This window comes from Candidatus Enterococcus moelleringii (assembly GCF_017377575.1).
In the GTDB taxonomy this organism is placed as follows: Bacteria; Bacillota; Bacilli; order Lactobacillales; family Enterococcaceae; genus Enterococcus_A; species Enterococcus_A moelleringii.
This window is the reverse complement of sequence record NZ_JAFREM010000024.1, coordinates 1-43,532: the sequence shown is the minus strand read 5'-3', so window position 1 is coordinate 43,532 and position 43,532 is coordinate 1. Positions and strand designations below refer to the sequence as shown.

The following is a 43,532-nucleotide window of genomic DNA, read 5'->3' as shown; positions in this document are numbered from 1 at the left end:
AGCGCGATTTTTTTAGTTTCACCAAAAAAATTTAGCCTAAAGGCCGAAAATTTTATCCTCATGAAATTCCAAATTTTCTGAATCGTTCATTATAAACATTATATTATAACTTGATTAAAAAACTCTTTTAATAACGGGGTTATTCTAACCTGCCTCTTATTTTGTGAAAAGTTATACAAGTCGACGTATTTTTAAGCGGATTTCGGAAAAAATAAGCAACGCTGTACTATAGCAGATTAAACACACAACTGTCTTTACACCTTTACGCGCCAACCCTTTTTTAACGCAAAAAAAATAGAGCAGCCTGTGCTCTATCTTAATTTGTAGTTATTTTAGTTTAAATGCTCATATTTTATTAAGCGCCTTTTGTCGGCGTCGATAGGAAAAAAAACACTTGGGAGACAATTCGTAGCCCACGGTGATGCCAATTGAGATGGCAATCGCGATTTTTAATACTTGAACTCCGATTTGCGCAGCTTCAATCGAGTCGCCAATAAAAAAGTTGTAGGTAAAATTATAGACACCCATCCCCGGCACTAAACAGAAAATCCCGCAGATCAGAAAAATTGTCACCGGCGCCCGTAATGCGAAGGATGCTTCTCGGGATAAAACAATTAGAACCAAGGAAGCAATAAAGGTGGCAAAAATCGGCGCGGTCCAAAACTGCATGATCAGCAGGTAAATGAACCAGCCCAATGCGCCAATAATTCCACAAAGCAAATAATATTTTTTCGGCGCTTCAAATAAGATCGCAAAGGATATTGTCCCTAAAAAGCCGGCTAAGACTTGAAACATCATACTTGTCATTTTCTTACCTCCATTTACGTTAACCAGTTAAAGGCTGTTAAAACCAAACCGACACCTACCGACACACACAAGGCGGTAATCAAGGCATAGATCATTTGACCCCAGCCGGAGCTGTAATCTTCATTGAACAAATAGCGAATGCCGTTTACCACCGCGACTCCCGGCAGCAAGGAAATAATTCCGCCGGTGACTAAACTAGTCAGCCGCAACGATGGGATAAAGTGTACAAATGCACAGGCTAACGTGCTGACTAAGATACTGCAGGTAATATTCCAAATAATTTGCGACATGTTTAATTTAGGCCCAATCTTGAAGGTGAAAAAGGCCAATAAAAAGCCTAACACGAAGGCCCCCATGGAATCCCAAACGGTCCCGCCAAAGATATAACAAAAGCTGGCACTGCCAAAGGCATAGGCAAAAAACTTCAAGCCTACAGAAGCAAAGTGTTCCTTTTTGATGGTCTCTAAACGTTCCTTGGCTTCTTCTGGTGTATATTTTTGTTCCGCAATTCTACGGGACAAAGTATTAATTTCTTCAATTCGTCCTAAGTTTATCGGTGAAATGGGAATATCTCGCACACGAGCCTGGACCGTCTGATCCTTTAGGCGGGCGGTCATAAAAATGCCGTTAATTAAGACAAAGCTGTCAAATTCCTTTAATTCCAGGGCATCAGCGACATAGCGAATGGTACTCTCAATCCGAACAATCTCCGCGCCATTTTTCAGCAACGTTTCACCAATATCATATACAAAATCAAACCGCTCCCGCTCATTCATTCGCCCAGCCTCCTTAATGTTTACAGAAAAACAACGACAGCGTCTGCTGTCGTTGCCCTAGTATAGCCTATTTACCTCTTACAATTCAATCAAATCATGAGAAATACTGATCATATTTTCGTAACCGTCATCGGTGATCAAGACTTGGTCTTCAATTCGCACGCCGCCCCAGTCAGGAATGTAGATCCCTGGCTCAATGGTCATCACCATGCCGGTCTCTAACACATCGTCATATTGCTCATCAATGTATGGCAATTCATGCACGAACAAGCCGATACTGTGGCCGATATTCCGGTACGTATACTGCGGATATTCGGTGCCTTCTAATGGTTTCAAGGATGCTTGATAAATGTCGCGAACGGCTGCGCCATTTTTCATTACGGCTTCCGCTGCTTCCAAGCTTTGTTTTTCGTATTCATACACTTCCCGTTGTTTGTCAGAAGCTTTGCCGACAACCACGGTCCGGGTCATGTCAGACATGTAGCCTTCGTATTGGCAGCCAAAGTCCATCAAGACAAAATCGCCGTATTCAATTGATTTTTTCCCAGGAATGCCGTGCAGCAACGAAGAGTTGGCACCGGAAATCAAAATGTTGCCGTAGGGCTGCGTATCCGCGCCTTCTTGCACCATGTACAAGGAAAGCTTAGCAGCTAGTTCCTTTTCCGTTACCCCCACTTTAATGTCCTCTAAAATGCGATTAAAGGCGCGGCAGGAAATTTCACAGGCATTGCGCATGTATTGGATTTCCTTCGGTGATTTGATGGCCCGCATTTTGTCGATGACACCGCCGGCTTGAACAAATTCGGCTGGCGTTTTTTCGTTAAAGTCACTGTACATATCATAGGTTAAGTAGTCTGCTTCAAAGGCAATTGTTTTAATCTTTTTCTCTTCAGCTAGGCGTGCCACCGTGTCTCCCACAGTCTTGCCAGGCAGGCGCCAGTTAATAATGTCATAGTCAGGCACTTCGATGTCTGCTTGTTCGGTATAACGGGGATCCGTTAAGAAAAATTGCTCGTCCTTGGTGATTAGGATAAAGGAATCATCTCCCGTCCAACCGCTGGTAAACCGAACATTGACTCTCTTAGCAATGAAAAAAGCGTCTACATTTTCTTTTTCCAAATACCCACGAATCTTCATTTCATTCATCATTTTGCATACCTTCTTCTCTTTTATTCGCTGAAACAATCCCTTGTCTCTATCCCTAGAGTAGCAGTCAACCTTTGACTGGTCAAAACGTTTTCAACAAAAATAAGGAAATTCTCATTTTGACTGCATCCGTTGTTTTGTTTCCGATTGCATAGGACTTTCGTCGATTTCCCGGTGCAGAAAATAGGAAATAACCGTGCGAATAATCACGATTAAGGCTAGTTTGATAATATCCTGGAAGGTAGGATTGATAATTGATTCAATAATATCGGCAATGATCAATACCTCCAGACTCAACAGCACATAACTGCCTAAATAGGCCTTGATAAAATTATTCTCTAAGGCAATCGCTACCTGATCCGAGCGCTTGATCACCAGATTTTTGAAAAAATCGATGCAGGCTGTCACTGCCCCCCACAAAATGATAAAGATCGAAACCATGTTCAACAAGAAAACGATCACTTGAAATGCAGGCATTAAAAAGACTAAAAATTGATGCGTTAAATCTTCCATTATTTTTCCCCCTTCTTAATAAGGTGAATTCGTTCACGAAACGCCTTCATGGTTGCGGTGAATAAGTGCTTCGGTTGGTAAACCAACTGTATTTGATTGTACAACCGTTGATCCTCAAAGGGCAAACAACAAACCCGCTCGCGATAAATCGATTCTTGAGCCAAGCGCTCTGGTAAAAAGGTAATTCCCGTTCCGGTAGCGGTCATGGCTAGCAGCGCCGGCGAGTTGATGCTGGACATGGTTGGACTGGCTTGTTTTTGCTGCAGCTGCAGCCAGCTGTCCAAGGTATCACGAATGGCACTGCCTTTTTCTCGTAGGAACAGCGGATAGTGTAAAAATTCCTCCACCGTGACGGTTTCGTTTTGGGCCAGCGGATGATCTACCGCTACCACCACCATCAGTTCATATTGATCAAAGGGTTCCACGATCAGATCCTTCTCCCCCACGGTTCCCTCCAGTAAAGCCAAGTCCAGCTCCTGGTTCCGCAACGCCTGCAAAATCCGTTCCGCCGTGTCCGCCAGGATTTCGACTTGGTGTCCCTGCTGCAAAAAGGGGGGAATGATTTCCGGCAGCCAAAAGTTGGCAATCGTTAAATTGGCTCCCAGCTTCATGGGCGCCTGTTTTTCCAAATACTCAGCAAAATCCTCCAGCTCCTGGTATTCCTGCAAAAAATGCTTCACCCGCTGATAAAAAGCCTTCCCCGCCGGATTTAATTCAATCGCTCGGCCGGGTCGGTCAAAAAGCCGCACGCCGATCTCTTCTTCTAATTCGTGAATGGTTTGACTAACCGCTGGCTGGGAAATAAAGGAACGGTTGGCGGCCTCTGTCATGTTTTCCACTTCAGCTACCGTCATAAATAATTCCAGCTGTCGTATATTCATAGGTTTCCTCCTTATAAGTATTTAGTTATTGGTTTGATAAATACATTGTATTTCACTTATGGTCATTTGTCTCGTATACTATCTTTAAGGAGGTTTTTTTTGTGTCTTCATCTTATTTACGACTATTCGGCTATAATTTTTTTATCAGCACCTTTACCTTTGGCGGCGGCTACGTCACGATTCCCATGATGGAAAAATATTTCGTCAGTCATGGCGACATCACCAAAGATGAGCTGCTGGATTTAGCAACCATCGCCCAATCTTCCCCGGGAGCGATTGCGGTGAACCTGTCTGTTTTGGTAGGGAAAAAAGCCAAGGGCCTAAAAGGAGCATTTGTCAGCGGATTAGCTGCCATTATGCCTTCTTTTATTATTTTGTCGATTGTTTCACTAGCATATACCGCCTTTCAAAACGATCCCACGATTCGCGCGGTGCTGCAAGGGATGGAAGCCGCAGTGGCAGCCATCATTGTGGACTTAGTGATTGATATGTATATGGCCTTGCGGCGGGAGAAAAAAGTCCTGCTGATGATTTTGCCTTTTGTGGCCTTTGTTGCCAATGCATTCTTCAATGTACATCCGCTGTGGATTTTGCTGGGAACAATTTTGATTCTCTTCATCCAAGCGAAGTTTAAAGGAGGTAGCCAATAATGAGCCTCTATTTAGAGATTTTTATCAGCTTTTTCCAGATCGGGATTCTCAGTATCGGCGGCGGTTATGCGACACTGCCATTGATTCAAGCAGAAATTGTTCAGCAGCAGCAATGGCTGACCCTGCAGGAGTTTAGTGATATTGTCACCATTTCCCAAATGACCCCAGGACCTTTGGCCGTTAACAGTGCCACCTTCGTAGGTCTGCGAGTGGCCGGGATAGTGGGCGCGATTATCGCAACGGTGGCCTGTGTCATTTCAGGCTGTGTCATCGCCCTGCTTTTGGAGCGACTATTTAGCAAAAACAAAGAAAATGCGACGCTGCAATTGGTTTTCTCTGGATTGAAGTCCGCGACAGTTGGCTTGATCGCGGCAGCCAGTTTATCTATGATTACGCTAGCCTTTAGTGGAACGCTTAACTGGTTTGAGGTGGACCATCTGAATTTCATTGCGGTAGCCTTGTTCCTAGTGTTCTTTCTTTTATTACGGAAGAAAAAAATCAGCCCGATTTCGTTGTTGATCGTCGCCGGGGTATTAGGATTTTTCCTTTATTGATGAATGTTCCATGGGTGTTTCATGTGAAACTTCATAAATCTGAACAACGTAAAAAAACTATCTCAAAATGCCAGTACAGGCAGCTTGAGATAGTTTTTTACTTGTGTCGATTTAGTCGGGAGCGGGAAGCTTCCGAGCTGGTGGTTTTCTTAGGTGCTGCTTTTTTAGGTGCCTTCTTCGGCATCACCGGTTTCTTGAAGGTAGGTCGTCCCCCGCCACCTGTGACTGTTTCAATCAGCAGGTTTCCAAGGAAGCCCGCCAGCCAGATCCATAAAAACAGTTGAACTGGGAACAAGAAAAGAAACAGGCAGGCTGCTGCAAATGGGCGTTTCATAATTACCGCACAGGCACTAGCAGTAAAAATCGCCACTAATAGACCCGCTGAATACGGAAATACTTTAATTAACGCCATTGCTACAGCTACGCTGGAGAAAATCATCGGGAAAATGGTTCCTCCCCGCCAATTACAAGCCAAACAAATCATCGTAATAGCGACCTTGCCAAAGGCGATCAGCAAGATAATAAACAGATTCATGGACTCTGCTTGACGAGTGAAGGACAGCAGGTTGTGTTCGCCGGAAAAAAGAAAATACGGCGACAACATGCCTAAAATTCCTAAAAGTACGCCAGCAGCAATCGCTAATGGCAACGGACGTTTAACCCGCTGGTTAATGGTTTTCGCTTGTTCTTGCATCCACAAAAAGAATTTTCCAAAAAAGGCTCCCAAAACAATCGTTGGGATCAATAGCAAGATCCCTTGCCAGGAAAAATTGGTCTCCATGCGTTGAATCGCAAAAACTTGTTCGCGATTTGGAAATAATCCGTAAGTGATCAGATAGCCAATAAATCCAGTAAAGGTGGCAAAAATAAATAGTACGTATCGTTTCAGCTTACTTTCGGTAATATTTTTCAAATCATCTTTTTCTAAGGCACTGCCGACACCAAATAATGGTGCGGTGAAAATGACCCCCAAAACAGTTCCAGAGGCGAATTCTAATAAATCTTTTCTTTGAGGCAGACTGACTTTCAACCGATCGCAGAACAGAGTCGCTACTCCACCAACAATCACAATCAATGCTGCTTCAGGACTGACACTTGCACCAAACAGCAACACCAGCATCGCGCCGAGAATGTTAAAGAGCAATTGCCCTTTTTTATATTCAATCCGCCCGGTTTCTTGCGACACATCTAGTGTTTCTGAGAGCACTTGCGGGTATTTGCCTACGTGTTCAACGAAAAAGCCGATGGCAATTCCGCCCAATGAACAGGCAATCAAAGGATAGATAAAAGGATCTCCCATGGCACGTGGAATAATTTGCCACAATAATTGGGTCCCCAGCTCTACTATTCCCATGAATAAGGCAGCAACTACCCCTGCAATCAGCCCCAGTCCGCCGCTATAGGCAAATGAGGTTCCGGTAAACTTATTCATATAACAAACCTTTCTGATTAGACTCTGCTACATTATAGCAGAGCTTGGCCCTTTTACGAGCTATAAACAGGATTTTTTAGGGGATTTGGCCCCTTTTTATTAAGTTTTTCTTTACTAAAGACGTGTTTCACCCCAGAAAGGGTCGTTTCCAACTCCGGTGTCAGCTCATAGTAATCCAGCAAATACTGCCGGGTTTTCTCAGTAAAATAGCCTCGCATGAAGGCAAAGAAGAAGGCCTCTGGATTCCGAACTTTGTTAAAGCGGTACATTTGTTCCATGGCTTTAGCGATAGCATCCGCTAAGCCGTTTTTGTAGTAATGGTTTGCCTCAAAGGTTAAGACTTCCGCTTCTGCAGGTAGTCCGGCCTTCAGGAATTGCTGATTGCTGACATATTTTGCTTTAAAAATGGTATCGACAAACCACTTAGCTTTGTCGTACTTGCCCTCACAAAACGGCAAGAAGCGTTGAAAAGCCAAGTTCGGAATTAATTGGGCATAACGAGACTGCAGTCCAGCAATTAGGGCTGCTTCTTTATCCACCTGTGGATAACTTTCCTGATCGGCACCGTTGTCTGTTGCATTTGTTTTATTTGTTGGCTTATTTACTAGCTGTTTTTGTGTACTTGTCGGTAAATTTTGCGTCTGCGTGTCCGCAGAATTTGCGTCTCGTGATTCTGAAAGTGCTGCTGCTGGTTTTTCCGCTGCAGGTAGTACCTTTTTACTGGTTGTATAATTTTTAAAGGCTAGCTTCACAGGAACATTCTCTGCTGGTGCTTCAGGGTTCGCTACATAGATCCGGTAGTTTTTCAAACCATGACGAAAGACCTTGATTAATCCCTGCTCTGCCAAGCGGTTTCTCAAGTTTGTAATTTTTCGCTCAGAAACTCTTAATAATTCCGCGGCTTCATCATTGGAAAAGTAGATATAAGGAAGCCCCTTTTCGTCCAGCCAGCTGCCATCTTGCTGACTGTTGTAAATGCTGCAAGTCATGCGCATTGTGTATAACGCATGCAGCATCATTGCTTCAATAGAAAGATTTTCGTATTTAGGGTTGTTGATAAGATTCAAATCAATCGGTAAATAATTCCCGTTAGGCAAATTATTCACAGTCATTGTATTAAAAGACATGCCAATCGCTCCTTGGATTTTAAATCGAAAAAAATCTTAAGGATTTGAGAGCCGTCACACTATAAATGATTGAGAAAACAGTGATTTTATAGTATACTAAATAGAGGTTAGTCAAACGCCAATTTTTCTAACCGGTTGCTAAATTTATATGTGACATGCTAATTCGCCAAAATTAGCTCAAACCTTGGGAGTTTAAAGATCGCCAAATCTTTAGACTCTTTTTTTCGTTCGTTGTTTACATGTATTAGAATAATGGATAAAAAGCGCGTTGTAAAGCGATTTGTTGACATCTTTTTTTGAGGTTAACTTTTATAAAAGTTGTGAAGTGATTTGTAGTTTACTTTAATACCAGTGATAACTTTATATAAGTTTACCTAAAATAAAATTTAAGCTTGTATAAAGGTAAACCTAAATTGAAGTAGATGCAGCATAAGACATCCGCAGAGTGTGGATAAACCCTTTGAGAACAGTTGGTTTTAAAAAAAGATATCCACAGAAACGAGTTATCCAAAACACATCAAAAGTAAACCTTAATCAATGATCCCTCCGTTAAAAAAGTAAACTTTAATATATGCGCGCTAAAAAAAAAGTAAACCCCAAATCATCCGGTAAAGATGATTAGAGTTTACTTTTTTTAATTCTTTTTCTCATCGTTTTCTAATTCTGCAAATAATTTCTGATATTTCGGCTTCTCTTTGTACTCTTCCATCGCCGTTTCTTCTACATGATTCAAGAAATCTCGGTCATCTTTCGACAATTCTTTCTCAATATAGTATTCATACAACCAATCGAACATTTTATCCGGGGTAAACCCGTCAAACTTCGCGTTAATCAGGTTCTGAATGCGAATTTTCGTACGAGCAGAGATTTTTTGCATCTCCAACGCCTTCAAACGTGGATCGTAGTACTGCCGTTTACGCCCCCTCTTCCCCACTTCTTCTTCAGAAGCAGCGGTCGGTGCCGGCTGCGGTACTTGATATTTCGGTGTTTCAACGAAATGGCTGCGGTCAATCGTGTTTTCGGGCTTTTTGGTTGGAACTTTTTGGATCGGCGCATTGGCCAGCAAGTCCTTGGAGCTGGGTTTTGCTGCAGGTTTCTCGATTTGTTCCTGATTGGAGTACTCGGACATCTTCTCAATGCCTTTATTCTTCTTGTTCGCCGTCAAAAGCGAGTCTAGCTTCATCTTTTTCGCCATTTAACGTCTCCCCTATTCGCCTGATAATAAGTAGCGATGTTCATCAATCTCGTCCAAAATATGCACAAAGACCTCATGAGCGCGGTTATCCCACTGCTCCACTTTGCCATTTTTATTGATATCGTAAGTAATCCCGGAGCCATCATAGCGTTTCAACCGGCTTTGATTCAAAACAACGGTGTTCAGCAAGTGATTGCCGTAGATTCCCTTGGCAGCTTCATAGATTTCCTGGTCAACTGAGTCGCGCTTTTGCATCATAAACGGGATGATACCAACGACTTCCAGCTCTGTTTGGTACTGATCAATGAAGAAATTCATGTAATCAATGTAGTTTTGCGCACCCTTCAGGGATTTAACCTGGGTTTGCAGGATGACAATTACATACTCGGCCACGTACATCGCAGCATTAGAATACGTACTGATTGTCGGCGGTACATCAATGTAAATGACGTCGTAAACCGATTTTAGCGGTGAAATCAGCTTGTCCATGTACTGGAATTGGGACAGCTTGTCATTTGGAAACATCGAGATCATATAATCGGGAAAGTCCGAAAATGAAATGTTTGCCGGGATCAGATCCAGATTCGGCATAATATTATAGATAGAACTGGAAATGTCACCGGTACGGACCGCTTCCCAAATAGTGGAATCAAATTCGTCCGGTAAATCACTGTTTCCAAAGTTCTCGGCGGTAATGGATAAGACATCGCTGGTATTCCCCTGTGGGTCCAAGTCGATAACCAATGTTTTGCGGTTCTTTCTGAAGGCACTCTCGAAAGACAGCATTTGTACAGTGGTTGATTTACCTACCCCACCTTTAAAGTTTCCGACAACATATGTCTGGGCTTTCTTGTCTGGCATATACTACTCCCCTATCTTGTGTAAGACTCTTTTAAAGTTTACTATAATTCCAAGCAAAAGACAATACGGTTTACTATAATAAAAAAAGTAAACTTCAATTAGTTAAAGTAAACCTCTTTTATTTAGGAGCTGTAGGAAGAATCGGGATTCATTGAGGTAAACTTTATTATTTGGCAAAAGAAGTTTACCCTATTGATTTTATAAAGTGTACTTCAAATAAAAAAGAAGTTTACTTATTGCTTATTAAGGTATACTTTATCGATGTCTGTATGCTTCTATTATAGCCTTTGTTGTATTAAAAAGTAAACCTTTTGATATATGAGGTAAACTTCTTTTAGGTAAAAAGTATACATTATATCATTTGTTGATAGTAAAAAGTAAACTGCAAATGGCTAAGACATCTATTGTTTGTATTTAAAGTAAACCGTGGACTAGCATGGACTCTACATATGTGTGCTTGAAAGTAAACTTTAAATAGATCGTATGGAGTTTACTTAAATGATTTAGGCGGCATATGCGGTTTACTTAATACCAACAGACGCTTTGAGGCTGCAGATCAACAAGAAGTTTTGCGGTATACTTCATAACTGAACATATAAAGTAAACTCTATAGATAATAAAGTATACTTTATACTAAGCCTTAATACGGTTTACTTTAGCTGTAAAGACTGGTAAATCAACGATTAATTAAGGTATACTAAAATAGAATGCTACATAAAGGGTAAACCTTTATTGGTTGGGGTTTACTTTTAATGATATGATTGGAGGTCATTAGGTTTAGAGGTAAACTTTATACAGGTAATTAAAAAGTATACTTTAAATCAAAATACTTATACAGCAAGGATAACTATGAGGTTAACTTCAAATCGTGATGTGGAAAAGGTTTACTTTATATATTAAAGTAAACCTTTTTTAATATGCTTATTCAGTGGTTCATTAAAGGTAAACTGCAATGATGACTGAATAAAGTTTACTTCTATTAGTAGCGTGAGATAGGTTGTTAGTGTGAGAATACCATATCCATAGTGTTTATTTGAAGTAAACTATAATTAGTATTCAGTTCAGGGTAAACCTCAACATATAAAGTTTACCTTTAAATGGGGTATAACGTAGCAGCTTACTGGCGTATAGAATCGTTCATTGATTTAAAGTAAACTGCTAATTAATAAAAGTAAACCTCAACAAAAACGGTTTACTTTTATTAATTAGTACAGAAAGCTTGGTTTAATAGGGTTTATGGAGAAAATAAGACGTCCATTAGAGGTAAACCTTAATGTATAAAGTTTACCTCTAATCATTGTGCGAGTTTGCTGAGTACCGGTGCATACAGGGGTTCGCTGATTTAAAGTAAACCACTATTAATAAAGGTAAACCTCGAAATAAAAGGTTTACCTTTATTAAGTGTTCGCAAAAACCTTGCTATCATAGGCTTTATTAAGCAAATAAAAAACCCATTAGAGGTAAACTCTAATAGGTTTGAAGTTAACTTTAAATGCTTAAGGTAAACTTTATAGTGATTCTACGACTTGAATCGCTTGGTAGACCTGTTCTGCAGTGATGTCTGCATCAATCATGTTGAAGGTTTCTTCAGCACAGGCTGCGTGATCAGTACAAGGCTTCAATGAATCTGCGTCAGTAGCAGTCACGTTTAGCTGTGACAGCTTAGTTGGCAGGCCAGTTGCTTGATAAAACTCCTGCAGCTTCTTGATTTCATCAATTTCATTGGTATGAGCTAGTTGAACTAGGATACCGTAAGCAACTTTATTACCATGCAGCTGGTCATGAGTGGATTCTAAGTAAGAAAGACCATCATGAACCGCATGAGCACCGGCAGAACGGCCATATGCGGCAGCAAATCCACCTGTTTCACCAGCTAGACCAACGATTGCATCAGCTACGCGACCAAAAGCCGGGGTAATTTGTTTGTTCTCTAAGTCTTTAATTCCTTGAATAGAATCTTCTAATAGAATGTCCAAGATTACCTTGGCACTGGCGATTCCTAGACGAATATAAGCGGTCTTTTCATCAGCCGGTAATTGCTCAGTAATCCCTTTGATTTCATACCATTTTGCCACGGTATCACCGATTCCAGCGACGAAATAGTCCTTTGGTGTAGCTAATAGGAAGTCATAGTCCACCAAAGTTAAATAAGGGGCTTTTTTCATATAGCCCATTTCGCGGAAGGTTCTATCTGGGTGGTAAACCGCGACGATTGGAGTAAATGGCGCGCAGTTTGAGATCAGAGTAGGGACCATAATTGCGTCAATATTCATCACTTCAGCGACCATTTTACCAGTATCCAACACACGTCCGCCGCCAATAGCTAGGATAACGTCTGCTTCGCCAATTTCGTCAGCAATGCGTTGGGCATCTTCACGACTGGCGCTGCCGTTGTAGCGGAAAACCGGGTATTCTAGCTCTTTCTTATAGTAATCAGAAAAAATTTGATAAGAAATTGTTCCTGTAACTACGGCTACTTTTCCAAATGGTTCTAAGTATTGCGGTAAATCCTGTAAAATATTTTGTCCAACGGCGTAACGATTCGCGCCGGGACGAACTTCTGTTGCTAAATTCATTCAATGGTCAGCTCCTTGATTTTTTAAATTTAAACTAGTCTAAGCTTTTCTTTTATTAAAGTCAACTGTGAAAAAAATGAACAAAAGTGTTGACAAATGAAAAATAGGTGAGTAATATACGTAGCATATCAAAAAGCTAAAAACGTGATGAAGAGAAAAGTACAAGTGATGAAGCATCAAAGAGAGTCTGGGCAGGTGAGAGCCAGGCATGTGGAAGCATTTAGAAAATGGTCTCTGAACGGTGACGTCGATACGTAGGCGTCAACGGGGTAGCGCTCGTTAGACACGCTCTAGTATGAACACGTACTAGTTAAGGCATTCAGCTGCGAGGCTGGTGCGAACAAAGGTGGTAACGCGAGTAAGCTCGTCCTTTTTCTGACTCATTAGAGTGGAAAAGGACGAGCTTTTTTTGCTTTTGGTAAGAAAATAGTAAGCTTAGCTTGCTAAAAAAACGGAGGAATTATTGATGAAAAAACATGGAAAACAAGCACTTTTATTAGGAACGATCGCTGCGGTGACACTATTGTTTGCAGGATGCGGCAACAATGCTCAGTCAGAAACATTGGATACAGAAAGTGTAACCGTCGGCGTAACCTCGGGGCCTCATCAGGAGATTTTAGAAGAGGTAGCTAAACAAGCGGAAGCGGACGGCTTGACCATCAACATTAAGAATTTTGATGACTACAACACACCAAATACGGCGTTAAACGATGGCGATTTGGATGCTAACAGCTACCAAACGATTCCGTTCCTAGATCAGCAGGTGGAAGACAAAGGCTACGAAATTGAGCAGGTCTTTGAAACGGTGGCCTTTCCGTTAGGGGCGTATTCTGAACAGATTAAAGACCTAGATGAACTGAAGAGCGGCGACAAAGTAGGGGTGCCCAATGATCCTACTAATGAGTACCGGGCGTTGAAGCTGTTGGAGGAAGCAGGCGTGATCACTCTTAAGGATGGCGTGGCCGTTCAGGCAACCAAAAATGATGTGGAGGACAATCCGAAAGACATCGAGATCGTGGAATTAGAAGCCTCCCAGATCCCTTCACAGCTAGGCGAATTAACGGCTGCGGTGATTAACACCAACTTTGCCTTCAGCGCTGGTTTGACCATTAATGATGATTCGATTTTCCATGAGCCATTAGTAGACAATCCTTATCCAAACGTCTTCGTGGTTCGCAGCAGCAACAAGGATGACGAAGTGGTGAAGGAAATCGAGAAGTACTACCATTCAGACGAAACTAAGAAATTTATTGAAGAGAAATACAAAGGTTCGGTAGTGCCAGCCTTTTAGTAGTGAGGAGAAAACAGATGATTGAACTAAAGCAAGTAACGAAAACCTATCAGCAGAAAAATAAAAAAATTGAAGCAGTGAAGGAAGTTAATCTGTCAATTAAAAAAGGCGAGATTTTCGGCGTGGTAGGTTACTCTGGTGCCGGAAAATCCACCTTGATTCGGATGGTGAACTTCTTAGAGCCGCCAACTACCGGTGAGGTTTGGATTAATCAGCGGAACTTAAATGAGCTGACGAAAAAGGAACTATTGTTGGCGCGACGAAAGATCGGCATGATCTTCCAGGGCTATAACTTGCTTTCAACTGCGACAGTCTATGAGAATATTGCCAAGCCGTTAACCTTAGAGGGCGTGCCGGCGGCGGAGATTCAGCAGCGGGTGGAAAAGTATTTGACCTTAGTGGGCTTGATGGACCGCAAGGACAACTATCCAGCGCAATTATCTGGTGGTCAGCGCCAACGGGTGGCAATTGCCCGGGCGTTGGCTCATGAGCCGGAGATTTTGCTGTCTGATGAGGCGACTAGTGCCTTGGACCCGGAAACGACGGAGTCGATTTTGGAATTGCTGCTGACGATTAATCGCGAGCTGGGGATTACGATTTTCTTGATTACCCATGAGATTGATGTGGTGCAGCGGATTTGTGATCGGGTAGCGGTGATGGAAGATGGGGAGATCATCGAAGAAGGCCCCGTGATCCAGGTCTTTACTCAACCGAAGAAGGCAACGACAAAACGATTTATTGGTGCAAATGAGAATTACGATGTGCCAGTGGAAGTATTGAATGATTACAAAAAGACTGGGCGTCTGCTGCATTTGCAGTTTATCGGCGATGAGGCGACGGAACCGGTGTTGGCGCGGGTGGCGAAGGATTATCCGCTGACACCGAATATTTTAAGCGGCAATATCAGCTACTTGAAGGATCAGCGGCATGGACAGCTGCTGGTGCAATTGGCTGGCGGCAGTGAAGCAGACTATCAAGGCGCCAAGGCGTATATTGCTTCACAGGGTGTTTTTATTGAGGAGGTGCAGTGATGGGACAATTTTTTGAGCAATGGGGATCGGTCATTATAGAAGGCTTAGGCCAAACGTTAATTATGGTGGTCATCGGTCTGGGGATTTCTATTATTGTAGGAATTCCGTTAGGTGTGCTGCTGGTGTTGACTCGGCCGGGCGGCTTGAACAGCAGTCCTGCGGTGTATTCCATCTCCAACTGGTTGATCAATATTTTGCGGTCATTGCCTTTTATTATTATGCTGTTTCTGATTTTGCCGGTTACTAAGTTTATTATGGGGACCACGATAGGCGTGCGTGGCGTGCTGTTGCCGCTGATTGTCTACACGGCACCATACTTGGCCCGTTTGGTGGAAACATCGCTGCTGGAGGTGGATGGCGGGGTAATTGAGGCATATCAATCGATGGGCATCAGCAACTTCAACATCATTAAGACGGTCTTGCTGCGGGAAGCTCGCGGCGGCATTATTCGCGGCTTGACGATTGCCATGATTGGTTTGATCGGGGCAACCGCGATGGCGGGATTAGTCGGCGCTGGCGGTCTAGGTAGCATTGCGTATCAGTATGGCTTTTTACGCAACGAGCCGGGAGTAATGTATGGTACAATTCTGATATTAATTATCTTAGTGCAAATTGTGCAGTCAATTGGGAATTTTGTCGACAAGAGTTTAGATCGGAGTTAACAAATGAGAATAACCTTGCTGCAGCTGGACATTCATTTTGGAGAGACAGCGAAGAACATGTTTCATGTGGAACAGTCCTGTGAAACAGCCGGGCTGGTTCCACACAGCTTAGTGGTTTTGCCAGAGATGTGGAATACGGGCTATGATTTAACCCGTTTAGCCGAGATTGCCGATGAGGATGGACAGGAAACTCAACGCTTTCTCGCTGGACTGGCTAAGAAGCACCAGATTTACCTTGTAGGCGGCTCTGTTGCCCGCAGACAGGGATCAGAGTATTACAACACTACTTACGTGTACGGGCCATCTGGTGAGCTTCTAGGCAGCTATGACAAAGTCCATTTATTTCGTTTAATGAAGGAAGAGCAGTTTTTGTCGGCAGGGGATCAGCCGCTGGTGGTGGATATTGCGGGGACGACCGTGTCTCCAGTGATTTGCTACGACCTACGCTTTCCTGAATGGTTTCGCAAGCAAGCCAGTGAGCTGGGGACTCAGCTGTTTGTAGTGCCGGCTCAGTGGCCTGGGGTGCGGATTGACGCTTGGCGCAAGCTTCTGCAGGCCCGGGCGATTGAAAATCAAGCGTTTGTCGTCGGTGTGAACCGAGTAGGGGAGGACCCTGAAAATCAGTTTGGCGGCCATTCCCTGGTGGTGAATCCTTTAGGGGAGATTTTGCTGGAGCTGGGAGAAGAGGAACAAACGGATTCCGTGACGATTGATTTAGCAGAAATTCCAGCAGTTCGCAAAGAAATACCGGTGTTTCACGATCGCCGTCCAGAGCTTTATTAGACCTGAAAAGGTCTTTTTTTGTTGTAGAAAAGTTGGCGGTGTCCGGTTTGAGAAGCTTTTTTAGCTTTTATAGAAGAAAGCGGTATAATAAAGTGATGCGAGTAACAAGTGAGGTGGATAGAATGCGGGGAAAAGATTTATTAACGGCTTTGCAGGTGGATGCTACCGGCAGTTTAAGTGAGCTGTCGTCTTTTACCTATGTCTATGCGATATTCGGCGAAAAACAAACCAACCGTTTAGCGATGCAGGTGGTTGAGGATCGGATTGAGATCAGCTATGAGGCCAAACAGCCGCCTTTAACCGTGACCAAGCTGGTGGCTTCATTGAATCAGCACAAGGAAGCGGGTCTTTATTTGAAAAGCGAGAATGTGCAGCCGGTGTACGGCTATCGCTTAGTAGAGGATGGCATTATCATAGGTTAAGGTTTCCTATCTAGTTTAGATAACTAGATTGAATTATCTTGATAATCATGATATGCTGTTGTTAACAATAATTATGAGGTGAAGTATATGAATGCAGAGTTTAGTCACAGGTATCTAATTGTCAATGAAGTGTTAAATGCAGTGACCCATGGGATCGCAGCCATTTTAAGCTTAGTCGGGTTTACTTTTTTACTGGAAAAGGCCACGACTAATCTTGATTATGTCTCCTTTACCATTTACGGCATTTGCTTGTTTGTACTATTTTTTGCCTCCACTTTGTATCATAGCTTGATATTTACTAAGGCGCGGAAGGTTTTTCAAGTCTTTGATCATTGCTCCATCTTCCTGCTGATTGCTGGAACCTATACGCCGTTTTGCTTATTGCGGATTAAGGGAACCTTGGGGATCGTCCTCTTGGTGGTGATTTGGGCAGCAGCGGTGGCCGGCATAATTTACAAGAGCCTGACCTTAACCAAACAGAGCAGTGTGTCCAAGATGTCGACGATTTTATACAATGTGATGGGCTGGGCAGTAGTGATTGCTTTACCGGCTTTATATCAAAGTGTCGGGATTAAAGGTATACTTTTATTAGTCGGAGGCGGACTTTCCTATTCAGTTGGTTCGTTATTCTATAGTATGAAAAGCAAGAAATTTACTCATGTTATCTGGCATCTGTTTGTTATCCTAGGTGCTTTGTTGATGTTCTTTGTGGTTTACCTTTATTAGCAAAATAGCAAATAAAAAAATCCGTTCAGTGAACGGATTTTTTGTTTGCTTATTTACTTGCTTCTTTTAAAACAATTTCATAAGCTTCGATTTGAGCATATAAACGTTGGATTTGAATTTCGTTTTCAATGTAGTTGATTGAGTTGCCTAAGCTTTCAGTGCGGTGGTCTTCCAAACGTTCTACTTCTTTTTTTGCTTCGATTAATTTACTGTTTACGAATTGTTCCATGATTACTCACTCCGTTTCTTTGTCTACCTCTAAACTAGCACTTCTGTTTAAAAATTACAAAAATTGAGCTCGGAGTCGAGAGGCTAGAGATAATCATCCTCGGAAAAATCGGTGTTTTCGTAGGTCCCGTTTTGGCCGAAATATTTATTGTAGCGTTGTTTGAATTTACGGAAGGTAAAGACTACCATTAGCTTGATCATGGAATAAATCGGAATCCCGAAAATGACACCTACCAAACCTAATAAATCGCCCATTACTAGTAAAACGATCAGAATCGTCACTGGATGAATTTTCAACCGGTCGCCCATAACCCGTGGCACCACTAGATCGCCATGTAGCATTTGCACGGCGAACCAGACAAACACAAATTTCACCACCATAAAGGAAGAATCCTGAAAGGCGATGAACAGCCCCGGGAAGAAAGCAAGAAAGGCTCCAATATATGGAATAATACTTAAAATTCCCGCCGCAATTGCGATCACTGTCGCAAATTCCAAACCGATTATTAAGAAGACCACCCAATAAATGGCTCCTAACAACAAAGATGCGATGACCTGTCCTTTTAAGAAGGCCCCCAGCTGTTGATTGGCAACCTTGGTCAGCTCCTGAGCATCATGGCGAAAACGGGGCGGCACAATCGCCATAAAGGCTTGGTACAGCTTTTGCGGATTCTTGATTAAGAAGAAGGCCACAATCGGTCCAGTGAACAAGGTAATCGCCACAGTAGACACCGCCGAGAAAATCGTTCCAATCCCTTTGGCACCTTTTTGCCAGTTGTTGACGATAAAGCTGCTGAAATCCTTGACGATACTGTTGAGGGAAGCCATCGCATCGTCTGATTGCGCCGCAAAGGGTGTGTTGTCTAAGAAATTCTGGATCGTTTGCTGGAAATCATTGAAGAAGCCCGGCAGCTGATTAAACAGGTCGACCGCTTGCCGTTCGATAATGGGTCCCAGCTGAAATCCGCCAATCACTAGGGCGCCAAGAATCACCACATAACTTAGGGCAATACTCAGACCGCGAGACAGGCCTTTTTTGCTGAGAAAATTGACAATCGGATTAAATAAATAATACAGCAGCAAAGCAAAAACCAAGGGCGGCAGTACAGTTGAAAAAATCACCACAAAAGGATGGAAAATAAAGGAGATTTTATTCAACAGGTAAATCGTGACTGACAAAAGGGCCACCAGCCCAATTAAATAGTAGGAAGTTTTCCCGCCAAAAAAATTGATTAAAGGCGACTTTGAATCATTTTTCACATGAACACCTCTTTTTTTATAGTAAGTTAACACTAGTATAACGAAAGAAGGGCAGTGTGTACACGTGAAAGTTTCATCTTATTTTCAGAATTTTAGAAAACAAACGAGATGTTGAAAGCGGTTGTATTTGTGGTATATTTAAAGAGTAGTTTTATGCTTTACTTATATCATAAAAAAGGAGCTGAACGTATGAATTCTTACATTATGTCGATTGACCAGGGGACCACTTCATCACGTGCAATTATTTTTGACAAGGCTGGTAAAGAGGTAGCTTCATCGCAAAAAGAGTTTAAGCAATATTTTCCTCAACCAGGCTGGGTGGAGCATGATGCAAATGAGATTTGGAACTCGATTCAATCGGTGATTGCTGGTGCTTTGATTGAAGGCGCATTGAAGCCGGATCAAATCGCCGGGATTGGGATTACCAATCAACGGGAAACAACAGTTATTTGGGAGAAAGAAACTGGATTGCCGATTTATCCAGCGATTGTCTGGCAATCCAAACAAACGAGTTACATTGCCGATGAGTTAAAAGATGCCGGTCATTCAGAAATGATCCAAAAGAAAACCGGGCTATTGATTGATTCTTACTTCTCTGCAACCAAAGTGAAATTTATTTTGGACAAAGTAGAAGGCTCAAGAGAACGGGCGAAAAACGGCGAGCTGTTATTCGGTACCATTGATACTTGGCTAGTTTGGAAGCTGACAGGCGGCAAGGTGCACGTAACAGATTACACCAATGCCAGCCGGACGATGCTTTACAACATTTACAAGCTGGAATGGGACGATGAAATTCTGGGCTTATTGGATATTCCGAAAGAAATGCTGCCGGAAGTTAAATCCAACTCAGAAATTTACGGCTATACTGAAGATTATCATTTCTATGGCAACAATGTACCAATCGGCGGCATGGCGGGTGACCAGCAGGCAGCTTTAGTTGGGCAACTGGCGTTTGAAAAAGGTATGGTTAAGAACACTTACGGTACCGGCGCCTTTATCGTTATGAATGCTGGTGAAGATCCAATCTTGTCAGAAAACGGCTTGTTGACCACCATTGGTTACGGCATCGATGGCAAAATTACGTACGCGTTAGAAGGAAGTATTTTCGTGGCTGGTTCAGCGATTCAATGGCTGCGGGATGGTTTGCGCATGTTCAAGACAGCACCAGAATCTGAAAACTATGCGAAACAAGTAGAAGACAGCGGCGATGTGTATATGGTACCAGCCTTTACCGGCTTGGGTGCACCATATTGGGATCAAGAAGCACGGGGCGCGATCTTCGGCTTAACTCGGGGAACTACGAAAGAGCATTTTATCCGGGCAACTTTAGAATCGTTAGCGTATCAAACAACTGACGTAGTAAAAACAATGTCGAAAGATTCAGGTACTGATATTAAATTACTGCTGGTAGACGGCGGCGCTTCGAAAAATGATCTATTGATGCAATTCCAAGCAGACATTCTGCAAACACCAGTAGAGCGGGCACCATTCTTAGAAACAACTGCGTTAGGTGTAGCTTACTTGGCTGGTTTAGCAGTGGGCTATTGGAAAGACATTGATGAAATCAAGAAATTCAAAGAAGACGGCAAACGTTTCGAACCAGATATGCCGCAAGAACGGACCGATGATTTGTATAAAGGCTGGCAGGAAGCTGTTCAGGCAACTATGCAATATAAACATCAGCCGAAAAGGTAAAAAAAAAAGCTAGTTAAGTGATTTTTACTTAACTAGCTTTTTTAGGTACTTCTCCTTAATAAACTCCGCAGCATTCCTCGCACCATCTCCGTGGAAGTCTTCCGCTAATTTAGCCGCCTTATCTTGATAGCTTTCCGTCTGAATCTCCGTGATTGCCTGCTGCAGCTGTTTAGCAGAAAAGGGCTTAGCTTTCAAACGAATCCCATTGCCATAGGCTTCGCAGTACTTGAGATTCATGGTTTGTTCCTGCTGCAAGCCGTAGCCGATAAAAGGTTTACCGGAAATACAGGCCGTTTGTACCGTTCCTTCGCCGCCGTGAATAATCGAAAAACTCAGGTAAGGCGCCAGCAAAGGGGCCGGCAGTAAATCGGTAATCATAATCGAAGTGTTTTGATAAGCGGCGATCTCTTCCACGGATAAATATTGCTTGATGGGCGCCAGCACAAGAAACTTCGCAGCCTTTAAAACACTCAGAATATTTCGGGCCAGTTTGGAATTGCCAGAGCTTCCTAAGGCAAAATAGACGATTGGCTGCTGGTTCTGCTGGGCCGTTTTTAAGGTTGCCTCTAAATCAGGCGGCAAAGAATTCGCCAATTGAGCGAAAATCGGTCCGACATTGTGATAATTGGCAGGATAATCTTGCCAGCTGGTAAAGTCCCGGAAGGTGGTAATCAGATTTTCGTCGCCATCCAACAGCTCAATGCTGTATTTAGGCAATGCCAGCTGATAATTTTTCGCTACGTCACGAAAGGCTTTCGGCTTCCAGGTGATTTTTGACATCAATGAATCCACTGGCGTCTGGGCATCATTTTCCAGCTGTGGTCGCGACAGGGCGTAAGGCTTCACGTAAACCAGCGGGATTTTGGCGATGCGGGCACTAAGGAAAATCGTTACGTTGGTGCCGGTAATCGCAGCGACCGGCTTTTGCTCCTTCAAAAATTCCAGCTCACTTTTGACCCGAGCGGCAACTAATTCAGTGGTAAAAGGATTCTTGATCCCTTTCATCTGATCCAGTTCAATGATTTGTCTTTCCTGTTCCTTCGTCAACACCGGCGTCAGTAAGGTAAAGGGAAAGCCGTTCTTGGTAATCCAAGCCGCATGGGTAGTGGAAAAACCGAAAAACTGGCAATTGCAGGAGGTCCGCAGCTCTTTGGCCACTTCGATCATGCGGGTGGTTTCGGCTAGATTAAAGGTTGCTGGGGCAAAGACGATGGTTCGATTGAACATAGCAGGCTCCTTTTTGACAGTATGGGAAGTATAAACTTTCCACAATTGAAAATGTTATAACGATCATGTTGATGATGTCCGGCTTCACAAACTAGCTTGCCAGTTCCACTTTTCACAGTTCGAAAAAGCTGGTTTATCAGATAATCAAGCTTTAACGAGTATCATGTTTGACCCGCTTAGTGGAATGGTATGCGTACGAGAATAAAGTGAATTTTTGTAGAAAATTCAGTACCGTATTAAGGAGCTAGCTTTGTCGGCATTAAGCGAAAAGCTGAACGAGTTTGCGAAGCCTTTCTTAGAAAAAATGCGCATCCTCTAAGAAGATGCGCAGGTAGTATTTATTTGCGAAGGTCGTCTAAAAATTCGGTTTTCCCGGCGGTTTTTTCGTCCTTCATTTTGATGACGCGGGCTGGTGATCCGGCCACAACTGCTCCGGCAGGCACGTCTTCAGTGACGATAGCACCAGCAGCAACAACAGCATCTTTGCCGACGCGAACGCCTTCTAATACGACGGCGTTGGCACCAACTAGTACGTTGTCTTCGATGATTACAGGAGTGGCACTAGGTGGCTCTAAAACGCCAGCTAAAACCGCACCAGCTCCGATGTGGGCATGTTTACCAACGGTTGCGCGAGCGCCTAAAATCGCGCCCATATCGATCATGGTTCCTTCGCCGACAGAAGCGCCAATGTTAATGATGGCACCCATCATGATGACTGAGCTGTCGCCGATTTCAACCCGATCGCGAATCAATGCGCCTGGTTCAATACGGGCATTAACAGTCGTGATGTCCAGCATCGGTACCGCTGAATTGCGGCGATCGTTTTCGATGTAGCTTTCAGTAATTTTTTCTTTTTGTTCTTCCAATAAAGCAGTTACCTCAGGGGCATTGCCAATCCAGATCCAAGCGTGACCTTGACCGAAAATTTTGACTTTATCGCTTTTGACACCGGCTAAGTCGCCTTGTACATAGGCTTTAATCGGAGTCATTTTTTCTGCGTTTTTAATAAATTTTGCAATTTCATATGGATCGGTTAAGTTCTCGTGGGTCATTGTCTTCCTCTTTCTATTTCTCGTCAATTAATTGTTCCATGTCATATAAACCAGCAGATTTCTGGCTGACATATTTAGCTGCTTTCACCGCACCGTTAGCAAAAATATTGCGGGAAAGAGCCAAGTGATTTAGTTCGATGATTTCGTCTGGTCCAGCATACAACACGGTGTGTTCGCCGGGGATCGTTCCGCCGCGAACCGCGTGGATACCTAATTCAGACAAAGGATTGCTTAAATCGTTGCCGTGACGGCCGTAGATATAAGTTTTCTTTTCCTTTACCGCATCGTTGACAGCATCCGCCAGCAGTAAGGCTGTTCCGCTAGGAGAGTCTTTTTTCTGGTTGTGATGCTTTTCAATGATTTCCACATTGAAGTCGTCTTCCAATAACGGCGTAATTTCGCGAATCGCTTTGGCTAATAAATTAATACCAATCGACATGTTGGCCGAAAAGAAGACGGCCGTTTTTTCGCTGGCTGCTAAAAGCCGTTTTTTAGTGTCTTCCTCTAAACCAGTTGTGGCAACTACCACCGGCAGTTGTTTTTCGACACAGTAGTCTAAAACAGCTGGCGTCGCTGTGTAGTGGGAGAAGTCGATAACGACATCCGCTGCTACATCGCAATCTGCCATGTTTTGAAATGTCGGAAAGTCGGCGGAAAATTCCTCCCGGTCAATCCCTGCAGCAATCACCATATCGGCGTCACCGGCGATCATTTCTTGTAAAACGCGGCCCATGCGGCCATTGGCACCGTTCAAAATAACTTTTAACATCTTAAACCTCCAAACCGTAAGCGGCCATTTCTTTTTTCAAGCGCTCAACCGTTTCAGGCTGGGCATCACTTAATGGCAGACGGAAGTTTGGATCGATTTTACCTAAAAGTCCAACGGCTGTTTTGACTGGAATCGGGTTAACTTCGCAGAACAATGCGTGAATTAACGGCAATTGCGCCAATTGCATTTCGCGAGCTAAATCGTAATTACCATCTAAAGCAGCCTGAGCCAGTTCATGGGTTTGTTTTGGCGCGATATTGGCAATGGTTGAGATTACCCCTTTGCCGCCTAAAGCCATTAACGGCAGAACTTGATCGTCGTTGCCAGAGTAAACCGCAAAGTCATCAGAGGCTAAGCGACAAATGTCCGCAACCTGCGCAATGTCGCCGCTGGCTTCTTTGATCCCCACGATATTTGGAATAGTGATCAATTTTTCAACTAGTGCAGCCGAAAGGTTCATGTTGGTACGTGATTGCACCGAGTAAAGAATAATCGGCAATTTCACGCTTTGGGCGATTTTTTCATAATGCAGGAATAAGCCAGTATCGGATGCTTTGTTGTAGTAAGGCGTTACGATTAATAATGCATCGGCTCCCACACTTTCTGCTCCGGTAGATAATTCGATGGCATGGTTGGTGTCATTGACGCCTGTGCCGGCGATAATCGGCACGCGGCCGGCAGCTTTCTTAACTACTGCTTCGATGACGCTAATATGTTCATGATTGGCTAACGTAGAGGCTTCACCGGTGGTTCCGCACGCTACGATTGCATCTGTGCCTTGTTCAATTTGCCATTCAACGAGTTCGTCTAATTTCTTATAATCAACCGCCCCGTCTTCTTTCATTGGTGTAACTAACGCGACTGCTGTACCTTCAAAGATGCTCAAATAAAACACTCCTTTATTTGTGATTTAAAAGGATAAAAAAACTTGAAAAGCGATGGATAATCCTTTAGTTAATCGAATTATATACTAAATCATGAGAGTGTGTCTATTTGTTTTCTAATCCTTTTTTCTTAATTGAATAAAAACGCAAGAAATTCGGCGTGAAAAGCGGGGTTTATGCAGGATTCGCGAAATGTATCCGTGACGGTGGAATGATGCAAGTGAAGTTTAAATATAGTAAAAAGCCAAGGCTGTTATTTACAGCCTTGGCCTAGTTTGCGGGAAATCGAATTGAAACTTTTCAGCAAATTCTTTCAAATTGTAAAATTTTGCTGTATTTAGTGGGTTAGAGGGCACTGATAATCGCTAATTTCTGTTATATCCAACAGTTTTTGCACTTTTTTGCGGTATTGCAACGGCGACAAACGATACTTTTCCTTAAAGCATTTGCTGAAATAGGCGGAGTTGTTGAAGCCGCACTGAAAAGCAATCGAGGTAGCCGGCTGATCGGTTTGAAAAAGTTTCACCGCTGCCAGCGCTAAACGGGCATCTTTCACATAGTGACTGAAGGATAAATCCGCCAAGTAAAAAGCTTTTTGCAAAGTACGGACGGAAGTTTGGCAGAAACGGGCCGTTCGTTCAATCGATAAAGTAGTGTCCCACAAATAGGAACGAATATAGTCAGCCGCTTGATTCACTAACTGGTCGTCGGTTGAATGTGGTGATGATTGCAGTACCCATTCCCCCAACAAACTAATTAGATGGTGCAAGATCAGCTTGTTTTCTTCCAAGGAGGCCGTGGGAAACTGCTCCTCAAAGGTAAAAATACTCTCCAGCAGGAAACGCCCCATGCCTTGTGAAGCATCTAATATTTTACTGGCAGCGGCGGGGCCCAGCAGGTTGCGGTTGTGGCCATTTTTTTCAATAAACAGATTGATGCTCTCAGTGGGCTGCAGCCGATCGTAGGTACTGATGGCATTTAAGTCGAAAATACCAATCGTATAATCCGTCAGCACACTGCGATTATTTTGGCTGGCGTGGATCTCGTGTCCCTGGCGAATAAAGCGCAAACCTAAATAATCCTGGGAAGAATCGGGAACCCGGGTGAAAATTCCTTGTGAACGATTGACCAAGCTATAGGTTAACACGGTATTATCCAGCTGATGAATGTGAGAAGTGGTCAAGCTGTCGGTTTGTTGACTTTTTATGGTATAGCGAAAATTCAAGTGAGCCAGTCCGTCTGAGTAATCCTGCGCCTTGGAAAAGCGCTGACAATGATGAGTCATGGGTCTTTGCTCCTCTCGCGTGATTCTTATATTGCCGCGGCGTGAAAGTGATAGTTTTTTCTAACCGGCCACGTATACTTTAAGTATAACGATTGATAGGGTTTTCACAAGTGTTTTTCGCCATGCTGGAATGAATTGTCTTAAGAACATTTTTAAGAGGAGGAAGCTGTATGGAAACAAAGTATCAAGCATTATTTTCACCGTTGAAGATTGGACCAGTGGAGGTGCCCAACCGGATTGCCATGATGCCGATGGGGGTGTTCTCCCCTAGACTGTTGAGTATGGAGACGATTGCCTACACGAAGGACGGCGCGGATTATTATATCGAGCGGGCTAAGGGCGGCACCGGCTTGATCATCACAGGATTAATGCCGGTGGTGGCCAATATGGGGTTTTGTATTTTGAGTAATCCGGAAGGTTATGTCAAGGACATGAAGTATTTGATGGACGGGGTGCATGAAGCAGGCGGCAAAGTGTTTGTTCAGTTGACGGCCTTAACCGGGCGGGCGAACCATGGACTAACCGGGATCACACCAGCGCCGGCACCGATTCAAAACGTCTGGGACCCGACTAAAACTGACATCGGCATGACCAAAGAAGAGATTCATCAATACGTGAAAAATTTCGCTGATGGTGCCAAGCTGGTGCAAGAGGCTGGCGGTGACGGCGTAGAAATTCACGCGGTTCACGAGGGCTATTTGCTGGATCAATTTGTCATTTCCTTCTTCAACCGTCGAACCGATGAATACGGTGGCTCGTTGGAAAATCGCTTGCGGATTATTAAAGAAATTGTGGAAGCCATCAAGGAAAAATGCGGCGCCGATTTCCCAGTTTCTATGCGCTACAGTGTGAAAAGCTATGTGAAGGACTTCAACCGCGGGGCAATTCCGGGAGAAGAGTTTGAAGAAAAAGGTCGCGACTATGAAGAATCTTGGGTAGTGGCTAAGAAATTGGAGGAGTTCGGCTATGACATGCTGAATTGCGACAACGGCAGCTACGATTCTTGGTTCTGGGCGCATCCGCCAATGTACATGCCGAAAGCCTGCAACTTAGACGACGTGATGAAGCTGAAAGATGTGGTGGACATTCCGATTGTTTGTGCCGGACGTTTCGACGATCCTGAGCTGGCAAATAAAGTAATTGAAGAAGGCAAGCTGGATATGATGGGGATGGGGCGGCCGTTGTTGGCTGATCCTGAGATTGCCAATAAGTTTGCAGCAGGCAATCTGTCAGATGTTCGACCATGTATTTATTGCCACCAAGGCTGTTTAGGCCGGATTTTCCAAGGAAAAGATATTTCCTGTGCCGTAAATCCTGCCTGCGGACGGGAAAAGAGCTATGCGTTGACTCCAGCTGAAACGGCGAAAAAAGTCTTGGTAGTCGGCGGCGGAATTGGCGGTATGGAAGCTGCTCGCGTAGCAGCAATTCGTGGTCATAAAGTGGATCTGATGGAGAAAACCGACGAATTGGGCGGTGTGTTTGTGGCAGCCGCTACACCAGATTTCAAAGAAGACGATCGGGCGTTGCTGGATTGGTACAAGAAACAAATGACCGACTTAGGGATCAATGTCCAAATGAATACCGAAGTGACGGAAGCTATGACGAAAGGCTACGACGAAATTTTCGTGGCTACCGGCGCCAACGAAAGAAAACTGGAAACGCCAGGCTTCGACAGCGACAAGGTTGCCTATGCGATTGATGCCCTGAAGAACAAGGAAATTACCGGCGACAATGTGGTAGTAGTGGGCGGCGGCTTGACCGGCTGCGAAATTGCTTACGATCTGGCCCGCAAAGGCAAAAAAGTCACCATCGTGGAAGCCAGCGAAACTATCATGAATGCTTTCGGCCTATCAGCAGCCAACTACAACATGATGATGGAGCTGTTGGACTACTACAAAGTAACCGTCATCAAGAATGCGGTGGTGGATAAATTCGAAGAGGGCAAAGCCTATGTGACAGAAACGGTCAAAAACTATCCAAACGTGGCCAACCGGGCACAGCACATGTTTGCGCTAGGTGTACAAGGCATGCCAAAGGTTCACGAAATTCCAGCCGATGATATTGTAGTTTCAGTAGGCTATCTGCCAGATGACAATTTGTATCAAGCTATCAAAGGCGATAATGTGTACTTGATCGGTGATGCCAAGAAACCAACCAACGTGATGGATGCGATTTGGGCAGCTTACGAAGTGGCCATGAAAGTGTAACTATACTATAGAAGAAACGCGGATCAATTTGCGGGTGAAGAGGGGAATATTCCACCTTTTCACCCGCTTTTTTTGACGATTTTCAAAAGTTCTCCCTCTACGCTAGACAATCTCCTCATTTGTACTATAATATTAGAAACTATCAATATGTTTCTAATCGAAAAAACATTTCTCCATAATTTGAAAATAAAGGATGATACGATGATTGATCTTGAGATCCAGGAGCTAGAGGAATTTGTCACCACCATGCGACGGGAATTGCATCAGATCCCAGAATTAGGCTTGGAAGAATTTGAAACTGCTAAGTACATTCGCGAAAAATTGGCGTCATTTGGCATCACCGAAATTATAGAAGTGATCAATACCGGAACGATCGCGGTGATCCGCAGCGAGCGCCCCGGCAAAACGATTGCCTATCGCTCTGATATCGATGCATTACCGGTAGCGGAACAAACCGGCTATGACTTTGCTTCGAAAACACCGGGGAAAATGCACGCCTGCGGCCACGATGGACATATGTCTACCTTGCTAGGCTTTGCGGCTTATTTAATGAAGCATCCGGAAAAAGTGCGAGGCACGATTGTCCTAGTTTTCCAACCCGCTGAAGAAGGGCCGGGTGGAGCACAGCTGATTGTGGATACCGGTGTTTTGCAGGATTTAGGCGTAGATGAAATTGTCGGCTTGCACGTCTTCCCCGATTTGCCTGCGGGAAAAATTTCTTGTCGTCCTGGTCCCATGATGGCCCGCAATGCCGAAGTAACAATCAAGGTGAAAGGCCTCAGCTCTCACGGTGCGCAGCCGCAACAGGGAGAAGATGCGATTGTGGCAACTGGCGGAATTATTTCCGGCTTATCCAGCATTTTGGCTCGCAATATCAGTCCGCTGGACAATGTGGTGCTGACCTTTGGCACGATTCACGGCGGCGAGGCCATGAACATCATCGCCCAAGAAGTTGTTTTGCATGGCACGATGCGGGCTTTTGATGACGCAGTGTATGATGAAGTGGTGCGTCGGGTGGAGTTGATCGCCACCGAGATTGCTCGCGGTTACGGCTGTGAAGCAGAAGTGATTTTCAATCATATGTATCGGGTGGTGGACAACGACCCTCGCATGGTAGCTGCGCTGGAAAAATCAGCGGCGGATTATTACGTGGAAACACCGCCGTATTTGATCGCGGAAGATTTTTCTATGTATCAAACGGTAATGCCGGGGATGTTTTTCTTCTTAGGCATTCGCGATGAGGAAAAAGGGTATACCTATCCGCTGCACAGCGGCAAAATGAAATTTGATGAAAAACATTTATTACTAGGCATTCAAACATTTGCGAACTTAATTGAAGCCCTAAACGAAGGAGAATAAAATGGACATGACAGTAGAAAACGGCCACCTTTTGTGGGATGGCTGCGACACAGTAGAACTAGCGAAAACTTACGGTACGCCGTTATACGTTTTCTCCCAAAGTATTATTGAAGAACGCTGCCAAGAGCTGCGCCAGGATTTTGTCGATAAATACGACAACGTGCGGGTAGCTTATGCCAGCAAAGCCTTCTCAACAATGGCGATGATGAGAATTATCGAAAAACAAGGCTTCTCTTTAGAAGTACTTTCTGACGGCGAACTGCACACTGCCTTAAAAGCCGGCTTCCCGGTAGAAAAAATCGAAATCAACGGCAACAACAAATCCATGGCAGAATTAGAAATGTCGATTGATCATGGCGTGGGCCGCATCATTGTGGACAGCCTGCAGGAAGTGGACCGAATTTCAGCCATTGCCAAAGAAAAACAAAAAACAGTCAATGTCCTGTTCCGCATTACGCCAGAGGTGAATGTCAATACCCATTCCTTCATCTCAACTGGACAGAAGGATTCAAAATTCGGGATTCCGATTAACGAAGACATTTTGTTCCCGCAGGTGGAAAAAGCTATTAACGCAGAAGGCATCAATTTCCTAGGCTTCCATTTTCATGTGGGCAGCCAGCTGGATGACAACAGTGCGCATCTTGGGGCAGTGGATATTGCCTTGGATTTAGTTCAAGAAGTGAAAAAACGTCTGGATTACGAAGTCAGCGAGTTGAATTTCGGCGGCGGCTTTGGTGTTCGTTACACGGATGAAGACATTCGTCAGCCATTTGCTTATTTCCTTGATCCCATGATGGAGAAGGTCTTGGCCTTTTGCGAGAAAGAAAATTATCCGCAGCCAGCAGTGGTCATCGAACCAGGCCGCAGTATTGTGGCGGAAGCAGGAATTACCCTGCATACGATTGGTGCGATTAAAGAACTACCAGGTATCCGCAAATACGTCAGCATCGACGGCGGCATGACCGACAATATTCGCCCAGGTTTATACGCTGCCAAATATACCGGTGTCTTGGCCAACAAAGCCGATCAGCCAGCCGCAGAAAAAGTCACCATTTCTGGGAAAATCTGCGAAAGCACCGATATTTTGGTGAAGGACATTGAACTGCCAACCGTTGAAATCGACGACGTTTTTGCGACGTTCTCAACCGGCGCTTACGGCTACTCCATGGCCAGCAACTACAACAAGCTATTGATACCAGCTGTTGTTTTGGCCAATAAAGGGCAGGCGAACGTGATCGTCAAACGCCAAACCCTGGATCAATTAATCGAAAATGAAGTGATTCCTGACTCACTAAAATAAAAAGGAGCGACAAATGAAGATACCCTTTAACAAAATGCAAGGTGCCGGCAATGATTTTATTGTCGTCAACAATATCGAATTAGGCTTGACCGGCGAACAACTGAGCCAGCTTGCTAAACAAACCTGTGCCCGTCGCGTGTCGGTGGGGGCAGATACCTTGATCGCCATTGAAACGGCCAAAGATGAGGGTGATTTTTACGCTCGTTATTACAACTCTGACGGATCAGAAGCAGAAATGTGCGGCAACGGTGCCCGTTGTGTGGCCCGTTTTGCCTACGAAACCGGCTTGGCTCAAGAAGAAATGGTGATCGAATCGATTGCTGGCGATGTACCCGCTCAGCGTTTAGACGAACGAATTTATCGCGTGCAGCTGAATTCGCCAGCGGTATTCAAAGAAGACGTGGTGCTGCAAGTAGAAGGTCGCGACATCACAGTGGATTATGTGGAGCTGGGCAATCCCGGCATTCCACATCTAGTGGTGCATTATCCCGACTTGGCTATGACTGAGCTGGAAACGATTCTCGATTTAGGTCGCGAATTGCGCAACCATCCCGCCTTTGCCAAAGGAGCCAACGTCAACTTTTATGATATGCTGCGGGACGGTCATGTGGTGGAACGCACTTATGAACGAGGAGTAGAAGATTTCACTTTAGCCTGCGGCACCGGTACCGGTTCAACTGCTTATGTGCTGAATAAAAAAGGGTTAACCCCAAATAATCCAGTCAAGGTGGAGGTCTTAGGTGGTCAACTGCAGGTCAACGTGGAAGGCGAAAATCTCTTCTTGATCGGCGATACCAACCGCATCGTGGAAGGCACCATTATCGACGAAGATTTACATTTATAATAGAAGCAAACCGCTGTGTCGAAAAAAGACACGGCGGTTTTTTTGGTGAATTACCTTATTAACCCGAATTTTTATTTTTAAAAAAACATATTGAGGAACTTGTAACTCCTTAAAAAAATAGAACCCAAATCACCGGCGAAATGATTTAAACTGTAAGTACAGAGAGAAAAGATGGGGTGGTTGAATTAAGGTGCATACTCATAGCCGAGGATCACAATGTAACGCTTTCCTTAGCCACCCTGCAAAATCCAACTAATTATGTTCTTTTCTTTTCCTTATATACTCTTCGAAAAATGCCTCCTACAGCTCAGATGGGAGGCATTTTTCGTGTCCAGAATTAAGCCAGCTCACGCGAAAAACCAACAACATTTTCCTATTGCTGGTTTTTCCAGTTTACAAGTCAAGGCTCAAAACTAGCCACCGCCTTCTGCAGCTCGATGCGGGTGCTTACCTCTACCTTGGAGTAAATGTTGTGAATATGGGTTTTCAAGGTACCTTGGGAAATGTACAGCTTTTCCGAAATCGCCGAGGTGGGTTCATTTTGTACGATTAAGTACAGCACTTCCCGTTCCCGGGGTGTTAATTTGTATTGCTGAGAAAATTCGCTGAGATACAGCTTTTTTTCCGCTGTTTCTGGCGTTTCTTGCTGGAAAAAACTGCGAAATGACGGCAGCGACCAATGCAAAGCCGCAAAAGCAAACGCCAGCCACAAGATATTTTCCGACAAACTGCGCCCCTTGATGGCAATGTCACTGTCGTAAAAAGCCGAAATCTGAGAAATCGTCAAGGAATCCTCAATAAAAATCGTAAAAATCAGCACTAAAAAAACGATCAGATAAGGGAAATAACGGCTGAGATCCTTCTTCTCCGCGGCATCCTTGGTGCGATGGTAAAACAGAAAAAAGCCGCCAATAAAGAACAGCCGATAAAATTGGCGAATCGAATAGAAAATCCAGAGATACATTTGAATGTCAGAACGAGGCAAGGAAACCAGTTCAATCAGCACAAATGGAATCAAAAATGCAAAGTAAGGCCGCGGCCTTTTGATATGAAAAATTTCCAACAACAGCAACAAATCCAACCCTAACGTTACCGTTGAAATGATAATCCGCAGGGCACCTTGCTGAATAAATCCCATCAGTAATTCCGGGGATTGACTTAAGTTGATGTAGTCGATGAACGAGACCTCAAAAATATTTAAACAAATGATCAAGCAGGCATACAGCGCCTTTTTGTCACGGAATTTGAAATAAGTAGCAGAAAGTGGAAATAAAATAAAAGCTTGTAACAGAATTAGGACCGTGGTTAAAATATAGATAATTAAATTCACGAAGAATCACCTCCAATTCAAGTGTAGCATAATCGTTTTTCTTAAGAAAGCGCTCTCCGTCCAAAAAGAGCCGAAACCCTATTAGAACAGCATCAAACCACGAGGATTAGGCGGTCTATATCTAAAGGTATAGAAGAAATAATCCTTTTTTTGTAGTTTAAACTCGGTTGAAAACGATTACATTAGAAGAGTAGAAACAAATCCCAGGTATTAATCTATTAAAAGAAATCGAGGTGAAGGTTGAGGGAATTGAAGGGGTAAGTGAATGCATGTGAAAAAAGGAAAGGAAGTGAAACACGTGGATGCAACTGAAGAAAAGATGGAGAATCAAGAGGATCGCGAGTTAGGCACGAAAAAAATTCTTCCATTATTTGCCAAGTATTCCATCCTGACATTAATTGGGATGCTAGCTCAGGCCATCATGGTTATTTTGGAAGGGCTAGTGATCGGCCGCGGTCTAGGTGAGGCCGGTTTAGCCAGTGTGGGAATTATTATGCCGTTGGAATATTTGATGCTGGCGCTGGGGGGCTTTTTCGCGATTGGGATTTCCACTATTTGTGCCATGCGTTTAGGGGATGGTGACGAGGAAGGTGCCCGAAGAGCTTACGGACAAGGCTTATGGTTCAGCCTGATTTCCAGTGTCGTAATTGCGGTAATCATTTTTCTGTTTGCCGGAAGTGTGGCTACTTTATTGGGGGCAACACCGGAGCTGCACAGTGACATTGTGCTATTTATTCGTTTGTTTATGTTTGGCTATCCGTTTTGTATTGTGGGACACGTGGTAGTGTACATCGCACGGGTGGATGAAAAACCGTCGATTGCTACCTGGGCTATGACAATTTCAGCCATTTGTGCAATTATCTGGCTGTATGTCAGCGTCTTTATTTTGAAATTAGGCATCGCCGGAGCGGCGTTATACTATGCTTCATCCATCGGAATTTGGGGGTTATTTCTGGTTTACTTTGTGGTTAGTCCGAAAACCATCTTCAAATTTCATCTGTCAGACTTAAAATTCGAACCCAAACTATTAATGGATATTTCTAAAATAGGCTTTCCCTTTATGCTGGTTCAGGCCTCCAGTACGATTTTCACGATTGTGCTGAACAACTTCTTAGGCAGCTACGGCGGTGAGCTGGACATTGCAGCTTTTGCAGTCATCAATAGCTACATCATTTATATTTTGATGCTGATTACCCAAGCGGCGACGGGGGGACAACAGCCGATTGCCAGCTACAATTATGGCGCGAAAAAATTAAAACGAGTGATCGAGCTGATCAAGGTCAGCTTTGCGGCCAACGTGATTGGGATTTACCTGCTGGCAGCCGTGGCTTTCCTATTTTCAGAACAGCTGGTGAGTTTCTTTGTCGGCTCCGGTTCAGAATTGATTCCATTAGCCGGAAAATACACCAAAGTGGTGGTATCATTTGCGGCCTTGGGCTTATCGGCGAATTTGATGTCGGCCTATTTCCAAGCAGTTGAACGAATTCCCGAATCAACCATTTTAGGCATTTGCCGCTACATTGTGTTCGGTGTGCCGGCCATCTTCATCATGGCGAACATGCTGGGAGTTACCGGGGTGTGGTATTCTCAACCCGTTTCCGATATTTTGACCTTTGTATTGACTCTGTTTTTGACTTATCGGGAAATTAAACGATTGAAAAAAATGGATAGCGAACTTATATAATAGAAGAAAGAAGGAGAAAAGATGCGCAAAGCAGATAAAATTATCTTAAGCAAAGCCATTTTCAACGGCGTTTCCGAAGAACTAATTGATGGGATGGTGGCGATTAAGGGCAACGAAATTGAATACGTTGGTGATCGCGATAAGCTGGAAGAATTAAAAGGTCCAGACACCGAAGTAATCGATGCCGGCGAAAAATTAGTCATGCCGGCTTTCAACGATGCCCATATCCATATGTACATGTCAGGCATTTATGCATCACCGCTGGTGCACGTAAATTTCACCGATACCAGTGCTAAAGAATGTGTGGAAGGCTTGAAGGAATTGGCCGAACGCACTGACAAAGACAAATGGTTGATCGGCGCCGGCTGGTACCATACCTTGTGGGATGAACCGGTTCTGCCTACGAAAGATATTTTAGATGAATATTATCCTGATCGTCCGGTGTGCATGGTTTCTGCCGATGCCCATACCTTATGGGTGAATACCAAAGGTTTGGAAAAATTGGGAATCACGGAAGAGTCAGTAGCTCCTCGCGGCGGGACCTATGCGAAGGATGAAAATGGCGAATTAGTCGGCTTGATTCAAGAAAGTGCGGCCATGTCATTGGTACCGAAAATTTACGATTTTGAGTTAGATGAAGCGAAAGGCATTTACCTGAACTTCATGAAGATTTTGAATTCTTACGGAATTACTATGACTTCGGATGTGTCTATGATGTCCGTGCCAGGCGCCGACTTTGTGCGAGACGATATTTACGAAGAATTGTTAAAAGACGATGCCATGACTGTTCGGGTGAACATGTTCCCAACCTTGATCAAAGATTTGTCACGGGCCTACGATCTGCGAGATAAATTCGATGGCGAAATTGTTCGCTGCCAAGGGGTTAAACAATTTTTCGACGGGGTATCTTCTACTCATACAGCTTACTTGAAAGACGATTATTCCAACGCCCAATTTGAAGGTGATCATGGGTACCCAACGATGAAAGTGGAAGAAATGGAAGAGCTGATTTTATGGGCCCATAAAAATGATTTCAGTGCTCGTGTTCATACCATCGGCGATCAAGCGATCCATTGTCTGATTGATTGCATTGAAAAAGCCAATGAAATGTACGGCAAGAAACCATACCTGCATCATACATTGGAGCACTTGGAAAATATTCAAGAACCGGATATCCAACGCTTAGCCGATAACGACATTATTCCGTCTTGTCAGCCAGCCCATTTAATGATTGATCCAGCCGGGATTGAATTAGATTTAGGCCAGGAACGGATGCAATTCATGTGGGCCTTCCGCTCCATGTTGGACGCCGGCTGCAACTTAGCTTTCGGAACTGATTCGCCAGTCGTTGGCGTGAATCCATTTGAAGGCTTGTATAATGCGGTAACCCGCAGCTCCGCTTTCACCCAAGAACCAAAAGGCGGCTGGGTACCAAAAGAAAAAATCTCCTTGTTCGAAGCTGCTAGGGCTTATACCTATGGCGCAGCTTGTGCTGCTTCCCGTGAAGATCGCATAGGCGTTCTAACCCAAGGAAAATTAGCCGACATGATTATTCTTGATCGCAACATTTTTGACAAAGAACCAGAAGAGCTGCTGGAAACCAAAGTGGACATGACTTTGATGGATGGCGAGATTGTTTATCAACGATAGAAATAAGGAACCGATTCGGCGAGGGCTGGGTCGGTTTTTTTGTTGTTGGAGTGCATGATTGGTACCGGACGCTCGTACTCACTGATTATATAATAGAAGAAAAATTTCGATATGATTAGACCTACCATAAGAATAAGCTTGTTTGAAGTTTACTTTTTTGAAGGACTAGTCTCAATCTAATTGTAGATTGACTAACAAAAAATGATAGTAGATAATAAAGGAGTAACTAATTCAAGTGCAAACGTATTAGAAAGTAGAACTAATGCTAAAAAGTCTGGAGGAAGGTTATGTCTGAGCTAAACAAATATTTCGGTGAAAAGTTTTACAACCCTGAGAAAAAAACTCCTGCTAACGAACAAAAAATCATTGACCAAAAAGCCCGCGAAATCCAAAATGCTTTAGCATTCCTAGGTCGTGATCGTAATTATCTAACTGAAAAATATCAAGTAACAAGTGATTTAACAGATAACTTTCTTTTAGGAAAAGTAACAGACGAACAACGAGGTGATTTCGAAAAAATATACTATGAGGTTACCCTGGATGCACGAAAAAAGAAAAAGATAAATGAAAGCCAATTATTGGCAACTGTCTTGCAGCGAGGCAACTACTTTGATAATAAATTGTTCTACAAATTGCTGAGGTCAGTCTTAACCATCAGCCAACTGGAACTAGCAGAAACTTTGAGAATATCAGTAAGCAAAGTACGAAGCTGGGAACAGGGAACGAAAAAGCCAGATGAACATGATCAATTGTTTTTATATGATCTTATCCCAATTAAAGTGAAGGAATTGGCAGGATTTTATGAAACCAAAACAGTTTCTAAAGCAATCATCGATTACGATAGGATCAATCAATACAAAAAGATATTTTTAAAATCACCTCCGCTGACTAAGAAAAAATTTATTATTGATTCTCAAACGCGACAGCAGCTGACCGATCCCCATATAAAGATCATTCGCGAGGATCATCCGATAAAAAATACCATACGAGAAATGGACGAAATGTTTGAGTATGTCAAAAAAACACAAGAACCCAAAGGATAGAATGATTGAAGCTGTTTCCCAGAGTTCTCTTCCTGTGGGTTTTTCTATACCCAAAAACCACCAAATCAATCGGTTGCTCACGATTTAGTAGTTTATGATATACTGAATTATAATCATACAAAATGAGGTGACGGGATGTTCGTAGGCAGAAAGCAAGAACTGGCAGAGTTACAGGAACGACTAACGAGTGACCGCTTTGAATTGGTACCAATTTATGGTCGACGTCGAGTAGGTAAGACTCGTTTGCTGGAAGAGTTCATGGCAGACAAGAAAGCCATTTATTTTAGTGCCGATCAGTTTGGCTCAGAAATAAACTTAGCAAATTTAAGTCAGGCGATTCATAGTTTGATTTCACCAGAAGCACCGATGGAGAATTTTTCTAATTTTGAGGATGCCTTTAAAGCTGTAGCCGATATCGCCAAGGCATCAGAAGCACCGCTCGTTTTTATTATCGATGAATACCCGCAGCTGGCAAAATCCAGAGATGGGATTGCAGCTATTTTGCAAAAGGTAATCGACGATAATTATCAGGAAATCGATAATCTGTTAGTCATTTTGACAGGCTCGCAAGTTGCCTTCATTGAAGAACAAGTTCTCGGCGGGAAAAGTCCGTTACACGACAGCATCACCGGAAAGATAAAATTACTTCCATTAAACTTCGCGGAAGCTCATGCACTACAGCCGCGGATACCGAAGGAAGTCTTCATGACCATTTACAGTTTGACTGGCGGCATTCCGTTGTACTTAAATATGCTGGATGATCGCTTGTCCTTGAAGGAAAATATTCTGACCTTTGTTTTGCAGAAGAACACTTTTCTATATGAAGAGCCGGGCAATTTGCTAATGCAGGAATTGCGAACGCCGAATCGTTACAACGACATCATTGCTGCAATTGCTGGCGGTGCTGCCGAGGTCAGAGAAATTGTTGCCAAGACCGGGATTAACTCTGGACCGTTGACCAAATATTTGGAAACCTTGATTGATTTGGAGATTGTTGAAAGAAAAATGCCTTTGTCAGAAATCGGGAAAAACAAACCCACGTATTGGATTTCAGACGGCCTGTTTCGTTTCTGGTATCGGTATGTACCTAAGTATAAAAACTTTATCGAGAGCGGGCACACGGAATTCATCTGGGAAAAGATCGCCGCTGATTTATTGGAGTTTACCTCAATAACCTTCGAAGACTATTGTCGTGAATGGATACTGTCTCAAAACGGCAACCAGCGCTTTAGCTTTATAATAGAAGAAACAGGTTCCTGGTGGGGCAACAAACCTGGCAGTAAAACCAAAGGCGCCGACTTGGAAAAAGTCGACATCGTTGGTTTAGGTGAAGGAAACGACAACCTCCTGCTAGGGGATTGTCAATGGCGTAACGAAAAGATCGATGTATTAGTTGCTGAAGAATTGCTGGAGCGCAGCAAGTTATTTCCCAATCCTAACAAAGAGCTGGTGATCTTCTCCAAAAGAGGTTTCACTAAGCAGTTGAAGGAGTTTGCCACTGATCATTCGATCCGATTAATTTCATTAGCTGAAATGTAAACTCTATACTCGTAATTTAGTAGATCGTAAGAGACTGAATTACGAGTGAGTGAAAATATTAGTTGATTGAAAACAATCTGAACCGAAGGATTTACTCCCGGCCTTTTACCTTCTTCCCTATAGGTGGTATAATGACAAAAAAGGCAAAGAAGGTGTTATCATGGCATTTTTTAAAGAAATTGGAGAAGCAGTCGGCGCAGTGCGTGGCGGAATTATTAGCGGCGTGGCAAATGTAGCAGCAGAATTAACCGACAGTGATGACTTACGTGAAATCAGCAAAGTAACTTTTGAGCGCAACAAAGCCGTGGGCAAAGTGATCGGTCAAACGTTAGACGGTGTGGCAAATACAACTGTAGGCACTATTGGCAAACAAAGAATTCGTCGCGATGATGGCTTGGAAGACTTGACTGAAGCATTAGAAACAACTAAAGATGGTGTGATCAATACCATTAACTTTACCACCAAGCAAGTGGGTGAAGTGTTGGATGGTGTCAAAGTAAACGACAGCAAAAAAGTCGCTTCTAGTGCCAAAAAGCTTGCCAAGGAATCGGTCGTTGGATTTCTAACATTCAAAAACTTTTAGCGGAGACTAATCCTAGTCTCTTTTTTTTACATAAAAACTGGACAGCAATGGAGAAGGCTGAGGTAAACTAATAGAAAAGGGGTGGTGCCTAATGACTGATTTGTACCAACAATTTGCTTATGACTATGACGAATTTGGGTCGATCGAAAGCTACTTGGGAGACGAAGCGGCATTTTTTGATCAGCTGTTTAAAGAGCACGATGTTGAAACAGTTTTGGACTGTGCCTGTGGAACCGGTCAGCATCTCTTTATGTTGGCTCAATTAGGCTATCAAGTTCAAGGATCGGATTTTTCTCAATCCATGCTGGAGGTGGCAGCGAAAAATTTGCAGGAGCAGGGACTATCAGTTCCGTTACGTCAGTGTGACTTTCGCCGCTTGGAAGAACAATTTGAAGAAACCTTCGATGCGATTGTTTGTCTCACCAACTCGTTAATCAAAGGCATGCGTTCGTGAACCGCAAGAACGGATTCGTTGGCATTAGTAGTCAGAATAATACTCCGGTTCCCATCATCAAATCGTTTATAAAACCCAGCAAGATACAAAGCCTTCCCCGTACTATTTTGGAACAACACTTTCTGCTTGTTGGAATCCCACTCGTAAAAGCCTGTTGCAAGAAAGACACAACGATTTTCCTTGAAGTCATGAGCAAAAAAAGGTTTCTCCAAGACCGTTTCAGACCGGGCATTAATAAGCAGCTGCTTTTTAGGAGGCAGTTTAAAGCCCCAGACCATGCTGCGGGCTTTGACTTTGTTGGTGCCGTCATTGACTAACACAGCTGCTTCTTCTGAGTGGAAAATGTCGTCTTGTTTATAATGATAGCCGTTTTTCTCTACATTTTTGATAATTTCCTGAAGCTCCTCTTCCTCTTGAAGCGATAGTTTTACCCGTCCACACATATTTGACGCCTCCTATTCAATCCAGCTGGCTGTTTGGTCAAAATCTTCAATGAAGGACAAATCAGATTCCAAATAATAATAGATCTCTTTTTCCTCTGAGATTTCAAAGGGATCCCGTTCTTTGCGGTAATACTTCTGTTCTGCTCTTTTTTGATCCTGTTTGAACAACTCGACTTTGAACCATTTTTCGTCATAGACCACCTGGATATTGCGGATGTCGTTCCACAAAATCCATTCATCGCCGATTAGCAATTCATCCTCACGCAGATATCCCTTGAAATCACCAATCACCGAATCGGTTTGGCGCCCGAATTTGTCTTTGCGGTTTAATTGAACCGAAACCGGCTTTTGAAATTATAGGCCTCAGTCAAGGCTTCATCGATTTCCTGCTGACTCATCTGGGGCAAAATCGGAATATCCTTTAGAGCTTCTGCGCGATTTTTTTCGATGCCTTTAACCAGCTCGTCCAGGCAAAAGCCGTGACCCATTTCATAAATCCGCGATCGTGGTAGTCATTGTACTCCTTGAATTTCTTCTCCGTGCGCTTAACCATGAGACTCACCACTTTCAATTCCCGCCATGCCGCCAGCATGACCAGCAATTAACGAAGAACGGGCAATCGCTCGGCCGCCCTCCAGCAGGCTCACCGCATGAACGATGGATTTGAAGCTGAATTTTCCGCGGATGGTATCCACCACATGTTCGATCTTGGCCTGATCCACCTGTTTATCGAAATCTTCAAACAAATTCAGCTGCAGGGCATCGGTATAAATCAGTCCACCCGTATTTACCCCAATGGTTCGAATGTCTTGATACTTATAATGGCGGTCGAAGATTTGCTTCAAATACTGATTGATCTCCTTAGAGGAATTCGTCGCCGGCACCTTCATCTGTTGGTGAAAGCCTCGTTTGCCGTCCTTATCCAGATAGCCTGGGCTGAAGTCGCAAAAGAGGCTAATCACCTGGTCCTTAGCGCCGCTTCGTCTAAGGCGAGTGGACACCTGATCGGCCATTTCCAATAGCTAGTTCCAATTGTGATCGGCTTGGAAGAAAAATAAAGAATGTAGCGAAGTAAGTTCTTTTGCTGAAGCACCAAAAGTAACAGTTATCTTTAGTAATTGTCTGGTGAGGCAGTTGCAAAGGTGACTGTTTTACTACTCATCGTTTTCTCAAATCAGTACAAAAAACCACCTAGCCGATTCTAGTTTAAGATGGGGTAGGCGGTTTGCGTATACACAGCTATATTTGTTTTGATGGATGGTTAAGTTGAGTGATAGTCATTGTACTTAGTGATAACACCTAACGAATCTCGAATGGATAGTTCACCCAAATATTTCGCTTCTTCTAAAAGATTCTTGAAAGGATAGATTCTGACATCTGCGATATTAGCATAAGAAACTAAATTCGGATCAAGTCCTGCAACTTCAGCATCTTTAATTTCATACAGAATTTTTTTGTAAAAATCTTGTTTGCCTTTAGCATTGAATTTTTCTTTGAAAGAATAAACTGCTAAAACGTATTTTTCAAGAGACAATTCGGTTGAATTATTCGCCAAAATGATAATTGGATGTGCCTTTTCACCACTACCGTCAGAAAATTCTACATAGGTTTTGTAAACAGATAATCTATCCAAATTTGTGAAGCTCCTTAACATGAGCAGGAATATCTTCTGGATAAGAAAAAGTTCCATCTCCATTGTTGATCATTTTGATTGGCTGATTTTTTGGTTTCACCATCTTAGGAAGCTGGATATCAGAATCGTTATCAGAGATTAATAAATAGACTAAATTTTGAAGACCTTCTTCCAGAGACTGCCCGTCTTTAGCGAAAGTGTCTTTTATTTTTTTCTCTTCCTCGGGTGTTAGGTCTAAGTTAATTGTAGTCAAGGATATTTCCCCCTTTATTGGCCCGTCTTATCGTCTAAATGAACAGGGAATTTATATGAATCGTTTACAGCGATTGCTTATTTCATCCTGAATTATAGCACGGAAACATTGTTTTATCAAAAACTGTAATGCACTTACAATCTATATGAAGCCTAAGTAGGCGAAGAACCAATAAGCAGAAGCAAGAAGCTGTGGATATACACCGTTTCGTGTTTTTCTTATGTTTAGTTAAATGGGAAATGCAAGTATTGAGAGCAACTATTTTTGCAAGCAAAGTGCAAAATGTTTATCGTATCACGTGAATCTAAACTTGATAGTCTCAGCTACTTCAGTCAACGGCGTGATCGTGGCTCTTTTTATATTGGGTATTTTGCATTTCCTTCACCTGTGGGATGGACAGACCATTAGTTTTTGCGGTCAGATCGATAAACATTTTTTTCTTCAGCATGGAGTTCGCTGCGTTAAATGGCTGCTTCTTTGCGATCTTGTTCAAATTCTTCCTCCCAAGCGTAACCTCAGCAGCTTTAATCGAGAGTGCCTTTTGCCTCCTAATTTCGTAAATAAGGAAATCATTTTTCTCTGGAAAAATGAATCTGATTCTCATCATGAGTACCATTCTACTATGATCTCGTCACAGTATTTGGATTTAAAATTCTCAATTAATTTCCAACGTCTAATCACTGCAAAAAGTAGAACTGGCATCCTCTGCTAACAAATAAAAATCGGTTTTCTTCTGAGCTTCCTTCAAATAATCCGGGGCGTCATCGGGCACTTCACCAGTCTTGAAAAACTGCTGCCAAAGATAGGCTGCGCTATTTCGGTCAATATTCTTATTTTTCAAACTCATGAAGCATAGTATAATAATTTCCTCTCCATTGTGGGAGCGCATTAACTTATAGGTGTCCAAATCCAGTATGCCGAACTTGCGAATCGCCGGCCCATCCTTCTCAAACAAGTGGAAATCTAAGATATTAATTCCATAAGCCGGACGCAGGGCGGAAAAATTATTGCTATTGATAAAATCTTCCATCTCTTGATTACCTAGCGTACTGCGGAAGGCCTCAAATAAATAGAATAGAGCCCGCTCAATAAAATAATCGTGAGACTGGATTTGCATCTCGATCGTCACGTGGCTGCCATCTTCCGTTTCAGCTAAAATATCGACTTCGGTACGCATCAATTCTGGGTCTTCAGCGAATGCCTTCTTATAGCTGTCAATATGATACGTCTCTCGTGGCTTCAGGGTCTTGAATTCTTTGCCCAGAATATCCCGGACAAAGGCCTTCAAAATGTGGGTGGAATCTTTAGAGCATAAAAGCTTGCGGAACAGAAGATCCATTGTAGGCAATACTTTTATTTCTTCTTTCATCTTCTTCT

The 43,532-nt window shown here is 43.4% G+C and carries 44 protein-coding genes, 1 pseudogene and 1 other annotated feature; of the genes and pseudogenes, 19 read left to right on the top strand and 26 right to left on the bottom strand.

Translation table 11 applies throughout. The annotated features are described in order from the left end of the window. Nucleotides 1-345: 345 nt before the first annotated feature. The 5 genes from JZO70_RS14920 to JZO70_RS14900 form a co-directional block, all read right to left on the bottom strand. A complete protein-coding gene (locus tag JZO70_RS14920) occupies nucleotides 346-807 on the bottom strand; it encodes a threonine/serine exporter family protein (protein ID WP_207674467.1) in 462 nt (153 codons plus the stop codon). 14 nt (nucleotides 808-821) lie between these two features. Beyond that, complete coding sequence (locus tag JZO70_RS14915) at nucleotides 822-1,583, bottom strand: threonine/serine exporter family protein (protein WP_207674466.1); 762 nt, start codon at nucleotides 1,581-1,583, stop codon at nucleotides 822-824. A gap of 78 nt (nucleotides 1,584-1,661) precedes the next feature. Beyond that, nucleotides 1,662-2,732, bottom strand: coding sequence for a M24 family metallopeptidase (locus JZO70_RS14910; RefSeq protein WP_207674465.1), 1,071 nt, complete (start codon nucleotides 2,730-2,732; stop codon nucleotides 1,662-1,664). 111 nt (nucleotides 2,733-2,843) lie between these two features. Then, the gene (locus JZO70_RS14905; protein ID WP_207674464.1) at nucleotides 2,844-3,242 is read right to left on the bottom strand and encodes a DUF1622 domain-containing protein; all 399 of its coding nucleotides are present in this window, start codon (nucleotides 3,240-3,242) and stop codon (nucleotides 2,844-2,846) included. Then, nucleotides 3,242-4,123: a LysR family transcriptional regulator gene (locus JZO70_RS14900; protein WP_207674463.1), complete on the bottom strand. Its 882-nt coding sequence runs from the start codon at nucleotides 4,121-4,123 to the stop codon at nucleotides 3,242-3,244. The genes JZO70_RS14905 and JZO70_RS14900 overlap by 1 nt, the downstream gene beginning before the upstream one ends. A 101-nt stretch (nucleotides 4,124-4,224) precedes the next feature. Between JZO70_RS14900 and JZO70_RS14895 the strand changes: the two genes are divergently transcribed. Both JZO70_RS14895 and JZO70_RS14890 read left to right on the top strand, forming a co-directional pair. Next, entirely contained in the window at nucleotides 4,225-4,773 is a 549-nt protein-coding gene (locus tag JZO70_RS14895; RefSeq protein WP_207674462.1) for a chromate transporter, read from the top strand. After that, a complete protein-coding gene (locus JZO70_RS14890) occupies nucleotides 4,773-5,327 on the top strand; it encodes a chromate transporter (protein WP_207674461.1) in 555 nt (184 codons plus the stop codon). Before JZO70_RS14895 ends, JZO70_RS14890 begins: the two co-directional genes overlap by 1 nt. A 97-nt stretch (nucleotides 5,328-5,424) precedes the next feature. Here the strand turns inward: JZO70_RS14890 and JZO70_RS14885 are convergent, their stop codons facing one another. The 5 genes from JZO70_RS14885 to JZO70_RS14865 form a co-directional block, all read right to left on the bottom strand. Next, nucleotides 5,425-6,759 carry a chloride channel protein gene (locus tag JZO70_RS14885; RefSeq protein WP_207674460.1) on the bottom strand — a complete coding sequence of 445 codons (1,335 nt, stop codon included), beginning with the start codon at nucleotides 6,757-6,759 and terminating at the stop codon, nucleotides 5,425-5,427. Nucleotides 6,760-6,812: 53 nt separating this feature from the next. Continuing rightward, nucleotides 6,813-7,886 carry a replication initiator protein A gene (locus JZO70_RS14880; RefSeq protein ID WP_207674459.1) on the bottom strand — a complete coding sequence of 358 codons (1,074 nt, stop codon included), beginning with the start codon at nucleotides 7,884-7,886 and terminating at the stop codon, nucleotides 6,813-6,815. A gap of 634 nt (nucleotides 7,887-8,520) precedes the next feature. After that, nucleotides 8,521-9,081 (bottom strand): hypothetical protein, encoded by a 561-nt coding sequence (locus tag JZO70_RS14875; protein ID WP_207674458.1) that lies wholly within the window; start codon nucleotides 9,079-9,081, stop codon nucleotides 8,521-8,523. A 12-nt stretch (nucleotides 9,082-9,093) separates the two neighbouring features. Then, nucleotides 9,094-9,942, bottom strand: a complete 849-nt coding sequence (locus JZO70_RS14870) for a ParA family protein (RefSeq protein WP_207674457.1) — start codon at nucleotides 9,940-9,942, stop codon at nucleotides 9,094-9,096. 1,508 nt (nucleotides 9,943-11,450) lie between these two features. Beyond that, entirely contained in the window at nucleotides 11,451-12,518 is a 1,068-nt protein-coding gene (locus JZO70_RS14865) for an iron-containing alcohol dehydrogenase family protein (RefSeq protein ID WP_207674456.1), read from the bottom strand. A 138-nt stretch (nucleotides 12,519-12,656) separates the two neighbouring features. Then, nucleotides 12,657-12,893 (top strand) — a binding site (T-box leader). A 91-nt stretch (nucleotides 12,894-12,984) separates the two neighbouring features. Here JZO70_RS14865 and JZO70_RS14860 point away from each other — a divergent pair. The 6 genes from JZO70_RS14860 to trhA all read left to right on the top strand — a co-directional run bounded on the left by JZO70_RS14860 (nucleotide 12,985) and on the right by trhA (nucleotide 17,433). Beyond that, nucleotides 12,985-13,809: a MetQ/NlpA family ABC transporter substrate-binding protein gene (locus JZO70_RS14860; protein WP_207674455.1), complete on the top strand. Its 825-nt coding sequence runs from the start codon at nucleotides 12,985-12,987 to the stop codon at nucleotides 13,807-13,809. A 17-nt stretch (nucleotides 13,810-13,826) separates the two neighbouring features. Then, complete coding sequence (locus JZO70_RS14855) at nucleotides 13,827-14,840, top strand: methionine ABC transporter ATP-binding protein (protein WP_207674454.1); 1,014 nt, start codon at nucleotides 13,827-13,829, stop codon at nucleotides 14,838-14,840. Next, on the top strand, nucleotides 14,840-15,502 hold the full coding sequence (locus tag JZO70_RS14850) for a methionine ABC transporter permease (RefSeq protein WP_207674453.1): 663 nt from the start codon (nucleotides 14,840-14,842) through the stop codon (nucleotides 15,500-15,502). Before JZO70_RS14855 ends, JZO70_RS14850 begins: the two co-directional genes overlap by 1 nt. Before the next feature lie 3 nt (nucleotides 15,503-15,505). Beyond that, nucleotides 15,506-16,285 (top strand): carbon-nitrogen family hydrolase, encoded by a 780-nt coding sequence (locus tag JZO70_RS14845; protein WP_207674452.1) that lies wholly within the window; start codon nucleotides 15,506-15,508, stop codon nucleotides 16,283-16,285. 122 nt (nucleotides 16,286-16,407) lie between these two features. Next, complete coding sequence (locus JZO70_RS14840) at nucleotides 16,408-16,707, top strand: hypothetical protein (RefSeq protein WP_207674451.1); 300 nt, start codon at nucleotides 16,408-16,410, stop codon at nucleotides 16,705-16,707. An 87-nt stretch (nucleotides 16,708-16,794) separates the two neighbouring features. After that, on the top strand, nucleotides 16,795-17,433 hold the full coding sequence (gene trhA / locus JZO70_RS14835; RefSeq protein ID WP_207674450.1) for a PAQR family membrane homeostasis protein TrhA: 639 nt from the start codon (nucleotides 16,795-16,797) through the stop codon (nucleotides 17,431-17,433). A 49-nt stretch (nucleotides 17,434-17,482) separates the two neighbouring features. On the opposite strand, the gene JZO70_RS14830 is transcribed toward trhA, so the two are convergent. Both JZO70_RS14830 and JZO70_RS14825 read right to left on the bottom strand, forming a co-directional pair. Continuing rightward, nucleotides 17,483-17,662 carry a hypothetical protein gene (locus JZO70_RS14830; protein ID WP_207674449.1) on the bottom strand — a complete coding sequence of 60 codons (180 nt, stop codon included), beginning with the start codon at nucleotides 17,660-17,662 and terminating at the stop codon, nucleotides 17,483-17,485. 83 nt (nucleotides 17,663-17,745) lie between these two features. Then, nucleotides 17,746-18,921 (bottom strand): AI-2E family transporter, encoded by a 1,176-nt coding sequence (locus tag JZO70_RS14825; protein ID WP_207674448.1) that lies wholly within the window; start codon nucleotides 18,919-18,921, stop codon nucleotides 17,746-17,748. A gap of 189 nt (nucleotides 18,922-19,110) precedes the next feature. Between JZO70_RS14825 and glpK the strand changes: the two genes are divergently transcribed. Then, on the top strand, nucleotides 19,111-20,616 hold the full coding sequence (glpK, locus tag JZO70_RS14820) for a glycerol kinase GlpK (protein WP_207674447.1): 1,506 nt from the start codon (nucleotides 19,111-19,113) through the stop codon (nucleotides 20,614-20,616). 24 nt (nucleotides 20,617-20,640) lie between these two features. On the opposite strand, the gene JZO70_RS14815 is transcribed toward glpK, so the two are convergent. From JZO70_RS14815 to JZO70_RS14795, 5 genes are all read right to left on the bottom strand, one after another. Continuing rightward, a complete protein-coding gene (locus JZO70_RS14815; protein ID WP_207674446.1) occupies nucleotides 20,641-21,843 on the bottom strand; it encodes a glycosyltransferase in 1,203 nt (400 codons plus the stop codon). 338 nt (nucleotides 21,844-22,181) lie between these two features. Beyond that, on the bottom strand, nucleotides 22,182-22,895 hold the full coding sequence (gene dapD / locus JZO70_RS14810; protein WP_207674445.1) for a 2,3,4,5-tetrahydropyridine-2,6-dicarboxylate N-acetyltransferase: 714 nt from the start codon (nucleotides 22,893-22,895) through the stop codon (nucleotides 22,182-22,184). 13 nt (nucleotides 22,896-22,908) lie between these two features. After that, nucleotides 22,909-23,664 (bottom strand): 4-hydroxy-tetrahydrodipicolinate reductase, encoded by a 756-nt coding sequence (dapB, locus tag JZO70_RS14805; RefSeq protein WP_207674444.1) that lies wholly within the window; start codon nucleotides 23,662-23,664, stop codon nucleotides 22,909-22,911. Between the two features lies 1 nt (nucleotide 23,665). Next, complete coding sequence (gene dapA, locus JZO70_RS14800) at nucleotides 23,666-24,550, bottom strand: 4-hydroxy-tetrahydrodipicolinate synthase (protein WP_207674443.1); 885 nt, start codon at nucleotides 24,548-24,550, stop codon at nucleotides 23,666-23,668. A gap of 335 nt (nucleotides 24,551-24,885) precedes the next feature. Beyond that, nucleotides 24,886-25,833, bottom strand: coding sequence for a helix-turn-helix domain-containing protein (locus tag JZO70_RS14795; protein WP_207674442.1), 948 nt, complete (start codon nucleotides 25,831-25,833; stop codon nucleotides 24,886-24,888). A gap of 170 nt (nucleotides 25,834-26,003) precedes the next feature. Here JZO70_RS14795 and JZO70_RS14790 point away from each other — a divergent pair, with 170 nt between their 5' ends. From JZO70_RS14790 to dapF, 4 genes are all read left to right on the top strand, one after another. Further along, on the top strand, nucleotides 26,004-28,040 hold the full coding sequence (locus JZO70_RS14790; protein ID WP_207674441.1) for an FAD-dependent oxidoreductase: 2,037 nt from the start codon (nucleotides 26,004-26,006) through the stop codon (nucleotides 28,038-28,040). A gap of 201 nt (nucleotides 28,041-28,241) precedes the next feature. Continuing rightward, the gene (locus JZO70_RS14785; protein WP_207674440.1) at nucleotides 28,242-29,399 is read left to right on the top strand and encodes a M20 metallopeptidase family protein; all 1,158 of its coding nucleotides are present in this window, start codon (nucleotides 28,242-28,244) and stop codon (nucleotides 29,397-29,399) included. A 1-nt stretch (nucleotide 29,400) separates the two neighbouring features. Then, nucleotides 29,401-30,699, top strand: coding sequence for a diaminopimelate decarboxylase (lysA, locus tag JZO70_RS14780; protein ID WP_207674439.1), 1,299 nt, complete (start codon nucleotides 29,401-29,403; stop codon nucleotides 30,697-30,699). Between the two features lie 13 nt (nucleotides 30,700-30,712). Beyond that, complete coding sequence (dapF, locus tag JZO70_RS14775; RefSeq protein WP_207674438.1) at nucleotides 30,713-31,543, top strand: diaminopimelate epimerase; 831 nt, start codon at nucleotides 30,713-30,715, stop codon at nucleotides 31,541-31,543. 400 nt (nucleotides 31,544-31,943) lie between these two features. Here dapF and JZO70_RS22720 read toward each other — a convergent pair whose 3' ends face one another. After that, nucleotides 31,944-32,873, bottom strand: a complete 930-nt coding sequence (locus JZO70_RS22720; RefSeq protein ID WP_207674437.1) for a LuxR C-terminal-related transcriptional regulator — start codon at nucleotides 32,871-32,873, stop codon at nucleotides 31,944-31,946. 265 nt (nucleotides 32,874-33,138) lie between these two features. On the opposite strand from JZO70_RS22720, the gene JZO70_RS14765 reads away from it, so the two are divergent. From JZO70_RS14765 to JZO70_RS14740, 6 genes are all read left to right on the top strand, one after another. After that, entirely contained in the window at nucleotides 33,139-34,557 is a 1,419-nt protein-coding gene (locus tag JZO70_RS14765) for an MATE family efflux transporter (protein ID WP_207674436.1), read from the top strand. A 21-nt stretch (nucleotides 34,558-34,578) separates the two neighbouring features. Continuing rightward, nucleotides 34,579-36,207 (top strand): amidohydrolase, encoded by a 1,629-nt coding sequence (locus tag JZO70_RS14760; RefSeq protein ID WP_207674435.1) that lies wholly within the window; start codon nucleotides 34,579-34,581, stop codon nucleotides 36,205-36,207. 287 nt (nucleotides 36,208-36,494) lie between these two features. After that, nucleotides 36,495-37,250 carry a helix-turn-helix domain-containing protein gene (locus JZO70_RS14755; RefSeq protein ID WP_207674434.1) on the top strand — a complete coding sequence of 252 codons (756 nt, stop codon included), beginning with the start codon at nucleotides 36,495-36,497 and terminating at the stop codon, nucleotides 37,248-37,250. A 135-nt stretch (nucleotides 37,251-37,385) separates the two neighbouring features. Beyond that, on the top strand, nucleotides 37,386-38,789 hold the full coding sequence (locus JZO70_RS14750) for an ATP-binding protein (RefSeq protein WP_207674433.1): 1,404 nt from the start codon (nucleotides 37,386-37,388) through the stop codon (nucleotides 38,787-38,789). Between the two features lie 160 nt (nucleotides 38,790-38,949). Further along, a complete protein-coding gene (locus JZO70_RS14745) occupies nucleotides 38,950-39,372 on the top strand; it encodes a hypothetical protein (protein WP_207674432.1) in 423 nt (140 codons plus the stop codon). A 91-nt stretch (nucleotides 39,373-39,463) separates the two neighbouring features. Beyond that, entirely contained in the window at nucleotides 39,464-39,826 is a 363-nt protein-coding gene (locus tag JZO70_RS14740) for a class I SAM-dependent methyltransferase (protein ID WP_207674431.1), read from the top strand. Here JZO70_RS14740 and JZO70_RS14735 read toward each other — a convergent pair. The 8 genes and pseudogenes from JZO70_RS14735 to JZO70_RS14700 form a co-directional block, all read right to left on the bottom strand. Further along, entirely contained in the window at nucleotides 39,730-40,269 is a 540-nt protein-coding gene (locus JZO70_RS14735; RefSeq protein ID WP_207674430.1) for an SOS response-associated peptidase, read from the bottom strand. The two genes, JZO70_RS14740 and JZO70_RS14735, sit on opposite strands and share 97 nt — an antisense overlap. 12 nt (nucleotides 40,270-40,281) lie before the next feature. Then, nucleotides 40,282-40,521, bottom strand: a complete 240-nt coding sequence (locus tag JZO70_RS14730; RefSeq protein WP_207674429.1) for a hypothetical protein — start codon at nucleotides 40,519-40,521, stop codon at nucleotides 40,282-40,284. A 74-nt stretch (nucleotides 40,522-40,595) separates the two neighbouring features. Next, nucleotides 40,596-40,757, bottom strand: a complete 162-nt coding sequence (locus JZO70_RS14725) for a hypothetical protein (protein ID WP_242703965.1) — start codon at nucleotides 40,755-40,757, stop codon at nucleotides 40,596-40,598. Between the two features lie 57 nt (nucleotides 40,758-40,814). Further along, a pseudogene (locus JZO70_RS14720) lies at nucleotides 40,815-41,285 on the bottom strand (DinB/UmuC family translesion DNA polymerase); the annotation flags it as partial. 245 nt (nucleotides 41,286-41,530) lie between these two features. Beyond that, complete coding sequence (locus tag JZO70_RS14715; protein ID WP_207674427.1) at nucleotides 41,531-41,902, bottom strand: hypothetical protein; 372 nt, start codon at nucleotides 41,900-41,902, stop codon at nucleotides 41,531-41,533. Next, nucleotides 41,895-42,155 carry a hypothetical protein gene (locus JZO70_RS14710; RefSeq protein WP_207674426.1) on the bottom strand — a complete coding sequence of 87 codons (261 nt, stop codon included), beginning with the start codon at nucleotides 42,153-42,155 and terminating at the stop codon, nucleotides 41,895-41,897. The genes JZO70_RS14715 and JZO70_RS14710 overlap by 8 nt, the downstream gene beginning before the upstream one ends. Nucleotides 42,156-42,483: 328 nt before the next feature. Then, nucleotides 42,484-42,648, bottom strand: coding sequence for a hypothetical protein (locus JZO70_RS14705; protein WP_207674425.1), 165 nt, complete (start codon nucleotides 42,646-42,648; stop codon nucleotides 42,484-42,486). A gap of 180 nt (nucleotides 42,649-42,828) precedes the next feature. Further along, entirely contained in the window at nucleotides 42,829-43,524 is a 696-nt protein-coding gene (locus JZO70_RS14700; RefSeq protein WP_207674468.1) for an Rpn family recombination-promoting nuclease/putative transposase, read from the bottom strand. Nucleotides 43,525-43,532: the final 8 nt, after the last annotated feature.

Excerpts from the sequence above, each read along its gene's own strand:
- JZO70_RS14760 (WP_207674435.1), top strand. The coding sequence starts at position 34,579 with ATGCGCAAAGCAGATAAAATTATCTTAAGCAAAGCCATTTTCAACGGC.
- JZO70_RS14910 (WP_207674465.1), bottom strand. The coding sequence starts at position 2,732 with ATGATGAATGAAATGAAGATTCGTGGGTATTTGGAAAAAGAAAATGTA.
- JZO70_RS14795 (WP_207674442.1), bottom strand. The coding sequence starts at position 25,833 with ATGACTCATCATTGTCAGCGCTTTTCCAAGGCGCAGGATTACTCAGAC.
- dapD (WP_207674445.1), bottom strand. The coding sequence starts at position 22,895 with ATGACCCACGAGAACTTAACCGATCCATATGAAATTGCAAAATTTATT.
- JZO70_RS14840 (WP_207674451.1), top strand. The coding sequence starts at position 16,408 with ATGCGGGGAAAAGATTTATTAACGGCTTTGCAGGTGGATGCTACCGGC.
- JZO70_RS14870 (WP_207674457.1), bottom strand. The coding sequence starts at position 9,942 with ATGCCAGACAAGAAAGCCCAGACATATGTTGTCGGAAACTTTAAAGGT.
- JZO70_RS14735 (WP_207674430.1), bottom strand. The coding sequence starts at position 40,269 with ATGTGTGGACGGGTAAAACTATCGCTTCAAGAGGAAGAGGAGCTTCAG.
- lysA (WP_207674439.1), top strand. The coding sequence starts at position 29,401 with ATGGACATGACAGTAGAAAACGGCCACCTTTTGTGGGATGGCTGCGAC.
- JZO70_RS14860 (WP_207674455.1), top strand. The coding sequence starts at position 12,985 with ATGAAAAAACATGGAAAACAAGCACTTTTATTAGGAACGATCGCTGCG.
- JZO70_RS14740 (WP_207674431.1), top strand. The coding sequence starts at position 39,464 with ATGACTGATTTGTACCAACAATTTGCTTATGACTATGACGAATTTGGG.
- JZO70_RS14900 (WP_207674463.1), bottom strand. The coding sequence starts at position 4,123 with ATGAATATACGACAGCTGGAATTATTTATGACGGTAGCTGAAGTGGAA.
- JZO70_RS14920 (WP_207674467.1), bottom strand. The coding sequence starts at position 807 with ATGACAAGTATGATGTTTCAAGTCTTAGCCGGCTTTTTAGGGACAATA.
- dapB (WP_207674444.1), bottom strand. The coding sequence starts at position 23,664 with ATGTTAAAAGTTATTTTGAACGGTGCCAATGGCCGCATGGGCCGCGTT.
- JZO70_RS14700 (WP_207674468.1), bottom strand. The coding sequence starts at position 43,524 with ATGAAAGAAGAAATAAAAGTATTGCCTACAATGGATCTTCTGTTCCGC.
- JZO70_RS14865 (WP_207674456.1), bottom strand. The coding sequence starts at position 12,518 with ATGAATTTAGCAACAGAAGTTCGTCCCGGCGCGAATCGTTACGCCGTT.
- JZO70_RS14875 (WP_207674458.1), bottom strand. The coding sequence starts at position 9,081 with ATGGCGAAAAAGATGAAGCTAGACTCGCTTTTGACGGCGAACAAGAAG.
- JZO70_RS14750 (WP_207674433.1), top strand. The coding sequence starts at position 37,386 with ATGTTCGTAGGCAGAAAGCAAGAACTGGCAGAGTTACAGGAACGACTA.
- JZO70_RS14725 (WP_242703965.1), bottom strand. The coding sequence starts at position 40,757 with ATGGGTCACGGCTTTTGCCTGGACGAGCTGGTTAAAGGCATCGAAAAA.
- JZO70_RS14885 (WP_207674460.1), bottom strand. The coding sequence starts at position 6,759 with ATGAATAAGTTTACCGGAACCTCATTTGCCTATAGCGGCGGACTGGGG.
- trhA (WP_207674450.1), top strand. The coding sequence starts at position 16,795 with ATGAATGCAGAGTTTAGTCACAGGTATCTAATTGTCAATGAAGTGTTA.
- JZO70_RS14830 (WP_207674449.1), bottom strand. The coding sequence starts at position 17,662 with ATGGAACAATTCGTAAACAGTAAATTAATCGAAGCAAAAAAAGAAGTA.
- JZO70_RS14755 (WP_207674434.1), top strand. The coding sequence starts at position 36,495 with ATGTCTGAGCTAAACAAATATTTCGGTGAAAAGTTTTACAACCCTGAG.
- JZO70_RS14845 (WP_207674452.1), top strand. The coding sequence starts at position 15,506 with ATGAGAATAACCTTGCTGCAGCTGGACATTCATTTTGGAGAGACAGCG.
- glpK (WP_207674447.1), top strand. The coding sequence starts at position 19,111 with ATGAATTCTTACATTATGTCGATTGACCAGGGGACCACTTCATCACGT.
- JZO70_RS14785 (WP_207674440.1), top strand. The coding sequence starts at position 28,242 with ATGATTGATCTTGAGATCCAGGAGCTAGAGGAATTTGTCACCACCATG.
- JZO70_RS14890 (WP_207674461.1), top strand. The coding sequence starts at position 4,773 with ATGAGCCTCTATTTAGAGATTTTTATCAGCTTTTTCCAGATCGGGATT.
- JZO70_RS14855 (WP_207674454.1), top strand. The coding sequence starts at position 13,827 with ATGATTGAACTAAAGCAAGTAACGAAAACCTATCAGCAGAAAAATAAA.
- JZO70_RS14905 (WP_207674464.1), bottom strand. The coding sequence starts at position 3,242 with ATGGAAGATTTAACGCATCAATTTTTAGTCTTTTTAATGCCTGCATTT.
- JZO70_RS14915 (WP_207674466.1), bottom strand. The coding sequence starts at position 1,583 with ATGAATGAGCGGGAGCGGTTTGATTTTGTATATGATATTGGTGAAACG.
- dapF (WP_207674438.1), top strand. The coding sequence starts at position 30,713 with ATGAAGATACCCTTTAACAAAATGCAAGGTGCCGGCAATGATTTTATT.
- JZO70_RS14790 (WP_207674441.1), top strand. The coding sequence starts at position 26,004 with ATGGAAACAAAGTATCAAGCATTATTTTCACCGTTGAAGATTGGACCA.
- JZO70_RS14880 (WP_207674459.1), bottom strand. The coding sequence starts at position 7,886 with ATGTCTTTTAATACAATGACTGTGAATAATTTGCCTAACGGGAATTAT.
- JZO70_RS14815 (WP_207674446.1), bottom strand. The coding sequence starts at position 21,843 with ATGTTCAATCGAACCATCGTCTTTGCCCCAGCAACCTTTAATCTAGCC.
- JZO70_RS14745 (WP_207674432.1), top strand. The coding sequence starts at position 38,950 with ATGGCATTTTTTAAAGAAATTGGAGAAGCAGTCGGCGCAGTGCGTGGC.
- JZO70_RS14765 (WP_207674436.1), top strand. The coding sequence starts at position 33,139 with ATGCATGTGAAAAAAGGAAAGGAAGTGAAACACGTGGATGCAACTGAA.
- JZO70_RS14850 (WP_207674453.1), top strand. The coding sequence starts at position 14,840 with ATGGGACAATTTTTTGAGCAATGGGGATCGGTCATTATAGAAGGCTTA.